At 62.1% G+C, this 57,671-nt stretch carries 50 protein-coding genes and 2 riboswitches (2 of these 52 only partly in view); of the genes, 25 read left to right on the top strand and 25 right to left on the bottom strand.

All coding sequences use genetic code 11. From position 1 onward, the window contains the following. The 3 genes in view from C9990_RS17835 to C9990_RS17845 are tightly spaced (at most 13 nt apart) and all read left to right on the top strand, a layout consistent with a single transcriptional unit that may run on beyond the window. Positions 1-538: the final stretch of a nucleobase:cation symporter-2 family protein gene (locus C9990_RS17835; RefSeq protein WP_106804150.1), read on the top strand. It extends 890 nt beyond the left edge of the window; only the last 538 of its 1,428 coding nucleotides appear in the window; its start codon lies off the left edge, out of view; its stop codon occupies positions 536-538. 13 nt (positions 539-551) lie between these two features. Beyond that, positions 552-1,013 carry an LEA type 2 family protein gene (locus C9990_RS17840; protein ID WP_106804151.1) on the top strand — a complete coding sequence of 154 codons (462 nt, stop codon included), beginning with the start codon at positions 552-554 and terminating at the stop codon, positions 1,011-1,013. A gap of 5 nt (positions 1,014-1,018) precedes the next feature. Further along, positions 1,019-1,570 carry a GNAT family N-acetyltransferase gene (locus C9990_RS17845; protein WP_106804152.1) on the top strand — a complete coding sequence of 184 codons (552 nt, stop codon included), beginning with the start codon at positions 1,019-1,021 and terminating at the stop codon, positions 1,568-1,570. Between the two features lie 526 nt (positions 1,571-2,096). Here C9990_RS17845 and C9990_RS17850 read toward each other — a convergent pair. Next, positions 2,097-3,023, bottom strand: coding sequence for a carbon-nitrogen hydrolase family protein (locus C9990_RS17850; protein ID WP_106805680.1), 927 nt, complete (start codon positions 3,021-3,023; stop codon positions 2,097-2,099). 83 nt (positions 3,024-3,106) lie between these two features. Here C9990_RS17850 and C9990_RS17855 point away from each other — a divergent pair, with 83 nt between their 5' ends. Then, positions 3,107-4,021, top strand: a complete 915-nt coding sequence (locus tag C9990_RS17855; RefSeq protein WP_216864311.1) for a LysR family transcriptional regulator — start codon at positions 3,107-3,109, stop codon at positions 4,019-4,021. On the opposite strand, the gene C9990_RS17860 is transcribed toward C9990_RS17855, so the two are convergent. Beyond that, positions 3,993-4,247: a hypothetical protein gene (locus tag C9990_RS17860; RefSeq protein ID WP_003190904.1), complete on the bottom strand. Its 255-nt coding sequence runs from the start codon at positions 4,245-4,247 to the stop codon at positions 3,993-3,995. The two genes, C9990_RS17855 and C9990_RS17860, sit on opposite strands and share 29 nt — an antisense overlap. 164 nt (positions 4,248-4,411) lie before the next feature. Here C9990_RS17860 and C9990_RS17865 point away from each other — a divergent pair, with 164 nt between their 5' ends. Continuing rightward, complete coding sequence (locus tag C9990_RS17865; RefSeq protein ID WP_016979401.1) at positions 4,412-4,732, top strand: YqjD family protein; 321 nt, start codon at positions 4,412-4,414, stop codon at positions 4,730-4,732. 31 nt (positions 4,733-4,763) lie between these two features. Here the strand turns inward: C9990_RS17865 and C9990_RS17870 are convergent, their stop codons facing one another. Continuing rightward, positions 4,764-5,801 carry an Ldh family oxidoreductase gene (locus C9990_RS17870; protein WP_106804153.1) on the bottom strand — a complete coding sequence of 346 codons (1,038 nt, stop codon included), beginning with the start codon at positions 5,799-5,801 and terminating at the stop codon, positions 4,764-4,766. A 179-nt stretch (positions 5,802-5,980) separates the two neighbouring features. Here C9990_RS17870 and C9990_RS17875 point away from each other — a divergent pair, with 179 nt between their 5' ends. Beyond that, positions 5,981-11,110, top strand: coding sequence for a dermonecrotic toxin domain-containing protein (locus C9990_RS17875; RefSeq protein WP_106804154.1), 5,130 nt, complete (start codon positions 5,981-5,983; stop codon positions 11,108-11,110). Between the two features lie 20 nt (positions 11,111-11,130). Here the strand turns inward: C9990_RS17875 and C9990_RS17880 are convergent, their stop codons facing one another. Then, a complete protein-coding gene (locus C9990_RS17880; protein WP_016979404.1) occupies positions 11,131-11,400 on the bottom strand; it encodes a PepSY domain-containing protein in 270 nt (89 codons plus the stop codon). Positions 11,401-11,552: 152 nt separating this feature from the next. Between C9990_RS17880 and C9990_RS17885 the strand changes: the two genes are divergently transcribed. The 7 genes from C9990_RS17885 to C9990_RS17915 all read left to right on the top strand — a co-directional run bounded on the left by C9990_RS17885 (position 11,553) and on the right by C9990_RS17915 (position 17,552). Further along, positions 11,553-12,551, top strand: coding sequence for a FecR family protein (locus tag C9990_RS17885; protein WP_106804155.1), 999 nt, complete (start codon positions 11,553-11,555; stop codon positions 12,549-12,551). A 329-nt stretch (positions 12,552-12,880) separates the two neighbouring features. Then, on the top strand, positions 12,881-13,333 hold the full coding sequence (locus tag C9990_RS17890) for a hypothetical protein (protein WP_106804156.1): 453 nt from the start codon (positions 12,881-12,883) through the stop codon (positions 13,331-13,333). Then, positions 13,330-13,893 (top strand): adhesin, encoded by a 564-nt coding sequence (locus C9990_RS17895; RefSeq protein ID WP_106804157.1) that lies wholly within the window; start codon positions 13,330-13,332, stop codon positions 13,891-13,893. Before C9990_RS17890 ends, C9990_RS17895 begins: the two co-directional genes overlap by 4 nt. A gap of 67 nt (positions 13,894-13,960) precedes the next feature. Beyond that, on the top strand, positions 13,961-14,668 hold the full coding sequence (locus C9990_RS17900; protein WP_106804158.1) for a heme utilization protein: 708 nt from the start codon (positions 13,961-13,963) through the stop codon (positions 14,666-14,668). Positions 14,669-14,730: 62 nt separating this feature from the next. Further along, complete coding sequence (locus C9990_RS17905) at positions 14,731-15,408, top strand: C39 family peptidase (protein WP_106804159.1); 678 nt, start codon at positions 14,731-14,733, stop codon at positions 15,406-15,408. Positions 15,409-15,445: 37 nt separating this feature from the next. Beyond that, entirely contained in the window at positions 15,446-16,195 is a 750-nt protein-coding gene (locus C9990_RS17910) for a hypothetical protein (protein ID WP_106804160.1), read from the top strand. A 49-nt stretch (positions 16,196-16,244) separates the two neighbouring features. After that, a complete protein-coding gene (locus tag C9990_RS17915) occupies positions 16,245-17,552 on the top strand; it encodes a transporter (RefSeq protein WP_106804161.1) in 1,308 nt (435 codons plus the stop codon). Between the two features lie 89 nt (positions 17,553-17,641). Here the strand turns inward: C9990_RS17915 and C9990_RS17920 are convergent, their stop codons facing one another. Then, positions 17,642-18,967, bottom strand: coding sequence for a sigma-54 dependent transcriptional regulator (locus C9990_RS17920; protein ID WP_106804162.1), 1,326 nt, complete (start codon positions 18,965-18,967; stop codon positions 17,642-17,644). A gap of 344 nt (positions 18,968-19,311) precedes the next feature. Here C9990_RS17920 and C9990_RS17925 point away from each other — a divergent pair, with 344 nt between their 5' ends. Then, positions 19,312-19,572: a hypothetical protein gene (locus C9990_RS17925; RefSeq protein ID WP_065906499.1), complete on the top strand. Its 261-nt coding sequence runs from the start codon at positions 19,312-19,314 to the stop codon at positions 19,570-19,572. A gap of 62 nt (positions 19,573-19,634) precedes the next feature. Here the strand turns inward: C9990_RS17925 and C9990_RS17930 are convergent, their stop codons facing one another. The 3 genes from C9990_RS17930 to gnd are packed head-to-tail and all read right to left on the bottom strand — an operon-like array spanning position 19,635 to position 22,959. Continuing rightward, a complete protein-coding gene (locus C9990_RS17930) occupies positions 19,635-20,459 on the bottom strand; it encodes a Cof-type HAD-IIB family hydrolase (RefSeq protein ID WP_065906497.1) in 825 nt (274 codons plus the stop codon). Then, positions 20,456-21,979: a glucose-6-phosphate dehydrogenase gene (gene zwf, locus C9990_RS17935; protein WP_106804163.1), complete on the bottom strand. Its 1,524-nt coding sequence runs from the start codon at positions 21,977-21,979 to the stop codon at positions 20,456-20,458. The genes C9990_RS17930 and zwf overlap by 4 nt, the downstream gene beginning before the upstream one ends. Next, positions 21,976-22,959: a phosphogluconate dehydrogenase (NAD(+)-dependent, decarboxylating) gene (gene gnd / locus C9990_RS17940; protein WP_106804164.1), complete on the bottom strand. Its 984-nt coding sequence runs from the start codon at positions 22,957-22,959 to the stop codon at positions 21,976-21,978. Before gnd ends, zwf begins: the two co-directional genes overlap by 4 nt. A gap of 270 nt (positions 22,960-23,229) precedes the next feature. Between gnd and C9990_RS32495 the strand changes: the two genes are divergently transcribed. The 4 genes from C9990_RS32495 (at position 23,230) to C9990_RS17955 (ending at position 28,040) form a co-directional block, all read left to right on the top strand. Further along, on the top strand, positions 23,230-23,409 hold the full coding sequence (locus C9990_RS32495; RefSeq protein WP_256595109.1) for a DUF6026 family protein: 180 nt from the start codon (positions 23,230-23,232) through the stop codon (positions 23,407-23,409). A 160-nt stretch (positions 23,410-23,569) separates the two neighbouring features. Next, positions 23,570-25,327 carry a phosphoethanolamine transferase CptA gene (locus C9990_RS17945; RefSeq protein ID WP_106804165.1) on the top strand — a complete coding sequence of 586 codons (1,758 nt, stop codon included), beginning with the start codon at positions 23,570-23,572 and terminating at the stop codon, positions 25,325-25,327. Between the two features lie 114 nt (positions 25,328-25,441). Next, complete coding sequence (locus C9990_RS17950; RefSeq protein ID WP_106804166.1) at positions 25,442-27,676, top strand: TonB-dependent siderophore receptor; 2,235 nt, start codon at positions 25,442-25,444, stop codon at positions 27,674-27,676. Positions 27,677-27,818: 142 nt separating this feature from the next. Continuing rightward, positions 27,819-28,040, top strand: coding sequence for a hypothetical protein (locus C9990_RS17955; RefSeq protein ID WP_106805682.1), 222 nt, complete (start codon positions 27,819-27,821; stop codon positions 28,038-28,040). Between the two features lie 89 nt (positions 28,041-28,129). Here the strand turns inward: C9990_RS17955 and C9990_RS17960 are convergent, their stop codons facing one another. The 4 genes from C9990_RS17960 to C9990_RS17975 form a co-directional block, all read right to left on the bottom strand. Then, entirely contained in the window at positions 28,130-28,621 is a 492-nt protein-coding gene (locus C9990_RS17960) for a GNAT family N-acetyltransferase (protein WP_065906481.1), read from the bottom strand. Between the two features lie 173 nt (positions 28,622-28,794). Next, a complete protein-coding gene (zapE, locus tag C9990_RS17965) occupies positions 28,795-29,898 on the bottom strand; it encodes a cell division protein ZapE (RefSeq protein WP_106804167.1) in 1,104 nt (367 codons plus the stop codon). A gap of 15 nt (positions 29,899-29,913) precedes the next feature. Beyond that, positions 29,914-30,249 (bottom strand): nuclear transport factor 2 family protein, encoded by a 336-nt coding sequence (locus tag C9990_RS17970; protein ID WP_065906474.1) that lies wholly within the window; start codon positions 30,247-30,249, stop codon positions 29,914-29,916. Positions 30,250-30,300: 51 nt separating this feature from the next. Then, complete coding sequence (locus tag C9990_RS17975; protein WP_065906736.1) at positions 30,301-31,017, bottom strand: YafY family protein; 717 nt, start codon at positions 31,015-31,017, stop codon at positions 30,301-30,303. A 159-nt stretch (positions 31,018-31,176) separates the two neighbouring features. Between C9990_RS17975 and C9990_RS17980 the strand changes: the two genes are divergently transcribed. Further along, positions 31,177-32,223, top strand: coding sequence for an aldo/keto reductase (locus tag C9990_RS17980; RefSeq protein WP_106804168.1), 1,047 nt, complete (start codon positions 31,177-31,179; stop codon positions 32,221-32,223). Between the two features lie 46 nt (positions 32,224-32,269). On the opposite strand, the gene pepN is transcribed toward C9990_RS17980, so the two are convergent. From pepN to C9990_RS18010, 6 genes are read right to left on the bottom strand one after another with little or no spacing between them, the layout of a single operon-like run. Beyond that, positions 32,270-34,927 carry an aminopeptidase N gene (gene pepN, locus C9990_RS17985; RefSeq protein ID WP_106804169.1) on the bottom strand — a complete coding sequence of 886 codons (2,658 nt, stop codon included), beginning with the start codon at positions 34,925-34,927 and terminating at the stop codon, positions 32,270-32,272. Between the two features lie 13 nt (positions 34,928-34,940). After that, on the bottom strand, positions 34,941-35,771 hold the full coding sequence (locus C9990_RS17990) for a DUF2797 domain-containing protein (RefSeq protein ID WP_106804170.1): 831 nt from the start codon (positions 35,769-35,771) through the stop codon (positions 34,941-34,943). After that, positions 35,768-36,028, bottom strand: coding sequence for a YeaC family protein (locus C9990_RS17995; protein ID WP_016972751.1), 261 nt, complete (start codon positions 36,026-36,028; stop codon positions 35,768-35,770). The genes C9990_RS17990 and C9990_RS17995 overlap by 4 nt, the downstream gene beginning before the upstream one ends. Positions 36,029-36,042: 14 nt before the next feature. Continuing rightward, positions 36,043-36,912 carry a rhomboid family intramembrane serine protease gene (locus C9990_RS18000; protein WP_106804171.1) on the bottom strand — a complete coding sequence of 290 codons (870 nt, stop codon included), beginning with the start codon at positions 36,910-36,912 and terminating at the stop codon, positions 36,043-36,045. Next, a complete protein-coding gene (locus C9990_RS18005; RefSeq protein ID WP_371920703.1) occupies positions 36,909-37,883 on the bottom strand; it encodes a metallophosphoesterase in 975 nt (324 codons plus the stop codon). Before C9990_RS18005 ends, C9990_RS18000 begins: the two co-directional genes overlap by 4 nt. Beyond that, positions 37,880-38,770, bottom strand: a complete 891-nt coding sequence (locus tag C9990_RS18010; protein ID WP_003217892.1) for an NAD(+) kinase — start codon at positions 38,768-38,770, stop codon at positions 37,880-37,882. Before C9990_RS18010 ends, C9990_RS18005 begins: the two co-directional genes overlap by 4 nt. Positions 38,771-38,917: 147 nt before the next feature. On the opposite strand from C9990_RS18010, the gene C9990_RS18015 reads away from it, so the two are divergent. Further along, positions 38,918-39,865, top strand: a complete 948-nt coding sequence (locus C9990_RS18015; RefSeq protein ID WP_106804173.1) for a DUF1853 family protein — start codon at positions 38,918-38,920, stop codon at positions 39,863-39,865. 359 nt (positions 39,866-40,224) lie between these two features. Here the strand turns inward: C9990_RS18015 and C9990_RS18020 are convergent, their stop codons facing one another. From C9990_RS18020 to cobW, 4 genes are all read right to left on the bottom strand, one after another. Further along, positions 40,225-40,827, bottom strand: coding sequence for a VWA domain-containing protein (locus C9990_RS18020; protein ID WP_106805683.1), 603 nt, complete (start codon positions 40,825-40,827; stop codon positions 40,225-40,227). 53 nt (positions 40,828-40,880) lie between these two features. Beyond that, the gene (locus C9990_RS18025) at positions 40,881-41,879 is read right to left on the bottom strand and encodes an ATP-binding protein (protein ID WP_106804174.1); all 999 of its coding nucleotides are present in this window, start codon (positions 41,877-41,879) and stop codon (positions 40,881-40,883) included. A 605-nt stretch (positions 41,880-42,484) separates the two neighbouring features. Continuing rightward, on the bottom strand, positions 42,485-46,246 hold the full coding sequence (gene cobN, locus C9990_RS18030; RefSeq protein ID WP_106804175.1) for a cobaltochelatase subunit CobN: 3,762 nt from the start codon (positions 46,244-46,246) through the stop codon (positions 42,485-42,487). A 3-nt stretch (positions 46,247-46,249) separates the two neighbouring features. Further along, on the bottom strand, positions 46,250-47,311 hold the full coding sequence (gene cobW / locus C9990_RS18035) for a cobalamin biosynthesis protein CobW (protein ID WP_065906450.1): 1,062 nt from the start codon (positions 47,309-47,311) through the stop codon (positions 46,250-46,252). Positions 47,312-47,403: 92 nt separating this feature from the next. Further along, a riboswitch (cobalamin riboswitch) is annotated at positions 47,404-47,603 on the bottom strand. A gap of 845 nt (positions 47,604-48,448) precedes the next feature. Next, positions 48,449-48,656: riboswitch (cobalamin riboswitch) on the top strand. 96 nt (positions 48,657-48,752) lie between these two features. Between cobW and C9990_RS18045 the strand changes: the two genes are divergently transcribed. From C9990_RS18045 to cobM, 4 genes are all read left to right on the top strand, one after another. Next, on the top strand, positions 48,753-48,941 hold the full coding sequence (locus C9990_RS18045) for a CbtB-domain containing protein (protein WP_027606475.1): 189 nt from the start codon (positions 48,753-48,755) through the stop codon (positions 48,939-48,941). An 11-nt stretch (positions 48,942-48,952) separates the two neighbouring features. Then, the gene (locus C9990_RS18050; protein WP_065906443.1) at positions 48,953-49,657 is read left to right on the top strand and encodes a CbtA family protein; all 705 of its coding nucleotides are present in this window, start codon (positions 48,953-48,955) and stop codon (positions 49,655-49,657) included. Beyond that, positions 49,654-50,046, top strand: a complete 393-nt coding sequence (locus C9990_RS18055) for a cobalamin biosynthesis protein (protein ID WP_106804176.1) — start codon at positions 49,654-49,656, stop codon at positions 50,044-50,046. Before C9990_RS18050 ends, C9990_RS18055 begins: the two co-directional genes overlap by 4 nt. Before the next feature lie 69 nt (positions 50,047-50,115). Then, on the top strand, positions 50,116-50,862 hold the full coding sequence (gene cobM / locus C9990_RS18060) for a precorrin-4 C(11)-methyltransferase (protein WP_106804177.1): 747 nt from the start codon (positions 50,116-50,118) through the stop codon (positions 50,860-50,862). Between the two features lie 254 nt (positions 50,863-51,116). Here cobM and nfuA read toward each other — a convergent pair whose 3' ends face one another. The 3 genes from nfuA to C9990_RS18075 all read right to left on the bottom strand — a co-directional run bounded on the left by nfuA (position 51,117) and on the right by C9990_RS18075 (position 55,139). Beyond that, positions 51,117-51,701, bottom strand: coding sequence for a Fe-S biogenesis protein NfuA (nfuA, locus tag C9990_RS18065; protein ID WP_003173594.1), 585 nt, complete (start codon positions 51,699-51,701; stop codon positions 51,117-51,119). 59 nt (positions 51,702-51,760) lie between these two features. Beyond that, a complete protein-coding gene (locus tag C9990_RS18070; protein WP_106804178.1) occupies positions 51,761-52,783 on the bottom strand; it encodes an acyltransferase in 1,023 nt (340 codons plus the stop codon). A gap of 64 nt (positions 52,784-52,847) precedes the next feature. Further along, the gene (locus C9990_RS18075) at positions 52,848-55,139 is read right to left on the bottom strand and encodes a fatty acid cis/trans isomerase (protein WP_106804179.1); all 2,292 of its coding nucleotides are present in this window, start codon (positions 55,137-55,139) and stop codon (positions 52,848-52,850) included. Between the two features lie 167 nt (positions 55,140-55,306). Between C9990_RS18075 and metH the strand changes: the two genes are divergently transcribed. Then, positions 55,307-57,671: the 5' portion of a methionine synthase gene (gene metH / locus C9990_RS18080; RefSeq protein ID WP_106804180.1), read on the top strand. Its footprint extends 1,346 nt past the window's final position; 2,365 of the gene's 3,711 nt are visible here — the first part of the coding sequence; the start codon lies at positions 55,307-55,309; its stop codon lies beyond the right edge, outside the window.

Here is a 57,671-nt window from a genome sequence, read left to right on the forward strand (position 1 = left end):
CAAGTCGGGCTTGCTGGCCGACGGCCTCAACTCGGCCATGGCCGCCACCTTCAACAGCCTGCCGATGGTGACCTTCGCGCAGAACAACGGCGTGATCCAGCTGACCGGCGTCGCCAGCCGCTACGTGGCGTACTTCATCGCCGGCCTGCTGGTGCTGCTGGGGCTGTTCCCGATGATCGGCGCAGTGCTGCAACTGATGCCCAAGCCGGTGCTGGGCGGCGCCACGCTGATCATGTTCGGCACCGTGGCCGTGGCCGGCATCAAGATCCTCGCCGAAGCCGGGCTGCATCGGCGCAACGTGCTGATCGTGGCGATCTCGCTGGGCATGGGCCTGGGCGTCGCCGCCGTGCCGGAAGTGCTGCGCGAGCTGCCAAAAGCGCTGCACAACATCTTCGAGTCGCCGATCACCGTGGGTGCGTTCTGTGCAATCCTGCTGAACATTTTCCTGCCGGAAGAGTTCATAGAGCTGGAAGAAGATGAATTTGATCCGGAGTCCTCTACCCTCAAGGTCATGCAGGATCCGGACGTCACCCAATAGGAGCCCCTTTCAAATGCGCAAGCTCATGGTTGTATCGCTGTTGCTGCTGACCTTGAGCGCCTGCGCGCTGTTCCCCAACCGCGACCCGGTGAACATCAACGTGGTCGGCATCGAGCCGCTGCAAAGCCAGGACCTGGAAGTGCGCTTCGCCGTGAAGCTGCGGGTGCAGAACCCCAATGAAACGGCGATCGACTACACCGGCGTGGCCCTGGACCTGGAGGTCAATGGCCGGCCGCTGGCGTCGGGGGTGAGTGATCAGGGCGGAAGCATCCCACGTTTTTCCGAGACTGTTCTGACGGTGCCGGTCAGCGTTTCGGCGTTTTCAGTGTTACGCCAGACCCTCGGCCTGAGCCAGACCCAAAGCCTCAATAACCTGCCCTACGTGCTGCGCGGCAAACTCGCAGGCGGCCTGTTCGGCACGATGCGCTTCGTGGACCGGGGCACCCTGGACCTGCCGAACACCGCGACCTGGTAACTGCCATGCAACCGACGCTATTCACCGAACGCCTGATTTTGCGTCCGCTGACCCTGGACGACGCCGACGGAATCCAGGAGCAATTCGCGCATTGGGACGTGGTGCGCTACCTCAACGCCCTGGTGCCCTGGCCCTACCCGGCCGACGGCGCGCGTACCTACCTGGAACAGATCGCCTTGCCCGCCATGGCCCGTGGCGAGGAATGGCACTGGTCGATCCGCCTGAAAGAAGCGCCTGGGCAACTGATCGGCAACGTCAGCCTGATGGACGAGCACGACAACAATCGCGGTTTCTGGCTGGGCCCGCAGTGGCAGGGGCAAGGGTTGATGACCGAAGCCAGCGCGGCGGTGACCGACTACTGGTTCGGCGTACTCAAGCGAGCGGTCTTGCGCGTGCCCAAGGCTTCGCCGAACCTGGGGTCACGGCGGATTTCCGAGCGTACGGGCATGCGTTTGATCAGGACCGATCACGGTGAATTCGTCGAAGGCTTCTTCCCACGCGATATCTGGGAAATGACCCGTGAGGAATGGCTGGAAAGCAAATCCCATCAATGCTGAACACCACCTGTGGGAGCGGGCTTGCTCGCGAAGGCGGCGTGTCAGTCACTGGTGATTTGACTGACCCATCGTATTCGCGGGCAAGCCCGCTCCCACAGGGGTTAGCGCAAGCGAGGAAGAACTTTGTCGGCCTGGAGAACTCGCAGCTCATGATTGTCATTGGCTCTTGAGCGATTGGCATCCAGATCCATGGAGAATCGCTGGGCCACAGTGGCCACGGTCCAAAAATGTGGGAGCGGGCTTGCTCGCGAAGGCGGCGTGTCAGCCGCTGGTGATTTGACTGACCCACCGCATTCGCGAGCAAGCCCGCTCCCACAGGGGTTAACGCAACGCCTGTGAAGTCCATGCCCATCATTGGCGTTGGAGCGATTGGCATCCAGATCCATGAAGAATCGCTGGACCACAGTCGCCACGGTCCAAAAATGTGGGAGCGGGCTTGCCCGCGAAGGCGGCGTGTCAGCCACTGGAGGTGTTGCTGACACACCGCTATCGCCGACAAGCCAGGTGCTACGGGGCTTACCGTGTGTTAGTCGGTGATGTAGCGCACGCCTGGCTTGGCGCGCTCATCCACTACCAACTCGAAAATATCCGGACGCGCGTAGTGCCCTACCACGTCGTAGTCATATCGCGCGCGCACCAGGTCATCGGTGTCGATCTGGGCTGTCAGCAGCCCGGCGCCTCCCAGCAATGGCCCGGCCAGGATGTCGCCCATCGGCCCGACAATCACGCTGCCGCCCGCGATCAGCGGCCGCTCCGCCGGCCAGTTGGCAACCTCGATGCCCAACGCCTCGGGCGAGGCCTGTACCTGGCACGCACTGACCACAAAGCAGCGCCCTTCATGCGCCACATGACGCATGCTGACCTGCCACATCTCGCGCTCATCCACCGTCGGCGCGCACCACACCTCCACGCCCTTGGCGTACATCGCGGTGCGCAGCAGCGGCATCATGTTTTCCCAGCACACCGCGCCGCCGACGCGGCCGACCGCGGTGTCAATCACCGGCAAGGTCGAGCCGTCGCCCTTGCCCCAGATCAGCCGTTCGGTGCCGGTGGGCATCAACTTGCGGTGCTTGGCCACCAGGCCGCCGGTGGGTTCGAAATACAGCACAGTGCAATACAACGTGCTGGCGCTGCGTTCGATCACGCCGATGACCAGGCTGGCGCCGGTACGCGCCGACAGGCCGGCCAAGGCGTCGGTCTCTACGCCAGGCACGTCGATGGCATTGGCGAAATAGCGGGCAAAGGCTTCGCGGCCCTCGGGCAGGCGATAGCCCAACTGGGTGCCGAAGCCTTCGCCTTTGGGGTAGCCACCGAGCAAGGCTTCGGGCATCACCACCAGCTTCGCGCCACTGCGCAGGATCTCGTCCTCATAGCCCAGGATCTGCTCAAGGGTCTGGGCTTTGCCGCCCGGCAATGAGCCAATTTGCAAAGCGGCCACGGTAGAAACAGGCATCACGATCACTCCGAACAAGGGGGGGTTGCCCATTCTTGCGTCAGGCTCGATCATGAATAAAGCCCACCTCAGTGCTGAATGATATGAGCCAGATAAATATCACCCAGGTCGACCTGAATCTGCTGAAAACCTTCGAAGCCCTGCACGACGAGTCCAGCGCCAGCCGCGCGGCATTGCGCCTGGGCGTCACGCAATCGGCCATCAGTGCAGGCCTGCGGCGTTTGCGCGAGGTGTATGACGATCAACTCTTCGTGCGCACCGGACGCGGCCTGGCGCCCACGTTGCGTGCCAATCAGTTGAAGCCGGTGATCAGTGAGGCACTGGAGCGTTGCCGGCAGAGCCTGGCGATGGTCCATCCGGACAATCCGCATTACCAGGGACGCTCGGTGGTGCTGGGGCTGTCCGATGACTTCGAGATTGCCTACGGTCGTCGTCTGATGGACGCGATTGCACTGCGGTTGCCGAAGCTGCGGGTGATCTTCCGGCAGACGCACAGCCAGATCGTCGCCGGTGCCCTGCTCGACCGGACCCTGGACCTGGCAATTACCGCCGGAGGGTTCGCCCACGGCCGCTTGAGCCGGCAGGTGCTGGGGGAAGGCGATTACCGCTGCCTGGTGGATTCGGACCAGGCAAGTATCAGCCTGGAGGAATTCATCCGCCGTGAGCATGTGCTGGTGTCATCCGGCGGGTTTATCGGCATCACCGACGAAGCCCTCGCCGCGCAAGGGCTGAATCGACATGTGTGTGCGTCGACCAGCCATTTTGCCGCGCTGCCGTATTTGCTCAAGGGCAGCCAGGCGGTGGCAACCATCCCCGGGCACGCCGCGCAGGCCATCGCCGGGCTGACGGGTTTGCGCATGCTGCCCTGCCCGCTGGCATTGCCGCGTTACCCGGTGGAGCTGGGCTGGCGCACCCAGGCCCAGCTGGACCCGATGCTGCTTAAAGTGCGCGAGGCAATTGTCGAAGGCTTTACTTCGCCGCTGCCATCAGCTTGTTGACTTCACTGCGCACCATGTTGGAGAACTCCGGTGGCGACATGCCGTCGAGTTCCGCGCGCACCCATTCAGCCCACTTGCCCTTGCGCTTGGCGCGCTCACCGAACAACCGCGCCGCTTCGCCCTTGGCCTTGCCCAGGTTGGTTTGCCACAGGTCGTAGAGGCGCGACTTTTCATCTTCCAGCTCGGCGCGTTCGGCGAGGGTCTTGTTGGCGAGATTGAAGCTCATGTTGAATTACCTGCTGCACAAATAGGCGACATCTTACACTGTAGGTCGAATTTTCCGGATTCGGATTTTCCCGGCAAGCACGTCCAGGCAAAAAAACTGCAACTTTTGCCGCCGCCCGGCACTCCATTGTTCACTGTCACATTCACCTGCAAGGAGTCACACCCATGGCCCGCAAAACCGCCGCCCAAGCTGTTGAAGATCAAATCAAGGATCAAGCGTTCAGTGAACTGACGGCACTGATCGAAGAATCGGACAAACTGCTCAAAAGCAGCGCTTCGCTGGTAGGTGAGGAAGGCGAAACCCTGCGCGAACAGGTCGCCATCAAACTCAAGCAGGCGTTGGACTCGGTGTCCAACGTGCGCGAACGCAGCAAACCGGTAGTGGATGCCACCGAAACCTACATCGGTGGCCACCCGTGGCAGACCGTGGCCATTTCCGCAGGCTTCGGCTTGGTGGTTGGGCTGTTGCTGGGTCGCCGCAACTGAGGCGCCGGGGCTGCGCCGCGCGCAGCCCCTCCTACCCCTGCGCCAGTTCCTGTAGCTGCCGCAAATCCTTCGCTTCAATCTCGATCCCTGCCGCCTGCGACTTCGCCCGTGTGCGATGACGTCGATCTCCGGGCAAACGCCGCAACCCCGCCGCATGCATCTGCCGCACCAGTTCCTGGCTGCGCTCGGCAAAGCTTTGCCCGGCGGTTTTGCTTGGGTCGATCACAATCAGCAACTGCCCGGTCCAGGGTGTACGTGCGCCCGGATGGTCGGCCCAGTTGAACTCGAAGGAAAAGTTACCGCCGGTCAAGGCGGCCGCCAGCAGTTCGACCATCATCGACAGCGCCGAACCCTTGTGCCCGCCAAACGGCAACAACGCACCGCCTTCCAGCACGGCCTTGGGGTCCGTGGTGGGCTGGCCGAGACTGTCGACGCCCATGCCCGGCGACAAGCGCTCGCCCTTGCGCGCGGCAATCTGCACGTCGCCGTGGGCAATAGCGCTGGTGGCCAGGTCGAAGACAATCGGCAGGCCGTCGGCACGCGGGGCGGCGAACGCGATGGGGTTGGTGCCGAACAGTGGCCGGTCAGCGCCGTGGGGCACCACGCAGGTCATGCTGTTGACCACGCTCAAGGCCACCAGCCCTTCTTCGGCGAAGGGTTCGACATCCGGCCACAGCGCGGCAAAATGATGGGAGTTGTGGATCGCCAGCAGCGCGATGCCGGCACTGCGGGCCTTGTCCACCAGCAGCGCACGCGCCGCTTCAAGTGCAGGCTGCGCGAAGCCGTTGCCGGCATCCACGCGCACGAAGCCGGAGGCGACGTCGGTGACCACCGGCGTGGCCTTGCCGTCGACCCAGCCACTGGCCAGGGTGCTGAGGTAGCCGGGGATACGAAAGATCCCGTGGCTATGGGCGCCGTCACGCTCGGCGCTGGCGCAGTTGTGCGCCAGGATCGCGGCGACTTGCGGCGACGTGCCGTGCTTCACGAACACGGCGTGCAGCAACCCCACCAGGTCGTCAAAACCGATGAGCGCTGTTGCGTTGTCAACTATCGGGGACTGGGCAGACATCTGTAGCTCCGATTTTATAATTGGAAGAGACAACAAGAATCCAGACCGCCGATTAAACAACGCCTCCCGTGCCTGCTGTCAACGGGCGCTTGCAGTGCGCGCCAGTTATCTACCGCCCTGCCCACCGTGCCAGCCCCTACTTTGGGCCTCCTATCCGCTGCAACAACGGAGAATGCACCATGGCGCGCGTTACCCCACCGTACTTTTTCGATGAGTTCCTTCGCCCGACCCGCCGCAAGGAACCTACGCCACGAGAGCGTGCGCTGGGGTTCACGGTCAGGGACCTCGAGTGGCTGCACACGCTGTATTACGCCACCCACGCGGCACGCCAGGACGCCACGGTGCATGGCTTTCCCATGCAGGTCGACAGGTTGCTGGTCAACCTCAGCGGCCAACCCGCCATCGTGCTGGCGGGCGCGTTCCTGATGAGCCCGACGCCCGACGACGGCAAGGCCGTGCTCTACACGCCTTACGGCGGACTCGAGCTGTTCGACCACCGCACCACCCTGATCAGCACGCTCGAAGAGCGCCTGACACACCCCAGCCAGCGCAGTGAGTTACTGCAATTTGTGTCCATCGACACCCGTGACGCGCTGCCGGCCGGTGCGCGCCTGGCGGTGACCACGGCCATCATCCAGGGGGCGGTGATGCAGGATCAAGAGCAGGCGATCCGCGCCAGCCAGCAAAAAAACGTCGCGGCAATGCTCAGCCAATTGCGCCAACTCCCCAGCCTGCACGCGATGCTCGACACCTTGCTCGGGATCATGGCCCACCCTCATTTCCGTAGTCTGAAACAGGCCGACACACGCGTGAATTCCTTCACCGTCGTGGGCGGGCACTGGGTCGCCTCTGAGCCTTTGCGCGACACACTGTTGCGTTTTTATGTGCAACAGGCCTGGCCGGCAGGCCAGACGCACACGTATTCCAATCTCGCGCATGACACCAGCGCCTTTACCCCACAGCAACTGGCCGAGGACCAACAGCGCTGGGACAACGTGGTCGAACAGACCAGCGCGATCCTCTCAACGTTATTGAGCAGCCTGCTGCAGACCTACTGGAATGAAGACTTCGACGACACGCAGTCACGCCTGCAGTTTTTCGCGCGGGTGATCAGTGACAAGTTCCGCGCCGACCTGCTGCTCAAGCACCAGGTATGGATCGTGTCCACCGAGGAAAACCAGAAACTGCGCGCGCTGTTCCTCCCGGACCAGGCCGCGCGCAGTGCCTTCGATCCGCAGCTGAATATCGAGAAGGTGCGGGTGCATGCGCCTTTTCAACATTACGTCGACCTCGCCAGCACGCTGATGATCAGCAACACCCACGCGTATCTCTACACCCAGACACGCGGCTTGCAGGTGCTCGCGAACCTGCAAGACCTCGACAACGCGCTATTGGCCATGCTCAAGGCCGCCGGGCACGAGGATGAACTGCTCAATTTCCTCTCCGTGGAGGAGCGCAGCGTGTTTATTGGCATGGATGAGGTCCAGGTGACCGGCAAGCCCGTGGTCGGCGATGTGTTTCAGGAGACACTCGAGGACATTGTCAGCAAGCAGCTCGACAACCTCGACTATGCGCTGGGGCTGTATCGGCGCAGTGGCGGCGACGTCGACCTGGCGGCGTTGCTCGACAGTGCCCTGGATGTGCGTGCGATGCTCGACAGTCGGTTGCTGGCCGAGGAAACCGACGGGCGCTGGAGCGTGCATCCCGTCACCAGCGGCAACGGGCGCCCGACTACGGTGCTGGCGGAAAAAGCCAAGCGGCACCTGCAGCGCCTGCAGGCCATCGAGGTTGCCATGGCCGAGGAGCGCAAGCACCATCCCACCTTGCGCAGCCTGGCAGCCCACGCGCTGGCAGACGAATTAGACAGCAGACACCTGGAGCTGCAGCCCGACGCCGTCTTTATCAATACCTATCCCACCCCTGCCCTGGAGCGCGAAGAGCGCCTGCCCCTGGCGTCGTCCAGCATGGTGCAGCACTTGATCGCCCGCCTGGCCCGGCAAGCCACTGCGCTGAGTGAATCGTCGCTGACCTGGTTCTACGGACCGTACACCGCCGGCGCCGCCTACCAGTTGCACAACCTGGGCCTGGTTACCTTCAATGCGATTATCGACGAGGTTCTACGCACGTTTGCCGAAAACGACTTGCGCACCCTGCCCAACCTGCTCCTGGAGCAAAACCAGGCCCACCTCAGCCAGGCGATGTTGCTGGGGCTGCGGGGCGAGGCGCAACTGCGCTGGCTGCACAAGAGCCTGTCCGCCGAGAGCGTGGTGCTGCTGGACAGCGTGCTCAACGCCGACGGCATGAGCCGGCTGACCCGCCATGGCCTGAACGGGTTCATACCGGATGCGTACGGCCTGACCTTGAGATTCGGCACAGACAACACGCCGCATGCCTTGGCCAATTGTTTTGTCTTGACCGAGCGCGGCGGCATCGATCCGTTCAACTCCGGCGTGGCGCTGCTATGGACCCCGCGCAGTGGCTACGAGTCATTCGGGTCGATCAAGGCGTTGTGCGACGCACTGGTACGACGCCTGCGCGATCCCCTCAAGCGTCTGCCCCTGGTGGAAAACCTGCCGGTCTCGCAGTACATACCCCATCGGGTCTGCCAGCTCGGTCCGCTGCGACGCATCGACGATCACCTGCTGCACAACCGGCAACAGACCTACAGCGACTTCATGCGTGACGAGATTGACCATCTGTTCTCGATGCGATTGAGCGCAGAGCGCTTTCAGGACTGCATGGACAACCTGATCCGACGGCCACCGCCGACCAACCTGCCGCGCGCCATCGCGATCGCGAAGGCCATCACCTATCAGCAGGCATTGCCGGTGTGGCTGGGCATGGCAGCACCCCGTGAGCAGATCCTGCAGGCCGAGCTGTTGGAACAGTATCGCGTCAGCGCACCGGACGAACGCGACTACCTGCATGGCATCACGCCCTTGCGCAATGAGGTCATGCCCCTCCTCTCGGACCTGCTCAGCAAGCGCTTTCCGGGGCAGGCGATCAACCCGGAAGGCATCTTGATCCCCGGTCGTATCGACCTTACGGGCAATGTCCAGACCCTCGTGGACTTCGCGCTGCGGCACTTGCCCCAGCTGAACGGTGACGATATCCGCCCGCGTTCGCGGACCGCCACGCCATTACCGGCGGAACTGGACGGCAACGCCGTGGTGCAACTGGTTCGGCAAGTGGGGTTGAAAAACCTTTATCAGAAGAAACTCACGACGCTCCTCGCAAGTGACACCGAGGACAGCCGCCAGCGGCGCCAACTGTTCTGTCGGCAGTTGCCCTGGCAGTTGCTGCAATACGCCCATGAACAAACCCTCGAGGAGCGATTGTCCGCATCAGCCTGGAGCTACATCCAGCAAGTCTTTGATATGCCGGATGCCGTGGCGCGCGACGCGGTGGCGGGCGTCAATGCAACCATTCGCCCGCTCGAGCTGATCGCCACCCCGGGCGCAGCACCGGTCAAAGCCCTGGGCTGCTACCTGATCGGGGCGAAAACCGGAACTGCCGGGCCCCTGATCCTGTACGCGCCCTACAGTCCCAAGCACCTGCTGAAGGAATACGCGCATGAAGCCGCCCTGGTCAACGCGATCACCAGCCCCGGCACCCTGCAGGACTGGGTCGTCGGCCAGATGCAGGAGCCCCATCAGGCCACCTACCGCAATTTGCTCGGCGAGCGTTGGGGCCGTGGGTTCTCGGAAATCCGCCTCGGTGCCGCGACCATCGACGGCAATGTGCTGGGCCGGTTGTATCAGGACAACCTCCAGATGCTGCAGCAGATGCTCGACACGCAGTTTTCCCCCGCGTGCGAGGCACAATGGGACGCCATCACCAGCCTGTTCACCGAGGGCATCCCCAAGGGCTTGCAGTTCATGGCCGGAAAGCTGGCCTACCCGCTGGTGGTATGGCGCAGCTACCAGCAATTCAAGATCTCCGCCGAGGACTTGCAGCAACACCGCTGGCAACACGCGCTCAGGGCCTTTGTGTGTGGCGTGGCGCAACTGGCGTCACTGCGCAAGGAGGTGGATAGGCTGCTGCCCCAGGCCCCGGCTATTCAGAGCCAGGTCAGGCCGTCGTCGGGCGAACTGACGCTGGCGGACCTGGACCTCACCGGGCCCTTGCGTACGCAACTGCAGGCGTTTGAAACCCACGATTTTGCCCTGGGCGAACTGGAGCTTCGTGCGCTGACTCTTCCCTACCGGGATGCAAGCGGCGAACATCATTTCGTGCCATTGGCAGGCAAGGTGTACCCGGTGAAACCAGCAGGAGAGCACTGGCGCCTGAGCATAGGCGACCTGCACGGCCCCTATGTGCAATGCGATGCCCAGGGCGTCTGGACGCTGGATTTCAACCGGCGCCACCCGCGCTACGGCAAGGTCCTGAGTCGCTTTACCGGCAAGCTCTACACGCTGGCGGCCGAACGCGACGCGATCAATATCGAAGCGGTGGGCCTGCAGGAAATCGAGGCGTTATCCAGTTGGAAGGCGCAGTGCATTGACGAGGCGCTCAACGTCGCGACGTACTATGCGGTCAACTGCAAGCGCAACCTCCTGCACTTCAAGCCGCTGCGCGACCCCAACAGCCGGCTCGGGCAGTTCTTTGGTGAGTTGTTCGGCGTGGTCACGATGACGCCCGCCCAGGTGCAAAGGGTCGAGCGGCGCGTCGATGAGGTGCTTGATGAGTTGACCAATCCCACGCTGATCGGCGCCCACTCGACACGCTTTGTCAGCGGCACCCATCGCTACAATCCGCAAACCACGTTTGCCTTTGTCGTGCCCGAAGACCACGACCACAAGATTTACTTGCTGGACCGTTTTTTCGACCCGCACATGGACGTCTATCAGAACCGCTTGAACGCACCGTTCGACATTTCCGCCCACGCGCGGGCAACCGTGTTGATCCATGAGATATCCCACCTCAAGTCCCTGACCGAAGACCTGGCTTACCTGGACAGCATGCGACCGTTCCCGGACCTGATCAACGTCAAGGCCAGCGGTGCCTGGCAGATGAAGACCGAACTCGACGACCTGCGCCAGACCGCCTTCTCGATCTCTACACCGGCCAGCATCCTGTTCAAGGTCTGGGATGAGTTCAGCCAGGAATGGGAGGATTTCGGCAGCCACAATGGCACCCGGATTCTCAAGGATAAAGTGCTGAGCGCCACCGGTGCGCGCAGCCTTGCGCAGGCCAGGGATATTTTCATGAGCGATGCCGACAAACGGATCGACACGATCCTGGCCAATGCCGACTCGGTGACCTGCATCATCAGTGACCTGGGGCGCAGGCTGGAGACGGGAGCCTGAACAGGCTCCCGGCGGGTATATCAGTCTTTCTGGTCGCGCAGGATGTTGCCGGACGCCCCGTCGATGCGGGCTTCATACACGGTGCCGTCGGACTTGCGCCCTTTGACTTCCCAATAGCCGTTGTCATCGGCTTCCGCCGCGTAGACCTCGACGTAGCCGGCCTTGGTCTTGGCCACCTCGATAGCCTTCTCGATGGTGATCCAGCCTGCGCCCGGCTTATCGGCCAGGGCGGCGCCCGCGCTGAGCAAAGCAGTGGTTGCACACAGGGCGACTAAGGTTTTCTTCAGCATGTTCGTACTCCATTGTGGGAATGACGGACTCGTGTCCTCGGTTTTCTGATGTTTTCAAACGAGAATAAGTTCCAATTGATGTGCAATCGCCATGATGGCTGTTCTCGCCGTCCGCCTCGGGAGGTTAGAATGTGCGAAATCAGGATGAGTTAATGAGCGAAAAGTCCCTTTCAGAAGCCGAATATGACGCCATCACCGACGCCGCCGCGCATTGGTGCATGCGCCTGCACGCGAGTGATTGCACGCCGGCTGAACGTCAGGCTTTTACCCAGTGGCACGATTCCCACCCGCTGCACGCCTTTGAATACGCGGCGATGCTGGAAATCTGGGACGTCGCCGACCACCTGCCCCGCCATGAACCGACGTCGGTGGTGGTGCCGTTCAAACCGCGCAGCCGCCTGCGCACCTACGCGGTAGCGGCGGCGATCTGCCTGGCCGCCCTGCCGCTCGCGGCCTTTACCGGCTGGGAAGCGGGCTGGCTGCCCAGCTCCTATGAACGCTTCGAGGCCACCCAGCAGGGCCTGCGGCAGGTCACGCTCGGCGATGGCAGCCAGGTGGAACTCAACCTTGGCACCGAGCTGGTCTACAGCAACTACAAGGACCAGCGCCGGGTCACGCTGAAAAAGGGCGAGGCGTTCTTCAAGGTCAGCCATGACAGCACTCACCCGTTTATCGTGCGCGCCGGCCAAGGCCAGGTGCGGGTCACCGGCACCCAGTTCAATGTCTGGACGTATGAAGATCAGGTGCGAGTGATGCTGCTCGAAGGCTCGGTGCAGATTGCCAGCGACCAGGTGCACGGCAGCGTGCCCCTCACCCCCGGCATGCAGGCCAGCTATCAACTGGGCGATGCCACGCCGCGCATACGCCCGATCAGCCCGAATGACACCGCACTGGCCTGGCGCCAGGGCAAGCTGATCCTCGACAACCTGGCCCTGGCCGACGCGTTGCCGCTGATCAATCGCTACCTGAACAAACCGGTGATGCTGGCCGACGCCAACACCGGCGCGATCCGCATCGGCGGCATCTACAACATCAATGAGGTCAACAACCTCATTCCCTCCCTGCCCAAGGTTTTGCCGGTCTACCTGACCCAGAACCAGGACGGCAATCCCGTACTCAATTCCATCCCGCGTAAAGCCCCGAAAGGCTGAGCCGGCCCGCGCCGGTGAGGGCCTCGCTGCGCGCGCAGTGTCCATTTTTTTTACACCTGGACGCGCTGGACCGCCCGTACTGGGCGGCGTCCTGCGTTTACCCGGCAAGGTGTTACGCCGCTGATACAGCCAGGTGAAGCGTTTGCGCAGGGGTGCGTTCAGTGCGCGTGTGCAAGGGCCTGTTTCATGGATGAAACAACGGTGACATCACTTTGCCGCTAACTAATCTCAACCCCCTGAATAACAAAGGTAAATAAAAAGCGGCACGCCTTCTGCTCTATCCCCTACAGCGCTGTTTAGGGTCAGCGTGAAGAATAAGGAATAGTGCCGTGGTCACTCACACTCAAGGTTCATTGAGCCTCCTCCTGGTCAGCTGCGTGCTGGCAACCAGCGTCAGCCTTCCAGCGCTGGCCGACGGTAACGGTGTGATTGTGATTGATCGCCATGTGAATCCTTACGCAATCGGCCGCACTCGCGGCGTCGACCCCTACCCCACCACCGCCAATGCCAATCCGTCCGCACAGATCGCCACGGTGACCAGCGTCGTCCTCAGCGACCACGACTTTGCGGGCATCACCACCGGCGCCAGTATCACCCGCAGCATCATGCCCAACGGCGATATCACCGGCTTGAACAATATCGGCGGCGGTATCGGCCTGGGTGCAGGCAGTGCGCCCGGCCACAGTGGTGGCGGCATCTCGGGCACGATCAACAGCGCGGTCTCACGTGGCCTCGAACCGCTGAACGGTATCAGCGGCATGGTCGGAGGAGCGATGAAATGAACCGTTCATGGATGCTTCTCGCGGTGCTGGGTTGCAGTGTGGCAATGGCCGACAGCAACAACAACGCCACCCTGGATAACTCGGGCAAGCAATACAACGGCGTGGTCATGCTTAACCAGGCCGCCGGTGACCAGCAGCAATTGAGCAACAACGTCGCCATCGCTACAGGCCACAACGCCCAGGCGAACATCAACGTCACGCAAAGCATCAGCGGCGTTCCCGCCGATCGCTCCCTCAACGCCAACGCGGCGATCAAGGGCACCTCTTTCAGCAACGGCAACGGTGTACTGGGCATCAATCAGTCGGCCGGGGCCCAGAACCAGATGATCAATGCCGTGCGGATCAGCATCAACGCAGGTCCGCAAAGCATCGACGACAGTGTCATGTCGCAACAGAACGTTGCGCTTGCAACAGACTCAGGATTGACCCCTACCACTGGCAGCCGCCAGGTCGTTACCAGCGACCAGGCCTTCACCGGCAGCCGTGGAGTGGTACAGGTCAACCAGAGCGCCGGGGTGGGGAACCGAGTGGCTAACACCCTGAACTTACGACTCAACTGATGGAGCTGGGTCGATAGCTAGACCGTACCAACACTTAACCAACTAATTAGAAGCAAGGAGATACACCATGAAAACTACAATGGCTCTCAAACCACTGGCTTTCGCTCTCGCTGCGCTCATGGCTGTTGCTGCTCAAGCGGGTCAACCTCCCCATGGTGGTGGCGGCGGTCCACAACCAGCCCCTACCACGGCTGCCGCGACGACTACAGATGGTCAAAGCAACCACTCCAACGTGGTGATCAACGACAAAACCAAAAACAACGCTTCGGCCAATGACTCCTACAACCACATCAGTGGCGTAGCGAACGGCAACGTGCTGAGCGGTGACAACAACCAAGGCAAAAACGACGTGGCCATCGTTTCCGGCGATGCCGACTTCGTGTTCGCCAGCACCGGTACCGCACAATCGAACACCGGCAACTTCGTGCTCAACAGCGGCACCAAAAACAACGCGTCGCTCAACGACAGCGGCAACAACTCTTCGGGCGTCATCCAGCTGAACGCCGCATCGGGCACTTCCAACCAGGCCAGCAACAGCGTTGCAATCGCCTCGGGTAATGGCGACGGCGGTGCTGCATCCGCAGTCGGCGTGCAGGATGTGTCGGGCAACCTGACCCTCAACCTGAGCAGTGGCCATGGCTGGAGCGCCAAACCAGTGGTCAACAACGCCAGCGTGAACAACTCGATGAACTACAGCTCCGGGGTGTCGAACTCCAACGTTCTGTCGGGTAGCAACAACCAAGGTCAGAACAACGTAGCAATCACTCGCTTCTGATCCTGATAGGGCCTTGGCAACAAGGCCCTTTTTTATTCCAGTGTCCAACAGGTCATACGATCATGCGCCTCGTTGCCCTCTTCCTGCTGCTAGCACTCACCGGCCCGACCTGGGCGGGGCAAATGGCCGTGGTCATGCCCGGTGGTGGGTTGATCTACAAAAAGGTCGAGAGCATCCGCGAGCGCAAGTTCGCCAACCTGGTGGAACAGAAAACCGATTTCAGTTGTGGCGCCGCCGCACTGGCCACCATCCTGCGCCAAGCGTACTGGATGGACGTGGATGAAGAGCACGTGATCAAGGGCATGCTGGTCAACGCCGACCAGGACCTGGTGCGTACCCAGGGCTTTTCCATGCTCGACATGAAGCGCTACCTGGAAAGCATCAACATGCGTGCCAAGGGCTACCGGATCACTCCGCAAGTGCTGCTCACCGTGAAAGTGCCTGTGGTCGTACTGCTGGATATTCGCGGCTACAAGCATTTCGTGGTCATGCAGCGCGCCGATAAGGACTGGGTGTACATCGGCGATCCCGTACTGGGCCACAAGCGCTACGCCACGGACGATTTCGTCAAAGGCTGGAACGGCATCGTATTCGCCGTGCTGGGTGAAGGCTACGACAAGGCCAATGCCCTGCTCGACCCGCCCACGCCACTGACCGCCAAGAACCAGCTGAACGAATTCAGCCCGGTACGCGACAGCGAACTGATGGACTTCGGTTTTATCCAGAGCGACTTCTTCTAGAAGCGCAATAAGGAGCAGGACGCTCCAGGAGCAGACGATGAACACTCTCGGTTGGCTGACGGTCATGTGCCTGGCAGCCTCAGCACCTGTTTATGCTTCGTCGGCGTTCAAGCCGATCGAGCTCAAGGATTCAGAAATGGCCGACCTGCGCGGCCGCTACGTGATGCCCGGGCGAATCGTGAGCTTTGGCATCGTCATGAGCAGTACCTGGACCAACGCCGCCGGTGCCACCGTCACCGGCACCGCCAACATGCAAGTCAACGCTTCCACCATCACCCCGCAGTTCTATGTGCAGATCACCGGCAACGATGGCAACGGCGTGATCCAGCAGCCCAACGGCACCGGCACGGTCGTCGGTGGCGCCGGCCTGGGCACCGGCCAAGGTGTTGTGCAGAGCGTACGTGCCGCCGGGGACGGCAACACGGCCACCAACGGCGTCGATATCAACGTCAGCAAGAACGGCTTGGCGCCCGCCAACTTCGTCCAGTCCGGCCAGGCCTTGATGGCCGGCCAGCCGATTACCGGCGGCACCGCAGCGGGCCAGGTCACGGTCACCGCCAAGAATGGCGGGTTGCAAATGGCCCTCCAGGCCAATAACAACCAAGGCAATGTCGTGCAGCAAATTGGCGGCGGCAACGTGCTGCAAGGCACGATCATCCAAGGCAACAGCAACTTCGTGAACAACCTGACCCAGCTCAACGTGGTGCTGGGCAACAACGGCCTTAACAACATCACGCAAAACCTCAATCTGGATCAACTCAAAGGCCTACGCCCTGCCGGTTATTGAACTACGCTGAGCCACGACACTTACGCATTAGAAAGGGACGGCTTACTTCATGCATCGATCTTTATCGTTACGTGCCGTGGTTTGTTTGAGTACGCTCCTGCCTGCAACGATGCTGTATGCAGCGCCGGACGCCGATATTGAATCGCTGAAACAGGAACTGCTGGAGCTCAAGCAACGCTACGAAGTGCAACAAAAGGCATTGGCGGTATTGGAACAGAGGGTGCGACAGGTAGAAGACCAGCCCGCGACGCCTGCGCCCAAGCGCCTGGCCAAGTCGCCCGCCGACTTCAGTAAAAGTACCACCGTGGCCGGTGCGCCCGGCGTCGGTGCCGCGGCGGCATCGGGCGGTGCCGGCGGCGGCGGCAGTTCCTATGGGCAAAGCCTCAAGGACGACTCGGCCCCCGCCCAGAGCGTGAGCAACCTGTACAACGAGGCCAGTGGCTTCTTCGGCAACGGCAAGTTCAGCTTCGAGACCGGCATCACCTATGCCCGCTACGACGCCCGTCAGCTGTCCCTCAACGGCTTCCTGGCGCTGGATTCGATTTTCCTCGGCAACATCAACCTCGACCGGATCAAGTCCGACAGTTGGACCCTGGACCTCACCGGGCGCTACAACCTGGACAATCGCTGGCAATTCGACCTGAACGTGCCAGTGGTGTACCGCGAGTCGACCTACCAGTCCGGCGGCGCCGGCGGCAACTCGAATGCCACCTCGGAAGGGACGGTGACCCGCGACCCGACCATTGGCGACGTCAACTTCGGCATTGCCTACAAATTCCTCGACGAAAGCGCCAGCCTGCCGGATGCGGTGGTGTCGGTGCGCGTCAAGGCGCCGACCGGGCAAGATCCGTATGGCATCAAGCTGATCGAACAACCGGGCAACGACAACCTCGCCGTGCCGGAAAGCCTGCCGACGGGCAACGGGGTGTGGTCGGTGACGCCGGGCATCTCCCTGGTCAAGACCTTCGACCCGGCCGTGCTGTTCGGTTCGTTGTCCTATACCCACAACTTCGAGGACTCATTCAGCGATATCAGCCCCAACGTCAACCAGAAAATCCCCGGCAAGATCAGCCTGGGTGACAGCTTCCAACTCGGCGTGGGTGTCGCCTTCGCCCTCAACGAGAAGATGAGTATGTCGTTCTCCGTCTCCGATCTGGTGCAACGCAAGAGCAAGGTCAAGCAGAGCGGCCAGGACTGGCAATCGGTGGTCTCCAGCGACGCCAACGCCGGGTACTTCAACGTGGGCATGACGATTGCCGCCTCGGACAACCTGACGATCGTGCCGAACCTGTCGATCGGCATGACGGACGATGCGCCGGACTTTACCTTCAGCCTGAAATTCCCGTACTACTTCTAAGCAAACCATCGCCGGCAAGGGATGGAAAACCCACAAGGAAAAGCCCCGCAACGATAAGGGTCGTTGCGGGGCTTTTCGGTTTACCCGCCCTAGCGGATCTGGTGTTTGTGCAGCAACCGGTAGAACGTGGGCCGGGAAACCCCCAGCACGCGGGCCGCGACACTGAGGTTGTCGCTGTGCCGGTTGAGCACATCGCACAGCGCCTGACGCTCGGCGCGGTGCTTATAGTCTTCCAGTGTAGCCATCGGCAACGAAATTGCCTGTTCACCCTGCAATCCCAGATCAACGGCCTCGATCTGCCGTCCTTCAGCCAGCACCAGGCCACGACGCACGCGGTTGGCCAGCTCGCGGACATTGCCCGGCCAAGGGTGCTGCCCCATCGCTACCAGCGCGTCTTCACTGAAGCTGCGCGGTCGCCGTCCTGTTTCCTGGCTGTAGAAGCGTGAAAAATGATTGGCCAGCATCGCCACATCGCCGTGCCGTTCACGCAGCGGCGCAGTGACCACTTGCAACACATTCAGCCGGTAATACAAATCTTCGCGAAAGGTACCCTTCTCGACCGCGGCCTCAAGATCGACGTGCGTGGCGGCCAGCACCCGCACATCCACCGCAATCGGCTGGCTGCCACCGACTCGCTCGATCTGTTTTTCCTGCAGGAAACGCAGCAAATTGGCTTGCAGTTCCATCGGCAGGTCGCCGATTTCATCGAGGAACAAGGTGCCACCGTTAGCGGCCTCAATACGCCCAACCTTGCGTTGGTGGGCGCCGGTGAACGCGCCCTTCTCATGGCCGAATAATTCCGATTGGATCAGGTGCTCCGGGATCGCCCCGCAATTGATCGCGACAAACGGCTTGGCGTGACGCTGCGATTGACGGTGCAGGGTCTTGGCTACCAGCTCCTTGCCGGTGCCGCTGTCCCCACGGATCAGCACGGGAGATTCGGTCGGCGCCAGCTTGGAGAGCAATTTGCGCAACTCGCGGATCGGTCGGCTGTCGCCCAGCATTTCGTGCTCCGGCTCATCCACCTGGGTGTGGCCTTTGCCACGCAGGCGTGCCATGCCGAAGGCGCGGCCCAGGGTCACCTGTACGCGAGCGACATCGAAGGGCAAGGTATGGAAGTCAAAAAACCATTCGCAGACAAAGTCTCCGACATTCTGCAGGCGCAATACGTCCTGGCTGAGCACCGCAATCCACTCGGTGCCGCTGCGGCCGATCAGCTCCTTGACCGCCTCGGGGCGCTCCAGGTGATAGGGCTGTAAACGTAACAGGCCGACGTCGCAGGACCGATCGCCGACGGACTCCAAGGCACAGCTGTCGACCTCCCACCCGGCCGTGCGCAAGCCGGGCAGTAGCCCGTGACAATCGTCACAAGGGTCGACCACAAGCAAACGGCGCTGCACGGGTGTAACAATCATGACTATTCCTTGGCGTCAAAATTGTTAAAGTTATTTTAAAACAACGGTTTGTGACGCTTGGGGCTAACACTAGCAAGGTCTTGACGCAGCGCTTGGACCGTTTTGCTATAAGTCTGGGCAAAAAGCCACTTACCGGTATCTGCCGGAAAAAAGTTGCGCCACATGGAAACTTTCATTCAGCTTTCAAAACAGCCGCTTACATGACGTTAATCAGGGAAAGTTAAAAAATCTTGCTCTAGCATGTGACCCGTACCCCGTCATCGTGCATCAGTACAAGTAACCCGCCGTTTGGCTCGCCCAACCAACGGCATTCACTTGAATGGGCAATGAGAGAGAAGACCCACATGAACGCCCCGCTCCGCATCAACGAAGCTCTTTTGATCGCAGACCGTGCTTTCCAGCCCTTTCAGTGCGTGGCCTGGCACGATGGCAACGGCGCCCTCAGCCTGAGCGTCATCGACCGCACCAACACCCGTATTGGCAGCAAACAATTGTCGTCGAGTGCATATACCGACCCAGCGCAATTGGAAAACCTGTTGTTACAGGCTCGCGCCGAACTCGATAAAGACGGCCACCAGTTGCAATCCTGGGCGATGCCGAAGTAAGTCGAGAGTAACTTGCGCTCATTAACGGTGTGACACACCCTTCATGAGCGCAAGTTCAGCCTTTATTGCGCGGCCAGAATAAACCGTTCAATAGCTTCGGCCGCACCGTCGTCAATATTGCTGCCAGTGACCACACTGGCTTGGCGCTTGACGGCTTCTTCTGCCTGGCCCATGGCAATCGACAACCCGGCCACTTGAAACATGGCCGGATCATTGCCGCCATCGCCGATGGCCGCCGTCTGCTCCAGGGGCACGCCCAGGTGCGCGGCCAGGGTCTTGAGCGCCTCGCCCTTGTTGGCCAGCATGGCCGTCACGTCGAGGTACACCGGCTGCGACCGTGACACATGGGCCAGCCCTTGCACCTTGGGCTGCAACTGCGCTTCCAGTTCAACCAGCAACTGCGTGTTGTGACTGGCAGCGACAATCTTGTCGACCCGGTCCAGGTACGGCTCAAAACTCTCCACCACCACGGGTCCATAGCCCAGGCCGTCAGCCTCGCGCTGCTCCATCGGCCCCGGCGAGTCACGGCGCAGCCAGTCGCCGTCGGCGAACACCCAGACTTCCACGTCCGGCTCGCTCGAAAACAGCGCCAGGGTCACCAGCGCCGCCTCCGCCGGCAGATGGTGGGCCACCAGGATGCTGCCATCCGGGTTGATCAGCGTACCGCCATTGAAGCCCGCCACCGGCACATCGATGCCAAAGGTCTCGATCAATTGCAGCATGGCCTTGGGCGGTCGCCCGCTGGCCAGGCTGAAATGAACGCCGGCGTCCCGCAACGCGCGCACCGCATCGGCGGTGCGCTGGCTCAGGCTGTGGTCGGGGTGCAGCAAAGTGCCGTCGACGTCACTGAGGATAAAACGGATGGGATGAATCGCGGCATCACTCATCCGAGGCTGTGCCAGGCGTGGCCATCGCGGGCCAGCAACGCATCGGCGGCTGCCGGGCCGTCTTCGCCTGCCTTGTAGGTCTGGATCCCGTCATCTTCCTTCCACGCATCGAGGAAAGGCTGCACCGCACGCCAGCCGTTCTCGATGTTGTCGGCACGCTGGAACAAGGTCTGGTCACCGGTCATGCAGTCGTAGATCAGGGTTTCGTAGCCTGTCGACGGTTGCATCTCGAAGAAGTCCTTGTAGGCAAAGCCCAGCTGGATGTTAGCCATGTCCAGGGCCGGCCCAGGCTTTTTCGCCAACAGGTCGAACCACATGCCTTCATTGGGCTGGATCTGGATCTTCAGGTAGGTGGACTTGAGCTCATCAACCTCGGTATCACGGAACTGCGCATACGGTGCCGGCTTGAAGCAGATCACGATTTCAGTATCGCGCACGCTCATGCGCTTGCCGGTGCGCAGGTAGAACGGCACGCCGACCCAGCGCCAGTTGTCGATCATCACCTTGAGGGCGACGAAAGTCTCGGTACTGCTGTCAGGGGCAACGTTGGCCTCTTCGCGATAGCCGGCCAGCAACTTGCCGCCGATTTCGCCGGCGGTGTACTGGCCGCGCACCGAGTTGGTCCGGGCTTCCTCGAGCGACCAGGGACGTACCGCGCCGATCACCTTGGCCTTCTCACCGCGCACCGCATCGGCACCAAACGCCGCCGGCGGTTCCATGGCGACCATCGCCAGCAGCTGGAACAAGTGATTGGGCACCATGTCGCGCAGGGTCCCGGTTTTTTCGAAGAAATTGCCGCGGGTCTCGACGCCGACGGTTTCGGCAGCGGTGATCTGCACGTGGTCGATGTAATGGTTGTTCCAGAACGCTTCGAACAGCACGTTGGAGAAACGGCTGATCAAGATGTTCTGCACCGTCTCCTTGCCCAGGTAATGGTCGATGCGATAGATCTGCTTCTCGCTCATCACCTTGAGCAGGCTGGCGTTCAGCGCTTCGGCGGTGGCGAGGTCGGAGCCGAAGGGCTTTTCGATCACGACGCGGCGAAAGCTGTCCTCGGTTTCGGTCAACAGCCCGGCACTGCCCAGGCGCTGCACCACGTCACTGAAGAAACGCGGCGCGGTGGCCAGGTAGAACACCGCATTGCCGGTGCCACTGTCGGCAATTTTCTTGCCGATGTCGGCGTAGGTGCTGTCGTCGAGAAAATCCCCCTCGACGTAGCTGATGCCCTTGGCCAGTTGCGCCCACAGTTGCGGGTCGAGGGCGTTATCGCCATTGCCCTTGACCTTGCTGGCGGCCTCGGTGCGAATGAAATCCTCGAGCTTCTTGGCGAAGTCGGCATCGCTGATGGCGTTGTGATCAACGCCGACGATGCGCAAGCCGTCGCCCAGCAACCCGTCGCGACTGAGGTTGTACAGCGCCGGCATCAGCAGGCGCTTGACCAGGTCGCCATGGGCGCCAAACAGAAACAAGGTGGTGGGTGGAGCGGGTTCGGCCTTGGTTTTTTTGCCGTTGGCGGTCATTTTTTGGAAGTCTCCACGTGACCACCAAAGCCGAAGCGCATGGCAGACAGCATCTTGTCACCGTATGTGCTCTGCTGGCGCGAGCGAAAGCGGGCGAACAGCGAGGTGGACAGTACCGGCACCGGCACCGCTTGTTCCATGGCCGCTTCGATGGTCCAGCGACCTTCGCCACTGTCGGCCACGGAGCCGGAGTAGCCGTCGAGTTTCGGGTCGGTTGCCAGGGCATCGGCGGTCAGGTCCAGCAGCCACGACGACACCACGCTGCCACGGCGCCAGACTTCGGCGATATCGGCGACATTGAGGTCGAAACGCTGGTCTTCCGGCAGGTTTTCCGAGTTCTTGGTCTTGAGAATGTCAAAACCTTCGGCGAACGCCTGCATCATCCCGTACTCGATGCCGTTGTGGATCATCTTGACGAAATGCCCGGAACCCGCAGGGCCGGCATGGATGTAGCCGTGCTCGGCGCGGCTGTCGGCGCTGGCGGAACGGTCCTTGGTCCGCGGGATGCTGCCCAGGCCCGGCGCCAGGCTGGCGAAGATCGGGTCGAGGCGCTGCACGGTCTCGGCGTCGCCGCCGATCATCATGCAATAGCCACGTTCCAGGCCCCAGACGCCGCCGGAGGTGCCGACGTCGACATAGTGCAGGCCCTTTTCCGACAAGGCCTTGGCACGGCGCACGTCATCCTTGTAGTTGGTGTTGCCGCCGTCGATGATCACATCACCGTCTTCCAGCAGCTCGCTCAATTCATTGATGGTGTTTTCGGTCGGGTCGCCTGCCGGCAACATCACCCAGATCGCGCGCGGCTTCTGCAGCCCGGCGACCAAGGCTTTCAAGTCGGCAACGCCGGTGGCGCCCTCCTCGCTCAACCCTTTGACAAATGCTTCGTTACGGTCGTAAACAACGGTGGTATGCCCATTGAGCATCAGGCGCCGTGCAATATTCCCGCCCATGCGGCCTAGTCCGATAATCCCCAGTTGCATGTGCTGATGCTCCTAACTGCTAAATAAATGTGTGACATAGTTTATAGCGCAATGAGGCTAATGAGGGTTAGTCCAGAGCGGATCCGTGTAGTTTCATGACAAAAAGTTGCCATCACTTCAGCATCACGACACAAAAAGTCACACGACCGCCAAAAATAAAAAAGTTCCATTGCCCGCAAAAAGAATTCAGAATTGTCCCGACTGCTGCCGAGAACCTCGACTCAAGCGTTCTGGCACACCGCGACACACCGGCTATTTGCGAGGTAAGCAATGAGCACTGCACAGATGACCCGTCCTCCACAGACCCTCTACGTCTCTATCCGTCGCGACGAGCTGCGCCAGTTGAAAGACGAACGCGAGCTGCTGCAGCAGGAAGTCATGCGCCTGCGTGCGCACATCATTCAAGCTCAGCTGGATCAGCCTGCTGGCGCACAGCCTGCGCTCTGCTAAGCCCGGTCATCGCTTTGTAAGATAACCGCTACAAAAATCTCACAAAGTTTTCACACGCCCCTCCCGATACTCCCGCCCGAACGGCCACCCCATTCCAGGGTGGCCTCTGTTGCGCGCAGCCCTGCGCGTCGACTGCAGCATTATCGGGTTGGAGCGCTGGATGGCTATGTTCAAACGCAGCACTAAGTCTGCGAAAGGCTTTGATTGGGCCGGCCTTGCCTGGCTTTTCGTGTTTTTCTGGTACTTCTCGGGTATTACCCAACTGCTGATCCAACTCAGCGGCACCTCCGGCTTCAGCGGCTTTCGCCAAGCCTTCTTCATGAGCGCGATCTGGCTCGCCCCCCTGCTGATTTTCCCACGCCGTACTCGCTTGCTTGCTGCCCTCATCGGCGTGGTGCTGTGGGCCTGCTCCATGGCCAGCCTGGGCTATTTCTTTATCTACCAGCAGGAGTTTTCCCAAAGCGTCATCTTCATCATGTTCGAGTCGAACATCTCTGAAGCCGGCGAGTACGCCACCCAGTATTTCGCCTGGTGGATTGTGCTGGCGTTCATTGCCCACACCGCCGTGGCGGTTTTCCTCTGGACCCGCCTGCGCCCGGTGTACCTGCCGCGCGGCCAGGCGCTGCTCGCGGCGACGGCGATCCTGGTGGCCATCGTCGGTTACCCGCTGGTCAAGCAGATCGCCCGCAGCGACACCCTGGACGACGCCATCGACCGCTTCGAATCGCGCATCGAACCCGCCGTGCCGTGGCAGATGATCGTGGCCTACCGCCGCTATACCGAGCAACTGGACAACATGCAGGGCATGCTCGACAGCGCGAGCCAGATCCCGCCACTGACCAACCTCAAGGACACCATGGCCGGCCAACCCTCGACCCTGGTGCTGGTGATCGGCGAGTCCACCAACCGCCAGCGCATGAGCCTCTACGGCTACCCACGCAACACCACCCCGGAGCTGGACAAGCTGCGCGATCAACTGGCGGTGTTCAACAACGTCATCACCCCGCGCCCCTACACCATCGAGGCGCTGCAACAGGTGCTGACATTTGCCGACGAGGAAAACCCGGACCTGTACCTCAAGACCCCGTCGATCGTCAGCGTGATGAAACAGGCCGGCTACAAGACCTACTGGATCACCAACCAGCAGACCATGACCAAGCGCAACACCATGCTCACGACCTTTTCCGAACAGGCCGACGAGCAGGTGTACCTGAACAACAACCGCAACCAGAACGCCCGCCAATATGACGGCGACGTGCTCGCGCCGTTCTCCAAGGCGCTGGCCGACCCGGCCGAACGCAAGTTCATCGTGGTGCACTTGCTCGGCACCCACATGAGCTACCAGTACCGCTACCCGCCGACGTTCGACAAATTCACCGATCGCCAGGGCGTACCGGCCGGCATCAGCGACGATCAACTGCCGACCTACAACAGCTACGACAACGCGGTGCTGTACAACGACTTCGTAGTGTCGAGCCTGATCAAGGACTACGCCAAGACCGATCCCAATGGCTTTTTGCTGTACCTGTCGGACCACGGCGAAGATGTCTTCGATTCGGCTGGCCACGACACCCTGGGGCGTAATGAAGGCAAGCCGACGGCGCCGATGTACACCATTCCGTTCATGGCCTATGCCTCGCCAAAATGGCGTGAAAGCCACGACTGGAGCTTCGCCGGCGACTTGCAGCGCCCTTACAGCAGCTCGCAGTTGATCCACACCTGGGCCGACCTGGCCGGTCTGAGCGCCAAGGAACTGGACCGCAGCAAAAGCCTGATCAGCGACAGCTTCAAGCCACGCCCGTTGATGATCGGCAACCCGTACCTGCGCCCGCAAAAGCCGCTGATCGACTTCAGCCTGATCAAGCCGAAAAAGGTCAATCCTACGGATGTGGTCCTGCAGGAATCCTCAGGTTTGTAACAGAAAGATAACAATCATTCTCGTTTAAGCCTAAAGTTCATCGCCTCCTTTCGTCTTTGAGCCAAGGCCTTCCCTTTCCGGGGTGGCCGCAAAGACGACAAGGAGTCTGCCGCGATGATCGCGCCTTTTACCCGTTCCATGACCTTCACGCTCGGCCTGTTCAGCGTGGCTATGAGCCCAGACCTCTGGGCTGAAACCGACCCCGAGCCAAACAAGACCCTCGAGCTGGGCGCCACCAGCATCACCGCTGAAGGCCTGGGCGCCACGACCGAGCACACCGGCGCCTACACCACCGGCTCGATGAGCACCGCCACCCGCCTGAACCTCTCCGTCAAGGAAACCCCGCAGTCGATCTCGGTGATCACCCGCCAGCAGATGGACGACTTCAACCTCAACACCTTGACCGAAGTACTGCGCCAGACCACCGGGGTCAATGTGCAGCACAATGACTCCGACCGAGTGTCGTATACCTCCCGCGGCTATAGCATCACCAATTTCCAGATCGACGGGATGCTCAATACGTTCGGCTACATGAAGACCGACGGCGACACCATCATCTACGACCACATTGAAGTGGTGCGCGGCGCCACAGGCTTGACCACCGGCGCCGGCGACCCTTCCGCCACCGTCAATATGGTGCGCAAACGCCCTACCGCCCACTGGCAGGCGAAAACCGGGATCAGCGGCGGCAGCCATGACAACTACTACAGCTACGTGGATGTGGGCGGCCCGCTGGCATTCGACGGCAAGCTGCGCGGGCGCGGCGTGCTGGCCTATCGCGACAGTCAATCGTTCCGTGACCATTACGCGCTGCAACGCGCGGTCGGTTACGGGATTCTCGAAGGCGACCTGTCGGACGATACCGTGCTCGCCGTAGGCTTCGACTACCAGGACAAGGAAGTCCAAGGCACCTCATGGGGCACCGTGCCGTACTGGAACAGCCAGGGCGGCAAGGCCAAGCTGCCGCGCTCGACCAACATGGCGGCGCACTGGAGCTCCTGGCCGCTGACCGACAAGACCGCCTTCGCCACGCTCGACCATCGCCTGGGCGGCGACTGGCACGTGAAGGCCGCCTACACCCATCGCCAGAGCGACACGGACGGCAAGGTGTACTACGGTGGCGCGGGCTTCCCCAACGACGATCGCAGCGGGATGCAGGCGTGGGCCAGCCACATGCGCGGCACCTCGAAGATGGAGGCGATCGACCTCAACCTGGCCGGCAGCTATGCGCTGCTTGGCCGCGAACACGCGTTGATGATGGGCTATGGCGAGGCGGCGCAGCGCGATGCCTCGCCCTTCATGCGCAGGGGTACCACGCCTGACGGCTACAACACGATTGATGACTGGAAATACATGGGCGGGATCGGCAAGTTCCCCGACACCGTCACCGACCTCAAGGGCGAACACGGCAGCAAGGAACAGAAAGCCGGCTACCTGGCCACGCGCCTCAGCCTGACCGACCGCCTGCATGCAGTACTGGGCAGTCGCTATGGCAGTTGGCAGCAAAAAAGCGCCACGCCCGAGTACGACGCCAACGACCAGCTGACCGTAGCCGGCAAGACCTCCCAGACCCACAATGATATGTGGACGCCCTACGCCGGGCTGCTCTACGACGTAACGCCGGTGTACACCGTGTACGCCAGCTACACCGATATCTTCAAGCCGCAAGGCCTGCGCGATGCCAACAAGAAGTACCTGGAACCGGTGGTGGGCAGCAACTATGAGGTCGGCCTCAAGGGCAGCCTGCTGCAAGAGCGCCTGAACGTGGCGGCGGCCTATTTCTGGAGCACCCAGGACAACGTCGCCGAGCGGGACTACTCCGTCGCGCCGAACCCGGTCACCGGCGAGGAGTTCTACAAGTCGGGCGGCAAAGGCAACAAGGTCAACGGCTTTGAGCTGGAGGTCGCCGGCGAAGTCATGCCCGATTGGAACCTGACGGCAGGCTACACCTATACCCACTCGGTCAACGGCACGGACAAGCGCAACAACACCGGCCAGCCCTTGAACCTGCTGAAGGTGTCCAGCGCCTACCGGCTACCGGGCGCGTGGCGCAAGCTGACGGTGGGCGGCGGCGTGAACTGGCAGAGTGAGATTTATGATTTCAGCAACCGGCCAACGGGCGAGCGCGATGGCCGAGGTAACTTGATCACCACCCGGGCGAAAATCACGCAACAGGCCTACACCGTGGTCAACCTGATGTCGCGTTATCAATTCGACGACCATGTTTCGGCGTCGCTTAATATCAACAACGTATTTGATAAAAAATATTACGAAAGAGTCGGCTTTTATAATGGCGTTTACTGGGGCGACCCGCGCGCCGTCACCCTTGCGCTGGACTGGCGGCTTTAACCGTGGAATCCAACATTAACGAAATCGTTAACTTTGCATCAGCGTCACGTTAACTCCCACTTAATAAGATCGCTGCATAGTCGCTCCATGAATCTGATCAAGGAGCGACCGGATGCCGATCACTCTTAACGGGAACACTGCCATGAAACTCTCCACCCTGATGCTTGCCAGCCTGATGACCCTGACCTCCGCCGCCGCCTTTGCCGAAGGCGGCTCGGAGCGCTCGAAGGAGTTTTACAACAACTTCACCTTCATGCAGCAACAGACCCACGGCACCACCGAACAAACCGCCTCTGCCGACGGCAAGGACTTCAAGAAAGTAACGGCAGAACAATCCACCGACGAGAAACAACCGAACAGCTGATTCAACCGTACTCTCCTTAGTCATTCCGCTCCTGTGACCAAGGCTAACTTGGCGCCATTTAATGGCGCCTTTTTTTTGCCTGTTGGTTACTACAGCGCCTTGCTCCAGAACAACATGCGGCCATACGCCGGATCAAACTTCGAATCATCAAAGCCAAACTTGCGGTACGCCGACTGAGCCACCGCATTGCCCTCAAGCACCTCCAGGGTGATCTTGCAGCAGCCCCGCTGGCGGGCAATTTCCTCGACCTTCTGCAGCATTTTCTGACTCAGCCCCAGGCCACGAAACGCGCTCATCACCGCCACATCGTGGACGTTGACCAGTGGGCGGCAGGCGAACGTGGAAAACCCTTCAAAGCAATTCACCAGGCCCGCGGGCTCACCGCCGACAAACGCCAGCACACTGAACGCATGGGGACGCTTGGCCAGCTCAGCCGGCAGCTGTTCCAACAGGTCGGCGGACAGGCTATGGCCACCGCCCATCGGGTCTTCGGCGTAATGGTTGAGCACACGGCCAATGGCGTCGGCGTGCACGGGGTTGGTGTAGCTGGCTTGCAGCACCAGGATATCCGGGGTTTCCATTGCCTTCCTCGATCGCGACTACAAGGGAATCGTCTCCCTTTGAAGGTCACGATTGTAAGCGTGGCGTCGGCTCCAGATGAAGGAGATTAACTACAAATCTGCGCCTGAAAGTGCGAAGAGTCTGCGATTAAAAAAGCCCAATCCGTCAGTTGCGCGAAATTTTCGTACAGGCGTTAGCCAAAGCGCTGCAGCTGCATTTCCTGCAACCGGCTCAGGGTACGGCGGAAGGGAAACGCCAGGTAGCCTTCGGTGTACAGGCTTTCCAGCGGCACTCGGGCCTCAATGAACAACGGCACCTTGCGGTCGTAACACTCGTCGACCAAGGCGATGAAGCGCCGCACGCTGTCATCGTGCACCGACAACTGCGGCAACTCACGATCACCGGCGACCACGCGCTCGGCGCCATCTTCGGTGCCACGGGCAATGCGCCCCGGACGCGTCTGCGCGCTCAGGTTGGGCACCTCGCCCAGCAAAATCACTTTGAAGCGATCGCAGAGCAGCATGAAATCCATCGCCGCCAGGGGCTGCTCGCACAGGTCGGCATAGCGACACCAGAGCACACGGTCACTGAACTGCACCGTCGCGATGCTGCGGTGGCCGACAGACACTGGCCCGCTGTGCACCGCCTGCCCCGCGGCCAGTTGGTTGAATACGCCGGCCAATGCATCGGGCTGATTCACCCAGTAGCGCTGCAGGCCAACCCCTGGGTGCAGGCGATGATCCTCGGCGCCCGCCACCGCGACCACCTGCAGGTACTGCTTGAGTGCCGCGATACCCGGCAGGAATCGGTCCCGGTTGAAGCCGTCGGCGTACAACTGGTCGGGCGGCTGGTTGGAGGTGCAGACCATCACCACGCCCTCCTCGAACATCACCTGGAACAGGCGGCCGAGAATGATGGCATCACCGATGTCATTGACGAACAACTCGTCGAAGCACAACACCCGCACGTCCCGGCTCAGTTCGCGTGCCAGCGCCTGCAGCGGATCGTGGGTGCCGGTGAGCTGGAACAGGCGCTGGTGCACCCAGCCCATGAAATGATGAAAGTGCTGACGCCGCGCCGGCACCCGCAAGGTTTGGTAGAACTGGTCCATCAACCAGGTCTTGCCACGGCCCACCGGCCCCCACAGGTAAACCCCCTGGATCGCCGCGCGGTCTTGATGCAACGCGGTATGGCAGGCTTGCAGGGCGTCCACCGCGCGGCGCTGGGCAGCGTCGACGACGAAACCCTGCTGGGTGATGGCGTGTTGGTAGGCAGTCAGCGGCGAGTCGAAAGTCATGCCCGCCAGTATGACTTACAGCGAGATATCCAGCCGCGAAATCTTGCCCTGCTCATTCAGGCGAAAGGTGTAGCGCAGCTCCAACGGGCTGCCGGGGAAATTGCCCGAGACCACATTGCTGACCAGCACCTTGCCGGTACGATGCTGCACCTTGAGCACTTCGACCCGCGGCTGGTAGCGCCGCCCGGTGTCCTCCATCCAGCGTGCAATGGCAGCGCTGCCGACTTGGTGCTGGCCTTCGTCGAAGACATTCGCGTCGTCGGCAAAACACTGGGTGATGGCTGCGGTGTCGCGGGAATTGGTCGCCGCGATATAGGCCGCGATGGCCGGGGCCAATTCAGGCATGGACATGGCAAAGCTCCTTTTTGAGTGGTTGTAGGGCCATGCTAAGCCAGGGTTGTGTCAGTTTTTGTCAGGAGTGAACGGACCTTTTTCATGCGGCTCCATCAGTTTGCGCCAGGCCCGCAGCCAGTCACTGCGTCGCCCCGGATAACGCCCGCCGCTCTCGCGAGCGCTGGCCACGCGGTCGGTGCGAAAGGTCCGATAGGCGCCACGCAATTCACACCAGGCCACGATCACCCGCACCTCATTGAGAAAGCCCAGGGCCAGCGGCCAGATCAGGCGCTCGCTGTGGGTCTGGCTGGCATCGGCGTAATCGATCTGCAGCTTGGCCTGGTGCCTGATGGCCTCGCGAAACACATCCAGCGGCACGCGGTTCTCCGGGTAACCGAACCCGGGTGGCCCCGGCAGTAAAGTGGGGTTGCGCAGCGCCTCCTGGGCGGCCGGGTCGAGCACGTCGGCGATTTTCGCCAAGGCATTGGCGGCGGCGCGGCTGAGCACATCGTCGCCACGCTGGTCCACATACCGCAGGCCCAGCACGATGGCCTCGGTTTCCTCGGCGTTGAGCATCAACGGTGGCAGGAACAACCCACTGCGCAGCACGTAGCCGACCCCGGCCTCGCCGAAAATCGGCGCGCCCAGCGCGGTCAATTCGGCAATATCGCGATACAGCGTGCGCTCGGACACCTCCAACTGCGCCGCCAGTACAGCCGCGGTTACCGGGCGTTTCTTGCCACGCAGGGCCTGCAACAAGGTCAGTAGACGAGTGGTGCGCGACACGTTGATCCCACCGAACAAACAAAAGTGCCGCAGCTTACCAGAGCCCCCTGTCAGGAAATGTCAGCAGTAAAAAGCCCCTTGACCGTATAAATTATCGCGATCATATTAAATACATGTTTACAAACATGTAAGACACATCACTGCCTCTGGAGTCCTTGTATGCGCAATAAAGTCTTTGGCCGCCGTAGCGGTCTGCAGGTATCTGAACTGGCCCTGGGCACCGGTAATTTCGGTACGGGCTGGGGCCATGGCGCCGAGCGCGATGAAGCCAAGGCGATCTTCGATGGCTACCTTGAAGCCGGTGGCAACTTCCTCGATACCGCCAACGGCTACCAGTTCGGCCAGGCCGAAAAGCTGCTGGGGGAATTCATCGCCAGCGAGCGCGACAACCTGGTGGTGGCCACCAAGTACACCCTGCGCACCCAACCGTCCGATGAGGGCACGATCAGGCTCGGCAACAACCGCAAGAACCTGGTGCGCGCGGTCGAAGAAAGCCTCAAGCGCTTGAACACCGACCACATCGACCTGCTCTGGGCGCACATGAGCGACAACGTCACGCCCATGGAAGAGATCCTGCGCGGCTTCGACGACCTGGTGCGCGCCGGCAAGATCCACTATGCCGGCCTGTCCAACTTCCCGGCCTGGCGCATTGCCCGCGCCGACCTGCTGGCTGAAGTGCGCAACTTTGCGCCGATCATCGGCATCCAGGTGGAATACAGCCTGGTCGAGCGCACCGCCGACCGCGAGCTGCTGCCAATGGCCGAGGCGCTGGGCCTGGGTGCCACATTGTGGTCGCCGTTGGGCGGCGGCTTCCTGACCGGCAAGTACCGAGAAAGCCAAGGCGACACCCGCGCCAGCAAAATGGGGATTCTGGTCCACGCGGAAAAAAGCGCGCGCGAAACCGCCGTGCTCGACACCCTGCTGGCCGTGGCCGCTGAACTCGACGCCACCCCGACCCACGTCGCCATCGCCTGGCTGCGCGAAAAGGCGCGACGTTCGACCACGGCATTGATCCCGATCCTCGGCTCGCGCACGCGTGCACAACTGGACGCCACCCTGGGCGCATTGAGCGTGCACCTGTCGGCCGAACAGGTCACCCGCCTGGACACCGCCAGCGCCATTCCGCTGGGCGTGCCGCACGGCATCATTGCCGAGCGTTTCCCTGTCGATATCGGCGCGGATACACCTCGACCACCGGTAATTTGAAGCAAAAAAAAACGGCCTATACAGGCCGTTTTTTTATTCAGGCGACTCAGGCAAGGCTCTTGCTGACCACCTCGAACACATCACTCGACAACTCACCCGAGCCACGAATGCGCTCCAGCTCCGCCTTCATCAGCGCCTGGCGCGCGCTGTCGTATTTACGCCAGCGCGTCAGTGGCGCCAGCTGGCGCGAAGCGATTTGTGGGTTGAAGCCGTTCAGTTGGATAACCAGGTCCGCCAGGAAGCGATAACCCGAACCGTCCGCCGCGTGGAAGTTGATCAGGTTCTGCCCGGCAAAAGCGCCGATCAGCGCGCGCACCTTGTTCGGGTTCTTGAGGTTGAACGCCGGGTGCTCCATCAACGCCTTGACCCGTGCCAGCCCGCCCGGCAACGTGCTGCCGGCCTGTACGCTGAACCACTGGTCCATGACCAATGGGTTGTCCTTGAAGTTCTCCGCGAACACCGCCAGCGCCTGGGCTTTTTCCGCTTCGAACGGCGAATTCACCAGCACTGCCAGTGCGGTGAGGCGTTCGGTCATGTTGTCGCTGGTGTCGAACTGATCCAGCGTCGCCGCCAGGACTTCTGGCTTGCCGCTGAGCATCAGATACGACAGCGCGATGTTCTGCAGGGCACGACGGGCGAAGTGCTCTGCGGCCGCGACATACGGCGTCTGCTTGGACAGCTCGCGATTGGCCTGGTAACGCAGCCACAACCCTTCGAACAGATGGTCGGCCAGTTGCTTGCGGGCAAATTCGCGCGCGGCGTGGATCGCATCGACATCCGCCACCTCGCTGATTTCCGTCAGGTAGGCTTCGCTCGGCAGCGAGAGCATCTCGGCGACCATGGCCTGGTCCAGGGATTCATCGCTCAAGACGGTGCGCAGCGCGTCGATCAGGCGCTGGTCCAGCTTCAGCGGCCGGCCCGCCTGCTGCTGGCCGATCAGTTCCTGCAGCACCTGCACCGACAGTTGCTGGCCGGCATCCCAGCGGTTGAAGCCGTCGCTGTCGTGCTGCATCAGGAACATCAGCTGGTCGCGGTTGTACGGGAAGCTCAGCTTTACCGGCGCCGAGAAGCCACGCAACAGCGAAGGCAACGGCTGTTCGGCGATATCGACGAAGGTGAACGTCTGCTCGGCTTCGGTCACCGAGATCACGCGGGACGTGGCGCCAGCCGTCGCTTCACCGGCCAGGCGCAAGGCGATACCGGCGCCCCTGGCGTCCAGCAGGCCCAGCTCCACCGGAATCACAAACGGCAGCTTCTCGACCTTGTCCGGGGTTTGCGGGCAGCTCTGGCGGAACGTCAGGCTGTAGGTCTTGGCCGCGGCGTCGTAGGACTCGCTCACCGCCAGGCGTGGCGTGCCTGCCTGGCTGTACCAGCGCTTGAACTGGCTGAGGTCGGCGCCGTTGGCGTCTTCCATGGCCTTGATGAAGTCGTCGCAGGTCACGGCCTGGCCGTCATGGCGTTCGAAATAGAGGTCGCTGCCTTTGCGGAAGCCTTCGGCGCCGAGCAAGGTGTGGATCATGCCGACCACTTCCGAGCCCTTTTCGTACACGGTCAAGGTGTAGAAGTTGGAGATCTCGATAAAGCTGTCCGGGCGTACCGCGTGGGCCATCGGGCCGGCGTCTTCGGCGAACTGGTGGGTCCGCAGGTACGCCACGTCCTGGATGCGCTTGACCGTGGCCGAGTTCATGTCGGCCGAGAAACCCGAGTCACGGAACACGGTGAAGCCTTCCTTGAGCGACAGCTGGAACCAGTCGCGGCAGGTCACGCGGTTGCCCGACCAGTTGTGGAAGTATTCGTGGGCGACGATCGCCTCGACCCGCTGGTGCGCGGCGTCGGTGGCGGTTTCGGCGCGGGCCAGCACGGCACTGGAGTTGAAGATGTTGAGGCCCTTGTTCTCCATGGCCCCCATGTTGAAATCGTTCACGGCGACGATCATGAAGATATCGAGGTCGTACTCACGGCCGTAGGTTTCTTCGTCCCAGCGCATGGATTTTTTCAGGCTGGTCATGGCGTGCTGGCACTTGTCGATATTTTCCGGTTCGACATAGATGCGCAGCGCCACTTCACGCTGGGTCATGGTGGTGAAGCTGTCTTCGACGCACCACAGGTCACCGGCTACCAGGGCGAACAGGTACGCCGGCTTCTTGAACGGGTCCTCCCAGGTCGCCCAGTGACGGCCATCCTCACCGGGGCCGCTGGCGATCGGGTTGCCGTTGGACAGCAGGATCGGATAGCGATGTTGCTCGGCGATCACCGTGGTGGTGAAGGTGCTCATCACGTCCGGGCGGTCGAGGTAGTAGGTAATCTTGCGGAAGCCTTCTGCCTCACACTGGGTGCAGAACATGCTGCCGGATTTGTACAGGCCTTCCAGCGCGGTGTTGGTTTCCGGGTGGATACGCACGCTGGTGTCGACCGTGAAGGTTTCGCGGGTCGGGTGCAGCGTGAGGTGGCTGTCGGTCAGTTGGTAATCAGCGGCCGTCAGTTCCTGGTCGCCGAGGTTGACGGTCAGCAACTCCAGTTGCTGGCCATCGAGCACCAGCGGCGGCAAGCCGGCGCCACGCGCAGGGTTGCGGCGCATTACCAGCTGCGCGTGGACCAGGCTGTGGTCCTCGAACAACTCGAAGGTCAGGTGCGTCTCTTCGATCAGGTAGTCCGGCGCCTGATAGTCCTTCAGGTAAATCATCTTCGGTTGTTCGGTGCGCATGGATGGCATCCTTCTACTGATGCACGGCGAGCTGGTAGGCCGTGTACTTACGAATATTGATAACGCCGGTGTCGAAGATCAGGTATTGGCCCTTGATCCCCAGCAGCGTGCCTTCGGCAATCGGGTTCTTGTCCAGGTTGAAGCTGACAATCTTGGTCGGATACTGCTCGACCGGGTAGCGGATTTCGATCGGCTCGATGTCGGCAATCGTTTGGATGGCCTGTAGGCCAAAGCGTTCCTGCAACGTCACCAGGCCTTCGGCGCAGGCCGCGAACAGCTCATCGCGCACGTGCTTGAGGTCCACCGATTGCGCATCGCCCTTGAGCAGCGCTCGCCAGTTGGTTTTGTCGGCCACTTGGCTGCGGAACAGGTCCTCGACAAAGCCGGACTGCTGGCGAGTGGCAACGCGCATGATCGGCAGCGCCTGGCTCGCGCCCTGGTCCAGCCAGCGGGTAGGCAATTGGGTCGCGCGAGTGATGCCGACCTTGATCCCCGACGAGTTGGCCAGGTACACCACGTGGTCGGTCATGCAGAACTGCTCGCCCCAGCTCGGATCACGGCAGGTGCCGGCGTCGTAATGGCAACGCTCGGGGCTCATGATGCACAGGTCACACTGGGCCAGCTTGGTCATGCACGGGTAGCAATACCCCTGGCTGAAGCTGGTCTTGGTCTTGCGGCCGCAATGGCTGCAATGGATGGCACCGAGGTATTCCAGGCGCACGTGAGTACCGATCAGCGGGTTGACCGGCACCTCGACATCGCCCAGGCGAAACGCGTATTGAACGGTCGGCTCACCGAGTTGCGCCGACATCTTGCTGACTGCACCGCGACCAATTTCAATCAATGGATCGCATCCGACTTGAACAGGATGTTCGGCACCGGTGCCGACTTGGACGCGCACTCCTGCGGGCCCATGTAGCCGGTGCGCTGGTCTTCCGGCAGGTTCTGGATTTCCCAGGCGATCACCGCCTGCAGGGACAGCTCGCGCTGCTCGGCGGTGAGCTTGCGGCCATCGGACCACTTGCCGATTTCCACCGCGAGCTTGAGGCTCTCGTAGATATCGGGGGTGATGTTTTCGATCATTTCAGCAAAAGAGGACATAAGGCTCTTCCTTATCAAAGAGAGGATTTGCGACGGTTGTACAACCCGCCGAGCAAACCGGTAAGGCAACCGATGACCAGGCCGCCGACGTGGGCAGCGTTGGCAATTTCGCCGAAACCGATCATCGAGACCAGCCCCGACAGGCACAGCACCAGCCACACCAGCATCATCACCAGCACCCCACGGGGCAAGCGATAGGCCGGGTTGGGCGACAATAATTGAAAGATCCAGCAATGCCCGAGCAAGCCATACAACACGCCGGACAACCCGCCAAACAGGCCGGGGCCACCGTAGGCGTATTGAGCGTAGTTGGAGACCAGGCTGAACAACAGGGTCAAGCCGAGCAGGTTGATGCTGCCCTGGCGCACTTCGATGCGCCGGCCCAGCTCCCAGTACCACATGCCATTCATGGCCAGGTGCAGGATGCCGAAGTGGATCAGCATCGGCGTGACCAACCGCCACCACTGCCCTGAAGCCAACATGTCGGCGAACGGGGTGAACTGGATGTACTCGCCCATCACCCGAAACGGCAGGAACGTCAACCAGCTCATGGCTTGCAGGTTCTCACCCAGCAAGGTCACCGCGCCCACGATGATGCTCGCCAGCAGCACCAGCGCCGTTACCGGGCTGTGGCGCACTTGCTGGATAAAACCGGGGCGCGAAACCGGCGCCTGCTCGGGAATATCCAGTTGCTGGTCTGGATCGCCGGCGGGAAAGCGTTGGTACAACACGCGCACGTCTTCACTGATGGTTTCCGGAACCCACAACACTTGCTCACCCGCCTCTTCGCTGACGCGATGGGGCACTTGCATGCGTTGCAGCAATTTGACGAAACCACCCAGGTCGACGCTCAGGGGCAGGCGCAATACAGCCACGGTACTCATTTAATGACCTCAGGTCGCTCAACGTCGACCCAGACGAATTTACGCGGATCCAGTTGGGTTTCCTGGTCCAGGCGGTACGCCACCAACTTGCCGTAGAGCACGGCGCTGTAGTCCAGGCAGGCCAGGTTCGGGCGGATCGGCGCCGGTTTGCCGCTGCGCCAGTAATGGCCGACGAACAGCAGGGGCTCGTCGACGCCATAGCGCAGCAGGGAATTTTTTTGCGTGGACGACAACGGTGTGCGCGCCACCGGCTCCGGCAAGGCGTCGGGCTGGAACACGATGTCGCCGTAGGTTTTCGGGTCGTCTTCCCAGAACTTGGTGCGAAAGAACGAACGCGTCAGCCCATCGCCGCCGGTCAGCGTGAGACCATCGGGCAGGCGCATGTCGGTGCCGCGCAACAAGCGGTCGAAGGCATTGCAGGCAAAACTGCCGGGCACCGCGGCGGCCTGCAGGAAGTGCGGGTCGATGCAGCCGTCCGCGAAGGTCGCGCGCAGCGGTTGGATAAAGCCGTCATCCCAGCACGCATGCACCACGCGAAAACGCCCGGCATCGACAAACAGCGGCATGTCGTAGAACCAGCCGAGGAAGTCGTGCCAGTCGCCCGGGTGTTGCTCGAACTGGGTCAGGGTTTCCTGGATCAACCGCGCATGCCGTGGGTTGTGCTCGCGCACGAACTGCTTGCCACTGCCCGGCGGCGCCGGTGTGGTCCAGCCCAGGGCATTGAACTCGTGGTTGCCCATGATGCACAGCGCCTGACCGGCCTCGGTCATGTCATGGACGATATGCAGCGCCTCGCGAATGCGCGGGCCACGGTCGATGATATCGCCGAGGAACACCGCCATGCGCGACGGGTGGCGCCAGGTCCCCCCTTGCTTGTGGTAGCCCAACCGGTCGAGCAGGTGCTCAAGGGTATGGGCGCAACCGTGCACGTCACCAATCAGGTCGTAGCTGCGCGCGGGATCGAGCATCAGTCGCCTCCACCCCCCAAGCGGCTGCCCCAGCCCAACTTGGTGCGGCACACTTCGTAGTAGTTGTGGTCCAGCGGATGGATCAAGCGCAACTTCTGCGCCTTCTTGCTCACGGTGATAGTGTCACCGGGGGCGCAGGTGAAATGGTTCTGCCCGTCGCAGGAGACTTGCGGGTAGATCTGCATGTCTTTGGATACCACGATTTTCAGCTCACTGTTGCCATCGACCACGATTGGCCGGCTCGACAACATATGGGGGTACATCGGCACGATCACAATGGCATCCAGCTTGGGATGCATGATCGGGCCACCGGCCGACAGCGCGTAGGCAGTGGACCCGGTCGGCGTGGCGACGATCAGGCCGTCGGCCTTCTGGCTGCACACGAACTGGCCGTCGATATACAGCTCGAACTCGATCATCCGCGTGGATTTGCCGGGGTGCAGCACCACATCATTGAGGGCATCGCCCTGGCCGATGGCCTCGCCGTGGCGACGTACTTCGGCTTGCAGCAGGAAGCGGTTTTCCACCAGGTAATGGCCGTCGAGGACCTTGGCCACTTCGACTTCCAGCTCATCGGGACGGATATCGGTGAGGAACCCCAGGCTGCCACGGTTGATCCCCAGCACCGGCACGTTATGCCGCGCCAGGGCCCGGGCGGCGCCGAGCAGGCTGCCGTCGCCGCCGACCACGATGACCATGTCGCACACTTCGCCGAGCATCTTGCGGGAGGAAGTCTGCAGGCCGTGGCCGGGGAGAATCTCGGCAATGGTGTCTTCGAGGATCACATGCAGGTGGCGTTCCAGCAGGAATTTTTTCAGCCGGCGGACGGTGTCCAACACCTGGGTACTGCCCAGGCGACCGATAATGCCGATATTGCGAAATTGCTCCATGGGGCTCCTGCGGGATTTGGGGTGTGGCAAAAAAGAAACGATTATGGGCGAAAGGCCGCCTGAGGCAAAATCCTTTGTCGCCGTGAAGCCTTGATGACAACGGTTCTCAGCCACCTGCGCGGCGGTTAAAAGGCTATGCTCGGACTCATGACTGTGTTCCCGGATTTGCACAACCTGCCCAGCCAACTGCGCCACCCCGAGGTGCGCGACCTGGCGTGGGTGATGCTCGCCCCGCCGATGCTGGCGCAGACGCCGTGGCCGCAGCGCCACCCGCTGGCCGGCAGCGACTGGGTGCAAGCGCCCGAGCGGCTTGAACACTGGCTACGCACACTCGACCGCGACAGCAGCGCCTTGCAGCACTGGCTGAGCCTGTCGCGCACGCGCCGCCTGGGCCTCTACTACGAACGCCTGTGGCAGTTCGCCGTGCAGCATGCGCCGGGCGTCGAGCTGCTGGCCGCCAACCTGCCGATCCGCCGCGCCGGGCACACCCTGGGCGAGCTCGACATGCTGCTGCGCGACCGTGAGGGCGTGCACCACCTGGAACTGGCGATCAAGCTCTATCTCGGCCCCCAGCACGGCAACGGCGAGGACACTGCGCAGTGGCTCGGCCCGGGCTGCCATGACCGGTTGGATCGCAAGCTGGCGCACCTGGCCCAGCATCAACTGCCGATTTCGGCGCGGCCGGAAAGCCGTGACGCGCTGGGCGCCTTGGATATCCAGCAGTTCGACGCGCATTTGTGGCTTGGGGGGTATTTGCTCTATCCCTGGCCGGGCCAGGCGGAGCCGCCTCGAGGGGCCCATCCGCAGCATTTGCGCGGGCGCTGGTTGCATCAGCGTGACTGGCAGGAGTTTGTCCGCACCACCCCGCCTGGGCGCTGGCAGCCCCTGCCCCGGCACGCATGGCTGGCACCCGCGCATTACCGCGCGGATGAGGTGTGGAGCGCGGAACAAATGCAGGGCTGGCTCGCGGAGTTGGAGCCAATGGCGCCGGCGCAGCTACTGGTGCGCATGGTGCAAGTCGGTGAGGACTGGGAGGAAGCCGAGCGCTTGTTCCTGGTGGCTGATTTGTGGCCGAACGTGCCGGGCAGCACCTGATGATTTTTGCGGGGTGGCTGATGGCCTCTTCGCGAGCAAGCCCGCTCCCACATTTGGAGCGTATTCCAGGCTGGTTATTGGGTTAGCTGTGGGTCTGGGTGAGGGTTTTGGGGCGGGTTCAAGGGACCCATCGCAGGCAAGCCAGCTCCCACATTTGGAGCGTATTCCAGGCGGGTTATTGGGTTAGCTGTGGGGTCTCCAGCTCCCAATTGGAGCGTATTTCAGGCTGGTTATTGGGTTGGCTGCGGGGGTTTCGGGCAGGATTGAGGGGCCCATCGCGGGCAAGCCAGGCCGACATTTCAAGCGCGCCGCATATTAATGTGGGAGCTGGCTTGCCTGCGAAAGCAATAGTCCAGGCACTACAGCCTATCGATATGCCGATATTCCAGCTGCAACTCGGCCGCCAGTTCCTGCGCTCGCCCCAATCGGATCGGCCCTCGCTCGATATCCACCAACAGCCCCGGACACTCTAGCAACGGCAGCCCGGTAATCGTCTTGAGCCGCCCATCGGTGATCACCAGCAAGCGCTGCTGCTCGGTCGGATAGCGCTTGCGCCGTGCCGCCAACCAATGCCCCGCCTCGGTCAACGCCGCCAGCAACGGCGTGCCGCCACCCGCGCCCAGCTGTTCGAGCCAGCCTGCCAGGCTTTTCGCCGCCTTGAGCCCCTGCACCTGCCATGCGGGCGATTGTCCGCTGGCCGTCAGCAACGCCATGCGTGCCCGCTGGCGATAAGCGTCATCAAACAATTGCGCCAATAAGCCTTTGGCGTCGGTCAATGCACGGTGCCGACGGGTAGACGCCGAAGCATCGACGATCACCAGCCACAATTCATGCGCCGAACGGCTGCGCAGGTGGTAGCGCAAGTCTTCACGCGATTGCGGTCGGCCACCGAGCAAAGTGCCCGGCCAGTTGACCGCGCCCTGTTTCGCGCTGCGCGCCTTGCCCTGCCTGCCTCTGTCCAGTCGCCCCGCGGTGGGACGGGCATCCGCCCCCGCGTCAGGTCGGGGGCGGATGCCTAGGGCTTTTTTGGCCAGCTGGGCACGTCTCGGCGGGCGCCCGTGGGCAGGGTCGGTGCGGGCATATCGCCCCATTGGCCTTGACCAGGCGAGGTATCCGACGGCTTGGGCGCCTGGCCTTCAGGCGGCGGGCTGGCCGCTGGGGACTGCGCTTGGCGGCGATGGCGCAAGGCAAATTCCGCCACCGCGTCTATATCGTCCTCGGCAATCGCGGTCGCCCCGCGCCACGCCGCGTGGGCCCTGGCGCCGCGCAGCCAGACCAGATCAGCGCGCAAGCCATCGACACCCGCAGCAAAGCAGCGCTCGGTGATCTGCGCCAAGGCCTGATCATCCAGCGCGATGCTCTCCAGCCGCGCCCGCGCCTGGGCGCAGCGCTCACGCAACGCGGCCTGCTGCTCGGCCCACTGCGTGCAAAACGCCGCCGGGTCACTGTCGAAATCCAGACGACGGCGGATGATTTGCCCACGCTCGGCCGGCAACGTCTGCCCGCTCAACGCCACATTGAAACCGAAGCGATCCAGCAACTGCGGCCGCAGCTCGCCCTCCTCCGGGTTCATCGTGCCGATCAGCACAAAGCGCGCCGAGTGCCGGTGGGAAATACCGTCGCGTTCGATCAGGTTGGTGCCGCTGGCGGCAACGTCCAGCAACAGGTCGACCAGGTGATCGGGCAGCAAGTTGACTTCATCGACATACAGCACGCCCCCGTCGGCCTTGGCCAGCACGCCGGGGGAAAACTGCGCGCGGCCTTCACCCAGCGCAGCGTCCAGGTCCAAAGTGCCGACCAGACGTTCTTCGGTGGCGCCCAACGGCAAGGTGACGAACTGCCCGCTGGCGAGTAAGTCGGCCAGGCTGCGCGCCAGGGTCGACTTGGCCATGCCGCGCGGGCCTTCGATCAGCACACCGCCAATCTTCGGGTCGATGGCAGTCAGGCACAGCGCCAGCTTCAAGTCATCGGCGCCGACCACGGCGGACAGCGGAAAATGGGGAATATCAGTCATGCCTATTTCTCGTTAAATTCTGCGGCACAGGCGGTTTCCTGTGGTGGTCGAGCGTGTGGTGACCCGCAGGCCTCTTGTCAGCCAGTGGGCTTGTTGTGACCAGCAGGCCCCCTGCCAGCCAGTGGGCCTGTTGTGACCAGCAGCCCCCCGTCAGCCAGTGAGCTTGTTGTAACTAGCAGGACCCTCTCAGCCAGTGGGCTTTTTTGTGGCGAGCGGGCTTGCCCCGCGTTGGGCTGCGCAGCAGCCCCATTAAAGCCAACGCATTTGTTTCTGACAAACCGCAGTGTGCGGTTTTGGGGCCGCTTCGCAGCCCAACGCGGGGCAAGCCCGCTCACCACAAAAAGCCTGCACACCCTCAGTAAGGCGACTTGCCACAAAAAGCCTACTCATCCTCAGTAAGGACACTTGCCACAACAAACCTACACACCCTCAGTAAGGCCACTTGCCACAAAAAGCCTACACACCCTCAGTAAGGCCACTTGCCACAACAAGCCTACTCACCCTCAATAAGACTACTTGCCACAATAAGCCTGCTCACCCTCAGCAAGGCCACTTGCCACAACAAACCTACTCATCCTCAGCAAGCCCACTTGCCACAGACAGCCTCAGCCGTCTTCTTCTATATCCAGCAACAGATTTTCCAACGCTTCCTTATACGCCCCCGGCTCCTGCCACTGGCCACGCTGCTGGGCTTCGAGCATGCGTTCGGTCATGTCGCGCAGCGCCGCAGGGTTGTGCTGCTGCACAAACGCGCGGGTGTCGGGGTCGAGCAGGTAGGCGTCGGCGAGCAAGGCGTATTGATGATCGTCGATCAGCGCGGTGGTGGCATCGAACGCGAACAGGTTATCCACGGTCGCGGCCATCTCGAACGCGCCCTTATAGCCGTGGCGCTTCACGCCGTCGATCCACTTCGGGTTGGCGGCCCGTGAGCGGATCACGCGGTTCAGCTCTTCCTTCAAGGTACGGATCCTGGGCAAGTCCGGCTGGCTGTGGTCGCCATAATAACTGGCAGCCTTGTCGCCACTCAGGGTTTCCACGGCAGCGAGCATGCCGCCCTGGAATTGGTAGTAGTCATTGGAATCGAGCAAGTCGTGCTCGCGGTTGTCCTGGTTCTGCAACACCGCCTGCACCTGGCTCAGGCGCTGGGCAAATTGCTCGCGGGCGGCGGTGCCTTCATCCGAGCCGCCGTAGGCATAACCGCCCCAATTGAGGTAGACCTCGGCCAAGTCCTCGCGGCTTTGCCACAGGCGCCCGTCAATCGCGCCCTGCACGCCTGCACCATAGGCACCAGGCTTGGCGCCGAAGATACGCCAGCCCGCCTGCTTCGCGGCGGCGGCTTCATCCAGGCCGGACTCGAGCAGCGCCGCGCGCTCACTGCGCACCTTGGCGGCCAGCGGGTTCATATCATCCGGCTCATCCAGTGCCGCTACCGCCTGCACGGCTGCGTCGAACAGGCGGATCAGGTTGGCGAAGGCATCGCGGAAGAACCCCGAAACGCGCAGCGTCACGTCCACGCGCGGGCGGTCCAGCAGGCTGACCGGCAGGATCTCAAAGTCATCCACGCGCTGGCTGCCCGTGGCCCATACCGGGCGCACGCCCATCAGCGCCATGGCCTGGGCGATATCGTCGCCGCCGGTACGCATGGTCGCGGTGCCCCACACCGACAGGCCGAGTTGGCGCAGGTGGTCGCCATGATCTTGCAGGTGTCGCTCAAGAATCAGGTTCGCCGACTGAAAGCCAATGCGCCAGGCGGTGGTGGTCGGCAAGTTACGCACGTCCACGGTGAAAAAATTGCGTCCCGTCGGCAGCACATCCAGGCGCCCGCGACTCGGCGCCCCACTCGGCCCGGCCGGCACGAAACGGCCGCCCAGGGCGTCGAGCAAGCCGCGCATTTCCGCCGGACCACAGGCATCCAGGCGCGGTGCGACGACAATGCGCAGGCTTTCGATAACGGCCTTCACATCCTCCCAACCGGGCTCTTCCAACTGCTCCAGCGGCCCTTCCAGCGCCTGCTCGATCAAGCGCGCCGCATACAGCTCCAGGCGCTCGCGGGTGTCACCGGCGGTGCGCCACAACTGCGCGTCGATCTTCTGCAAGACCATGGGCCGGCGGCCGGTCCAGGGTTCGGCGAGGGCGCAATCGAGCGGGTCGAAGCCCAGGTCGAAGGCCTTGGCCAACACCCGCAACAGGCTCGATTGTGGACCACGCCCATCCCCGCGCGGAATGCGCAGCAACGCGAGCAGAGTGTCGATGCGCAGGCGGCCTTCGGGCGACTCACCAAAGATATGCAGGCCGTCGCGGATCTGCGATTCCTTCAGGTCACACAGGTAAGTGTCCAGGCGCGGCAGCCATACCGCTGCGTCGGCGTCGTTGTCGAGCTCAAGTTCCTGGTCGATGCGGGTTTCGCGCACCAACTTGAGGATGTCCTTTTGCAGCTCAAGCGCCCGACGCGGGTCGAGCAACTGGGCCTCGTAGTACTCGTCCGCCAGCAATTCCAGGTCACGCAACGGCCCATAGGTCTCGGCGCGGGTCAGCGGCGGCATCAAGTGGTCGATGATCACCGCCTGGGTGCGGCGCTTGGCCTGGGCGCCCTCGCCCGGGTCATTGACAATAAACGGGTAGATATTCGGCAACGGCCCCAGCAACGCGTCCGGCCAGCAGTTTTCCGACAGGCCCACGCCCTTGCCCGGCAGCCATTCGAGGTTGCCGTGCTTACCCACATGAATCACGCCATGGGCGCCGTAGGTATGGCGCAGCCAGAAATAGAACGCCAGGTAGCCGTGAGGCGGCACCAGGTCCGGGTCGTGGTACACCGCGCTGGCGTCCACCTGGTAACCGCGCGCCGGCTGGATGCCGACGAAGGTCAGGCCCAGGCGCAGGCCGGCGATCATCATGCGCCCGTCGCGGCACATCGGATCGTGGTCCGGGGTACCCCAGCGCTCCAGCACGGCCCGGCGATTGGCCTCGGGCAGGCGGTTGAACATCGCCTCGTAATCATCCAGGCCGAGGCTTTGATGGCAGGGGCGCAGGTCGAGGCTGTCGAGGTCGTTGGTGACACCGCCCAGCAGTTCATGGATCAACGCAGTGCCGCTCTCCGGCAACTCAGCGGGCAGCGGATAACCCTCGGCGTGCAGGGCACGCAGGATATTCAGCGCAGCGGCAGGCGTATCCAGGCCCACGCCGTTGCCGATACGGCCGTCGCGGGTGGGGTAGTTGGCGAGGATCAGTGCGATGCGTTTTTGCGCATTCGGCACCCACGCCAGTTCGACCCAGCGTCGGGCCAGTTCGGCGACAAAATCCATGCGCTCGGGCGCGGCGCGGTAGCACACCACGTCCGATTGGCTGCGCTCACTGCGCCAGGCGAGGTCCTTGAAGCTGATCGGCCGGCTGATGATGCGCCCGTCCAGCTCCGGCAAGGCAATGTGCATGGCCAGGTCGCGCGGGCCCAGGCCTTGCTCGCTGGCTTCCCAGCCGGGCTGGTTGTCTTGGGCGCAGATCGCCTGGATCACCGGGATATTGCGGCGAAACGGCCGCAGGTGCGGGGCTTCCGGGCTGGACTGGGCGAAGCCGGTGGTGTTCAGGATCACCGCCGCGCCGACCTCGTCCAGCAGGTCCTCGACCACCGTCAGGCAGCCGGGCTCTTTCAAACTGGCCACCGCTACCGGCAACGGGTTGAGACCCGCCGCCTGCAGGCGCTGACAGAACACATCGATAAAACCGGTATTGGCCGCCTGCAGGTGCGAGCGATAGAACAGCACCGCCGCCACCGGCCATTCCGCACGCCAATCCGCCTGCCAGTCATTCAGGCGCGGGTTGGCTGTGTGCGGGTGATAAATCGCCGTGCGCGGCAGGGTTTGCGGCTCGTTCCAGGCGTAGCTGCGGCCCAGGTAACTGCTCGCCAGGCAACCGTAGAAATCCAGCGCGTTGCCCAGGCCGCCCTGGCGCAGGAAGTGCCACAGGCGGTCGCGTTCCGCCGCCCCAACGGTACTCAGCCCGCTGAGTTCCGGGTCGGGGCGATCATCCCCCGGCACCAGGATCAGTTGCACGCCGCGCTCGGCCAACTCCACCAGGCGCTCGATACCGTAGCGCCAATAGCCGATGCCGCCGTGCAGCGAAATCAGGATGACCTTGGCATGGCGCAGCACCTCGTCGACGTACAGGTCGACCGAGGCATGGTTCTGCACCTGCATCGGGTTGGCGAGGCGAAAGCTGGGGTAATCCTCGGGCAACTGCTGGGCGGCTTCGGCGAGCAGCGCCAGGCTGGAGTCGCCGCTGCACAGGATCACCAGTTCGGCGGGCGTTTGTCCGAGGTCGGCAATATTGTCGTCCGAGACGAAACCACCGGGCTGGGTCCTGAGCAGGTGCATGGTTTAAACGCTGAGGGCAGCGCGCAATTGCGCTTCGAGGCCAGCAGCATCCAGCTCCTGGCCGATCAGTACCAGGCGCGTGATGCGCGCTTCATCGGCCGCCCAGGCGCGGTCGAAGTGCTTGTCGAACCGCGTGCCCACGCCCTGGATCAGCAGGCGCATCGGCTTGTTCGGGATCGCCGCGAAGCCTTTGACGCGCAGGATGCCGTGTTGCACCACGAGTTGGGTCAGGGCGTCGAGCAGCAGCGCTTCGTCGGCTTGCGGCAGGTCGATGGAGATCGAGTCGAACGCATCGTGGTCGTGATCGTCTTCACCTTCGTGGTGATGATCGTGGTGGCTGTGGCGACCGTCGATGTGCTCTTCGGAGCCGGCGCCCAGGCCGATCAGCACGTCGAGCGGCAGGCGCCCGCTGCTGGCTTCGATGATCTTCACCGCCGGCGGCAGTTCTTCGGCGACTTCCAGGCGCACACGGGCCAAGTCTTCCGCGCTGATCAGGTCGGATTTGTTGAGGATCACCAGGTCGGCGCTGGCCAGTTGGTCGGCGAACAGCTCGTGCAATGGCGATTCGTGATCCAGGTTCGGGTCGAGTTTACGCTGCGCGTCGACTTGATCCGGGAAGGCGGCGAAGGTGCCGGCGGCCACGGCCGGGCTGTCGACCACGGTAATCACCGCGTCGACGGTGCAGGCACTGCGGATTTCCGGCCACTGGAAGGCTTGCACCAGCGGCTTTGGCAGGGCCAGGCCCGAGGTTTCGATGAGGATATGGTCGAGGTCACCGCGACGGGCGACCAGTTCGCGCATCACCGGGAAGAACTCTTCCTGCACGGTGCAGCACAGGCAGCCGTTGGCCAACTCATACACGCGGCCATTGGCTTCTTCCTCGGTGCACCCGATGGAGCACTGCTTGAGGATTTCACCGTCGATGCCCAGCTCGCCGAATTCGTTGACGATCACAGCAATGCGACGGCCCTGGGCGTTGTCGAGCATATGGCGCAGCAGCGTGGTTTTGCCCGAACCGAGAAAGCCGGTAACGATGGTGACGGGGAGTTTGGCCAGTGTTTTCATCGGATGCCCTTTGGGGCGGGCATACGGGACGATAGGCCCTGCGGCGGCGCGCAGCGGCAGATTTCGTCACCGGATCACCCCGCCCGGTTGAAGTGGAAAATCGGTTGCGAGGCAGGTCTCCTGGCTTGGGGCTTGCGGGTCGTGCGACCGGCGCCGGCTGCGCCTTCCCGCCTGGTGGCAGTGGCGTGGCAGTCGGATAAACCCTTTACAGTTGCGGGGGCAGCCGCGGATTGGACCGCGTTCCCTTCTTAGCTTCGGCCTGGGCTGAAGAACCTCGAGGGTGCAAGGCTACGCAGTGGTGGGGGGATGGTCAATGATGGGGTTGGGTTGGGTTGGTGTACATATCCGTTTCTGCGGTAATGGCGGCTATTGGTTCCGCTCTTACAGCGGGTCACTTTTGGAAAAGAGCCCCAAAAGTAACCAAAAGGGCTCTTGCCCCAACACTCGGCACCTCGCTCACGCTCGGTGTGCCCGTAATCCGACATTGATTTGGGGGGCCGCCGCCACGCGCCATCCATGGCGCGGGGCGGCTAAACCGGCATCCCTGCCGGTTTACCCCCCAAATCAATATCGAATTCCGGCCAGCGTGTTTGATGGGGCGCCTAGATCAAGATCAAGATCAAAAGCGCGGCGGCCTTAAAGCCGACCGGATTCTTATCTCGAACTAGGTCACCTGTGGGAGCTGGCTTGCCTGCGATGGTCGTTAACGATGACGCTAGAAAATCAGAATGTACGCGGCGCCATCACATTTTTTCGCCGGCAAGCAGGCTCCTGCCGAGATCAAAAAGCGCATCCACGATGCGAAGCGAGCCGCTTTTGACCTTGATCTTGATCTAGGCGCCCCATTAAACACGCTGGCCGAACGCAGGCTTGAATCCGTGGGTAACCCGGCAGGACGCCGGGTTAGCCGCACTGGGCCAGGGATGGCCCATTGCGGCGGCCCACGGATTCAAGCCGGAGTGAGGGCACACCGAGCCTAGGCGAGGTGCCGAGTGTTGGGGCAAGAGCCCTTTTGGTTACTTTTGGGGCTCTTTTCCAAAAGTGACCCGCCGTAAGGGCGGAACCAATTCCAGCCATCACCCCAATATCGGATATGCCCCCACAACCGATTTGACTCCCCTCCCACCCCCATGCTCTCCTACACACCTTGTTTCGGGTGCCCTTCACAGGGTGAAACGGGAAACCGGTGAGTCATCACATGACGAGTCCGGTGCTGCCCCCGCAACGGTAAGCGAGCGAAGCGTCAGATCCACTGTGCCAAGGGCATGGGAAGGCGACGCTTTCAGGACTCCCCCCAGGAGCCCCCTCGCAAGCCCGGAGACCGGCCCGAAAAAATCAGATAACAAACCCGCGGTGGGCGGGCGCTGTTCAGAACCCTGCGTGCCTGGCTCGCGGGGTTTTCATGCGCTCGTTTCACCCTGACACCCAGAAGGGACGCGCCATGTCGATCATCAGCAGCACCTCGCACACCGCCAGCAGCTCCGCCACCCTGAGCCAACGCCTGACCGCCGCCATCGGCGCGTCGATTCTCGGCGCGTGCCTGGTGTACTTCGCCGGTTTCTCGCACATCGAAGCAGTGCACAACGCTGCCCACGATACCCGCCACAGCGCCGCGTTCCCGTGCCACTGAGACCTGCCGACATGATCAAGCGTATTGCGCAAACCGCAGGTTTCACCGGCCTCCTGGCCGCCCTGCTGCTGACCCTGCTGCAAAGTTTCTGGGTCGCTCCGTTGATTTTGCAGGCGGAAACGTTCGAAAACGCCCCGGCCACTACTGAAGTGGCACATCAACATGCCGACGGCGCCGCCGCCCACAGCCACGACGCCGAGGCCTGGGAGCCGGAAGACGGCTGGCAACGCGTGCTCTCCACCACCGGCGGCAACCTGGTCGTTGCCGTGGGTTTTGCCCTGATGCTCGCCGGCCTCTACACCTTGCGCGCGCCTACTCGCACCGCCCAAGGCCTGCTGTGGGGCCTGGCCGGTTATGCGACCTTCGTACTGGCACCGACCCTGGGCCTGCCGCCTGAGCTGCCAGGCACCGCCGCTGCCGATCTCGCACAACGGCAGATCTGGTGGATCGGCACCGCTGCCTCGACGGCGGCCGGCATTGCGCTGATCGTGTTCGGCCGCAACTGGCTGCTGAAAATCCTCGGCGTGGCGATCCTGGCGGTGCCACACGTGATCGGCGCACCGCAGCCGGAAGTGCATTCGATGCTGGCCCCGGAAGCCCTGGAAGCGCAGTTCAAGATCGCGTCGCAGCTGACCAACGTGGCGTTCTGGCTGGCCCTGGGCCTGATCAGCGCCTGGCTGTTTCGCCGCAACCGCGACGATCAATACTCGGCATGACCCTGGTGGTCGGCCTGGGCTGCCAGCGCGGCTGTGATGTTCACACCCTGCTGGACCTGCTGGACAGCGCCCTCGCCGAAGGGGGGATCGAGCGCCAGCGCATCACTGCGCTGGCAAGCATCGACCGCAGGCAGGATGAACCGGGCCTGATCGCCCTGTCCCGCCTGCTTGAGCTGCCGCTGCAGTGCTTCAGCGCCGACCAACTGGCGGTGTATGAAAACCGGCTGAGCCACAAATCAGCCGTCGCGTTCGCCCACACAGGCTGTCATGGCGTCGCCGAAAGCGCCGCCCTGGCCCTCGCCGAACACCTCGCCAGCGGCCCTGCCCGCCTGCTGATCACCCGCCGAAAAAACGCCCAGGCGACTTTTGCATTGGCCTGCGCAGGCTGAAACCCCGATAATTGCCTGCCCTGAACATGAACAATGTTCATACACGCCCGCTTTTAAACAGGAAATACCATGACCGTCTACTTTATCGGCGCAGGCCCTGGCGATCCGGAATTGATCACCGTCAAAGGCCAGCGGCTGATCCGCAGTTGCCCGGTGATTATCTATGCCGGCTCGCTGGTGCCGGCGGCGGTATTGGAAGGCCATCAGGCGCAGCAGGTGGTCAACAGCGCCGAGCTGCACCTGGAACAGATCATCGACCTGATCAAGGCCGCCCACGCCAATGGCCTGGATGTGGCGCGGGTGCACTCCGGTGACCCAAGCCTGTATGGCGCGATCGGCGAGCAGATCCGCTATCTGCGCGAGCTGGGCATCCCGTTTCAGATCATCCCCGGCGTGACCGCGGTGGCGGCGTGTGCAGCGCTGCTGGAGACCGAATTGACCCTGCCGGACATTGCGCAGAGCGTCATCCTGACCCGCTACGCCGACAAAACCAGCATGCCCGCCGGCGAAGCGTTTGACAGCCTGGCGCAACACGGCACGACCATGGCGATTCACCTGGGGGTCAATCATCTGGAGAAGATCGTCGCGCAACTGCTGCCGCACTATGGCGCCGATTGCCCGATTGCCGTGGTGCACCGGGCGACCTGGCCGGATCAGGATTGGGCGCTGGGAACGTTGAATGACATTGCCGAAAAGGTCGCCGCCAAGGGATTCAGGCGTACCGCGTTGATTGTGGTGGGTCGGGTGCTGGCGAGTGACAGTTTCAGCGAGTCGTCGCTGTATCAGGCTGGGCATGCACACCTTTATCGGCCTTAATGCTCAACCTCATCAATCAAATATAAGACACTGATTTAACTTAATAAATATAAATCAAAAATGTGGGAGCGGGCTTGCTCGCGAATGCGCTGCCCCAGTCACCAGATCAGTCGACTGACACACCGCTTTCGCGAGCAAGCCCGCTCCCACACTTGATCTAACTTGTCAGATAGATAACGTAAATCATTGAATTTAAAGCATAAAAAAACGGCGCTCACGGGGCGCCGTTTTTTTGTTCGCAGTGAACGCCTTACTCAGTAGTAGGCGTTTTCTTTCTGCGTGTGGTCAGTCACGTCGCGTACACCCTTGAGCTCTGGAATACGTTCCAGCAGGGTGCGCTCGATGCCTTCGCGCAGGGTGACGTCCGCCTGGCCGCAGCCCTGGCAGCCGCCGCCGAATTTCAATACGGCGATACCATCTTCCACTACATCGATCAAGCTGACCTGACCGCCGTGGCTGGCCAGCCCCGGGTTGATCTCGGTTTGCAGGTAGTAGTTGATGCGCTCGTTGACCGGGCTGTCAGCATTGACGTTCGGCACCTTGGCGTTCGGCGCCTTGATGGTCAACTGGCCGCCCATACGGTCGGTGGCGTAGTCGACCACGGCGTCGTCGAGGAAGGCTTCGCTGAAGGCGTCGATGTACGCGGTGAAGCTTTTCAGCCCCAGCGCGGTGTCTTCAGGTTTCTCTTCTCCAGGCTTGCAGTAGGCAATGCAAGTCTCGGCGTATTGGGTGCCGGGCTGGGTAATAAAGACGCGGATACCGATACCCGGGGTGTTCTGCTTGGACAGCAGGTCGGCCAGGTAATCGTGGGCGGCGTCGGTAATGGTTATGGCAGTCATGGAAACTCCTCACAGGCTTGCGGGCAGTTTACGCCAAATCATTACAGAGGTACAAAGTCCTAGTATTTTTGTCGGGATAAATTTGACCGTTGGTCGCCATCGAACCAGCCCTTGAGCAGGCGATAACTACCCTTTTCCAGCCAACGGTAGCTGCCCAGGGCACCCAGGCCGATGATCACCACGCACACCGCCAGTACGGCATACGGGTTCAGGCCGTAGCGCTGGGCGGCGTAACCACCGGCGGACAACACCAGCACGTGCAGCAGATACACCGAATAGGAACAGTCCCCCAGCACTTTAAGCAATCGATTGTCCGCAAAGAAACGCTCCAGCGCCATGCACGCCACCACCAGCACCGCGCTGGGCAGGCCCCAGGTCAGCGCCCGTGGCGAAGCCGGCCAATGGTAGATCGCCAGCAGCGCGGCGGCGACGCCCAGCAACGGCAGCCACATGCCGGGACGAATCCAGCCCTTGCGGTAGAGCATGCCAATGCCGATGCCCATCAGGAACTCGACCACGATATCCGAGCGGTAGAACTCGCTGATCCAGCCGAATGACGTCCAGGCCTCGCACACCGCGAACAACAGCGCCGCGACCACCAGCAATCGCCACTGCCGACGGAACAGCAGCGCCCAGGCGAACAGCAGGTAGAAGAGCATTTCGTAGTTCAGCGTCCAGCCCACGTTGAGCGTCGGGTACACCCCATAGCCGCCGGGGTTCTCGGAAGGGATAAAGAATAACGACATCAGCACATGGGCCGCATCGACGCTCTGATCCGGCAGCATTGGCCGGGCAACTACCACCAGCAAGGCCATCAGCAAGGTGTAGAACCAATAGGCCGGCACGATGCGCAACAGGCGGTAGAGTAGGAATCGCCAGGGCGGCAGGTCCTTGTCCTGGGTGGACAGGAAGATCACCAGGCCGCTGATCACGAAAAACACGTCCACGCCCGCCGCGCCCTTTTCCACAAACAGTCGGCCCAGGACGGTGTCCGCCTTGAAGCCGAAGAAAATCTGCATGAAGTGGTGCCCCACCACTGTCCAGGCCGCCAGAGCGCGCAGCGCCTGTACCGAGATCAACATTGTCCGCCACCCTTCCCAACACCGATGCCTGAAGTTGGGACCATGGCGGGCGGACAAAGGTCGATCAAAGATTCTCGTAGCGGTTCATATCCAGCACACCCTCTTCCACCGGCGTGGTTTCGTGGATATAGCGCGACAAATCATGGAAGTACTGCCAGAACAACGGATGGCTGCGGCGCACGCCCCAGCGGTCGACAATCTTCTCAAAGCGGTTGGCGTCCTTGGCCCGCTCCATTTCGGCGACGAACTCGGGGACTTCCTGCGCAGGAATGTTAAACATGAAGTTCGGGTAGCTGCTGAGCACGCCGGGGTAGATGGTCACGGTGTCCAGGCCCGGCTGATAGCGGTAGGCCTCACCCAGCAGGAACGCCACGTTACTGTGCGCGCGGTTGCGCAACATGCTGTAGACCACGCGCTTGCCGCGGGTGGTTTCGATCCGCAGCATCGTCGCCTCAGGCAATTGGTCGATGACCTTGAGCCCGGCTGCCGGGCGCGCCGTCAGGCGACTCAGGGCCTGCTCGGCATCCTGCAGCGCCGGGTCGATCCCGTCACGCGAGCAAAAGGCGCCGTCACAACGGTTGATCGGGTCCGGACTGGCATTCAGGTCGCCATATCGCGCGAGCAACTGGTTGGCAAAGTCACGCTTGGGGTCCTTGGCATCCAGGTGCAGGCCGGTGGGCGTGTCGTCGTCGATGGCCTCGTAGTCCAGCCACAACTTGAGCTTGCCGCTGTTCTGGTACCAGTCGTCGAGGAAATCCTCGCGACTGTCGGCCGGCATCAGGCGCAGGAAGTTCTGCTCGGCGCCGTTGCGGATCAAGTCGAAGTACAGGCGGGTCTGGGCCTGGTGCGACACATTGCCGAACACATCGAAGTTCACCGCCAATTGGTAATAGGTGCGTTCCAGCAGCGGGTAGTCGAACAGCCACATCGTCTGTGGCACCTCACCGATCAGGCCCTTGGTCACCGAGGCGCTGTCGAAGTGGCGGAAGATACTCAGCAAGGCATTGTCATTGCCGGCCCACAGGCTCGACCAACTCGGCGGCGGCAAATCGGCGTAACTGTCGCGGCGCAAGGCCTCGTATTCATTGCGTTTGTCGCGGTAGGCCAGCCACAGGCTCAGCACGCTGCCGACGTCATCGTTCTGCCCCGGCATCGCCAGCAGCGGCGTGGCCTGGCCGCGATAACGCGCATCGGTGATGTACAGGTCGTGCTCGGGGTCCTGGAACAGGGCCCAGAAGTTGTCGCGGATCACGTCCGTGGCGATCTGCCCACGGCACACCGGCCCGCGAATGAAGGTGCGTACGAAATACTCGGCGTTATCGAGCATGAACTGGTAGCGCGCCTTGGCCGGGATCGCCTCGAAGGTTTCGAACGGGTTGGCACGACGGCCCGGCCCGTAGCCCGGCAAGGCGTCGACCTGCCAGTTGCCGGCGTAGAACAACTCCTTGATGCGCGCCATCTTCGCCGCGCTGAACGGGTACGTGATGTGGGTTTTATGCACGATCACGCCCTGCACTGGCCACAATCGGTAGTACACCTGGGTGCCGGGGTCGTCATTCGGGCGGCGCGTGGCGATCAGGTCGATGGGCTGGCCGCTTGGCGTGCGCGAACGCACCCATTGGAAGAAATGCCCCGGCTCGCCGTTCTCGAAATAGATGTGCGCGAGGAACAGATGCTCGAACAACCAGCGCGCCACCAGGCTTTCGCGGGCGCCCGGCTGGTTGAAGAGGTTTTCCCACTGCTGCACCTGCAGCGCTTCCCTGGCGCTGGGCGCCAGGCCCTGCTCGTCAATCGGCGCGCCGGAGGCCAGCCAGCGTTGCAGGGTCTGGTATTGCTGGTCGGTCAGGCCGGTGACGGCCAGCGGCATGCCTTCCTTGGGATGGGCGCCGGCATAGGCGTTGAACTCGCCAGGCATTGCGCACATGTTCTCGCGGCTGAGGCCCAGCACGATGTCTTCGGGCAACTTGGCATTCGGCTGCAGCGGCGCGTTATGCCCCAGCTCCAGCATGCGCGCCATCAGCGCGGCCTGACTGCCCTGGGCATCGAGTACCGAATAGAAGCCCTTCTGCTGCCAGGCCTGCTTGCCGAAGGCGTCGTAGAACAATCGGGTCGTCGGCGTGGCCTGGCTGCGTTCGCCGTCATACACCGGCACTTTGGTAGCCCCGCGCGCCGCGCCCTCGGCGCTGCCCAGGTTCAACTGGCAGGCGGAGTCGTAGCAGGCATGGCAGGCCACGCATTTCTCGGTGAAGATCGGTTGGATGTCGCGGGTATAAGAGATCGCCGGAGCGGGACCTTCTGCCGTGGCAGTACTGGCTATCAAGGCCAGGACGGCGCTGACGATAAGACGAAGTGACATGTATCCGGTCCCGATTCAATGCGTGCGCTGAAAAATTGCCGACAAGTCTACCGATGTCGACGCGCCATCAACGTGAGCGATATTCATGCAAAAACCTTGCATGCTCTAAAAGCGCACAGGTTTGCTATGATCCACGCCCTCCGTAATGCCTGAACTAGAGTAGTCCCATGCCCGATCGTAGCGCTCGCCTGCACGCCCTTCACCAAGCCCTCAAGGAACGCATCCTGATCCTCGACGGCGGCATGGGCACGATGATCCAGAGCTATAAGCTCGAAGAGCAGGACTACCGTGGCAAGCGCTTCGCCGATTGGCCAAGCGACGTCAAGGGCAACAACGACCTGCTGGTGATCACCCGTCCGGACGTGATCGGCGGCATCGAAAAAGCCTACCTGGATGCCGGTGCCGACATCCTCGAAACCAACACCTTCAACGCCACGCGCATTTCCATGGCCGACTACGGCATGGAAGAACTCGCCTACGAATTGAACGTGGAAGGCGCACGCCTGGCGCGCAAGATCGCCGACGCCAAGACCCTGGAAAACCCGACCAAGCCGCGTTTCGTCGCCGGCGTGCTCGGCCCTACCAGCCGCACCTGCTCGCTGTCGCCGGACGTGAACAACCCCGGCTACCGCAACGTGACCTTCGATGAACTGGTGGAGAACTACACCGAGGCCACCAAGGGCCTGATCGAAGGCGGCGCCGACCTGATCCTGATCGAGACCATCTTCGACACCCTCAACGCCAAGGCCGCGATCTTCGCCGTGCAAGGCGTGTTCGAGGAGTTGAATGTCGAGCTGCCGATCATGATCTCCGGCACCATCACCGACGCCTCCGGCCGTACCCTGTCGGGCCAGACCACCGAAGCGTTCTGGAACTCCGTGGCCCATGCCAAGCCGCTGTCCGTCGGCCTCAACTGCGCCCTGGGTGCCAGCGAGTTGCGCCCGTACCTGGAGGAGCTGTCGAACAAGGCCAACACCCATGTGTCCGCGCACCCCAACGCCGGCCTGCCCAACGAATTCGGCGAGTACGACGAACTGCCGTCGCAAACCGCCAAAGTCATCGAGGAATTCGCCCAGAGCGGCTTCCTGAATATCGTCGGCGGCTGCTGCGGCACCACGCCGGGCCATATCGAAGCCATCGCCAAGGCCGTGGCCGGGTATGCGCCGCGCGTGATCCCGGACATTCCCAAGGCCTGCCGCCTGTCGGGCCTGGAGCCGTTCACGATTGATCGCAGCTCGCTGTTCGTCAACGTCGGCGAGCGGACCAACATCACCGGTTCCGCGCGCTTTGCCCGCCTGATCCGTGAAGACAACTACACCGAGGCCCTGGAAGTCGCCCTGCAGCAGGTCGAAGCCGGCGCCCAGGTGATCGACATCAACATGGACGAAGGCATGCTGGATTCGAAGAAGGCCATGGTGACCTTCCTCAATCTGATTGCCGGCGAACCGGACATTTCCCGCGTACCGATCATGATCGACTCCTCGAAGTGGGAAGTCATCGAGGCTGGCCTCAAGTGCATCCAGGGCAAGGGCATCGTCAACTCGATCAGCATGAAGGAAGGCGTCGAGCAGTTCATTCACCATGCCAAGCTGTGCAAACGCTACGGCGCGGCTGTTGTGGTGATGGCGTTCGACGAAGCCGGCCAGGCCGACACCGAGGCGCGCAAGAAAGAAATCTGCAAACGCTCCTACGACATCCTGGTGAATGAAGTCGGCTTCCCGCCGGAAGACATCATCTTCGACCCGAACATCTTCGCGGTCGCCACCGGTATCGAGGAGCACAACAACTACGCCGTCGACTTCATCAACGCCTGTGCCTATATCCGCGACGAGCTGCCGTACGCGCTGACCTCCGGCGGCGTGTCCAACGTGTCGTTCTCGTTCCGCGGCAACAACCCGGTGCGCGAGGCAATCCACTCGGTGTTCTTGCTGTATGCGATCCGCAACGGCCTGACCATGGGGATCGTCAACGCCGGCCAGTTGGAGATCTACGACCAGATCCCGACCGAGTTGCGCGACGCCGTGGAAGACGTGGTGCTCAACCGCACCCCGGAAGGCACCGATGCCCTCCTCGCCATTGCCGACAAGTACAAGGGTGACGGCAGCGTCAAGGAAGCCGAGACCGAGGAATGGCGTGGCTGGGACGTCAACAAGCGCCTGGAACACGCACTGGTCAAGGGCATCACCACCCACATCGTCGAAGACACCGAGGAATCCCGCCAGTCGTTCGCGCGCCCCATCGAGGTGATCGAAGGCCCGTTGATGTCCGGCATGAACATCGTCGGCGACCTGTTCGGCGCCGGCAAAATGTTCCTGCCCCAGGTGGTCAAGTCCGCACGCGTGATGAAGCAGGCCGTGGCCCACCTGATCCCGTTCATCGAGCTGGAAAAAGGCGACAAGCCGGAAGCCAAGGGCAAGATCCTGATGGCGACGGTGAAGGGCGACGTGCACGACATCGGCAAGAACATCGTCGGCGTGGTGCTCGGTTGCAACGGCTATGACATTGTCGACCTGGGCGTGATGGTGCCGGCGG

The organism is Pseudomonas sp. S5D5, assembly GCF_003013355.1.
Lineage (GTDB): Bacteria > Pseudomonadota > Gammaproteobacteria > Pseudomonadales > Pseudomonadaceae > Aquipseudomonas > Aquipseudomonas aylmerensis.

Bases quoted from the DNA above. Each gene is read 5' to 3' on its own strand.
- C9990_RS17885 (WP_106804155.1), top strand. From the start codon at position 11,553: ATGAGCGAAAAGTCCCTTTCAGAAGCCGAATATGACGCCATCACCGAC.
- C9990_RS17945 (WP_106804165.1), top strand. From the start codon at position 23,570: ATGGCTATGTTCAAACGCAGCACTAAGTCTGCGAAAGGCTTTGATTGG.
- C9990_RS32495 (WP_256595109.1), top strand. From the start codon at position 23,230: ATGAGCACTGCACAGATGACCCGTCCTCCACAGACCCTCTACGTCTCT.
- C9990_RS17860 (WP_003190904.1), bottom strand. From the start codon at position 4,247: ATGAGCTTCAATCTCGCCAACAAGACCCTCGCCGAACGCGCCGAGCTG.
- C9990_RS18015 (WP_106804173.1), top strand. From the start codon at position 38,918: ATGACTGTGTTCCCGGATTTGCACAACCTGCCCAGCCAACTGCGCCAC.
- C9990_RS17920 (WP_106804162.1), bottom strand. From the start codon at position 18,967: ATGATTGTTACACCCGTGCAGCGCCGTTTGCTTGTGGTCGACCCTTGT.
- C9990_RS17930 (WP_065906497.1), bottom strand. From the start codon at position 20,459: ATGAGTGATGCCGCGATTCATCCCATCCGTTTTATCCTCAGTGACGTC.
- C9990_RS17875 (WP_106804154.1), top strand. From the start codon at position 5,981: ATGGCGCGCGTTACCCCACCGTACTTTTTCGATGAGTTCCTTCGCCCG.
- cobW (WP_065906450.1), bottom strand. From the start codon at position 47,311: ATGAAAACACTGGCCAAACTCCCCGTCACCATCGTTACCGGCTTTCTC.
- cobN (WP_106804175.1), bottom strand. From the start codon at position 46,246: ATGCACCTGCTCAGGACCCAGCCCGGTGGTTTCGTCTCGGACGACAAT.
- C9990_RS17855 (WP_216864311.1), top strand. From the start codon at position 3,107: ATGAGCCAGATAAATATCACCCAGGTCGACCTGAATCTGCTGAAAACC.
- C9990_RS17840 (WP_106804151.1), top strand. From the start codon at position 552: ATGCGCAAGCTCATGGTTGTATCGCTGTTGCTGCTGACCTTGAGCGCC.
- cobM (WP_106804177.1), top strand. From the start codon at position 50,116: ATGACCGTCTACTTTATCGGCGCAGGCCCTGGCGATCCGGAATTGATC.
- zapE (WP_106804167.1), bottom strand. From the start codon at position 29,898: ATGACTTTCGACTCGCCGCTGACTGCCTACCAACACGCCATCACCCAG.
- zwf (WP_106804163.1), bottom strand. From the start codon at position 21,979: ATGACCGCCAACGGCAAAAAAACCAAGGCCGAACCCGCTCCACCCACC.
- C9990_RS17980 (WP_106804168.1), top strand. From the start codon at position 31,177: ATGCGCAATAAAGTCTTTGGCCGCCGTAGCGGTCTGCAGGTATCTGAA.
- C9990_RS17880 (WP_016979404.1), bottom strand. From the start codon at position 11,400: ATGCTGAAGAAAACCTTAGTCGCCCTGTGTGCAACCACTGCTTTGCTC.
- C9990_RS18070 (WP_106804178.1), bottom strand. From the start codon at position 52,783: ATGTTGATCTCGGTACAGGCGCTGCGCGCTCTGGCGGCCTGGACAGTG.
- C9990_RS18055 (WP_106804176.1), top strand. From the start codon at position 49,654: ATGACCCTGGTGGTCGGCCTGGGCTGCCAGCGCGGCTGTGATGTTCAC.
- C9990_RS18000 (WP_106804171.1), bottom strand. From the start codon at position 36,912: ATGAGTACCGTGGCTGTATTGCGCCTGCCCCTGAGCGTCGACCTGGGT.
- C9990_RS17850 (WP_106805680.1), bottom strand. From the start codon at position 3,023: ATGCCTGTTTCTACCGTGGCCGCTTTGCAAATTGGCTCATTGCCGGGC.
- C9990_RS17970 (WP_065906474.1), bottom strand. From the start codon at position 30,249: ATGTCCATGCCTGAATTGGCCCCGGCCATCGCGGCCTATATCGCGGCG.
- C9990_RS18045 (WP_027606475.1), top strand. From the start codon at position 48,753: ATGTCGATCATCAGCAGCACCTCGCACACCGCCAGCAGCTCCGCCACC.
- C9990_RS18075 (WP_106804179.1), bottom strand. From the start codon at position 55,139: ATGTCACTTCGTCTTATCGTCAGCGCCGTCCTGGCCTTGATAGCCAGT.
- C9990_RS18010 (WP_003217892.1), bottom strand. From the start codon at position 38,770: ATGGAGCAATTTCGCAATATCGGCATTATCGGTCGCCTGGGCAGTACC.
- C9990_RS17895 (WP_106804157.1), top strand. From the start codon at position 13,330: ATGAACCGTTCATGGATGCTTCTCGCGGTGCTGGGTTGCAGTGTGGCA.
- C9990_RS17905 (WP_106804159.1), top strand. From the start codon at position 14,731: ATGCGCCTCGTTGCCCTCTTCCTGCTGCTAGCACTCACCGGCCCGACC.
- C9990_RS17870 (WP_106804153.1), bottom strand. From the start codon at position 5,801: ATGTCTGCCCAGTCCCCGATAGTTGACAACGCAACAGCGCTCATCGGT.
- C9990_RS17845 (WP_106804152.1), top strand. From the start codon at position 1,019: ATGCAACCGACGCTATTCACCGAACGCCTGATTTTGCGTCCGCTGACC.
- C9990_RS18050 (WP_065906443.1), top strand. From the start codon at position 48,953: ATGATCAAGCGTATTGCGCAAACCGCAGGTTTCACCGGCCTCCTGGCC.
- C9990_RS17915 (WP_106804161.1), top strand. From the start codon at position 16,245: ATGCATCGATCTTTATCGTTACGTGCCGTGGTTTGTTTGAGTACGCTC.
- pepN (WP_106804169.1), bottom strand. From the start codon at position 34,927: ATGCGCACCGAACAACCGAAGATGATTTACCTGAAGGACTATCAGGCG.
- C9990_RS17960 (WP_065906481.1), bottom strand. From the start codon at position 28,621: ATGGAAACCCCGGATATCCTGGTGCTGCAAGCCAGCTACACCAACCCC.
- C9990_RS17910 (WP_106804160.1), top strand. From the start codon at position 15,446: ATGAACACTCTCGGTTGGCTGACGGTCATGTGCCTGGCAGCCTCAGCA.
- C9990_RS17865 (WP_016979401.1), top strand. From the start codon at position 4,412: ATGGCCCGCAAAACCGCCGCCCAAGCTGTTGAAGATCAAATCAAGGAT.
- C9990_RS17925 (WP_065906499.1), top strand. From the start codon at position 19,312: ATGAACGCCCCGCTCCGCATCAACGAAGCTCTTTTGATCGCAGACCGT.
- C9990_RS17950 (WP_106804166.1), top strand. From the start codon at position 25,442: ATGATCGCGCCTTTTACCCGTTCCATGACCTTCACGCTCGGCCTGTTC.
- gnd (WP_106804164.1), bottom strand. From the start codon at position 22,959: ATGCAACTGGGGATTATCGGACTAGGCCGCATGGGCGGGAATATTGCA.
- nfuA (WP_003173594.1), bottom strand. From the start codon at position 51,701: ATGACTGCCATAACCATTACCGACGCCGCCCACGATTACCTGGCCGAC.
- C9990_RS17995 (WP_016972751.1), bottom strand. From the start codon at position 36,028: ATGTCCTCTTTTGCTGAAATGATCGAAAACATCACCCCCGATATCTAC.
- C9990_RS17900 (WP_106804158.1), top strand. From the start codon at position 13,961: ATGAAAACTACAATGGCTCTCAAACCACTGGCTTTCGCTCTCGCTGCG.
- C9990_RS17955 (WP_106805682.1), top strand. From the start codon at position 27,819: ATGAAACTCTCCACCCTGATGCTTGCCAGCCTGATGACCCTGACCTCC.
- C9990_RS18025 (WP_106804174.1), bottom strand. From the start codon at position 41,879: ATGACTGATATTCCCCATTTTCCGCTGTCCGCCGTGGTCGGCGCCGAT.